We start from the raw sequence: 57,039 nt of genomic DNA, 5'->3' as shown, positions 1-57,039 counted from the left end.
GCCATATGGAATAACAGACAGCCCTGCGCATGGAGTTCTCTGGCCAGCAATTTACCCGAAGAAAAACCGTCAACCACAACGACCCTGATCATTTCGGACCTCGATTATTTGCCTGTCGATTGAACAGCGTCAGCGAAGCCAAGAGCGTCACGATAATCCCAACCGCTGCAATGCTAGGCATCGAGAATGAAACGCGCGCATCCATAAATTGAAGCAGCAGGGTAAAAACCGGCAACGTCAGCAACACAAACGCCACATTGATTGCGCTGAGATGAAAGATGGTTTTTTGAATCAGATAGATGGGCAAAAGGTGACCGACAACGACCAGCACCAACATAGGCAAAACCCACTCTACGGTGAGGCTGTACGACACATCACTGAACGCAACAAACAGACTGCAGACCACAACTAGCAACACGTTCCTGACCGCCAAAATTTCGTAAATTTTCCAATGGTGCTTAAATAATTTCTTGGACACAATCGTATAAAGCACCGTGCCCAATGCACACAATACGACACTGATAATACCGATAACTCTTTGCTCGACTGACATGGATGAAATACCACTTTCCCCGAGAAACGAGTTGAAAAGCATGATAGCGACCGACAACAACACAAGGATGGCGATAAGTATTTCTACACTACGGGCCCTGTCCATGCCTTTTATAAATGAAGAAACAATCAAGGTTAATGCCGGCCCACACGCCACTGATGCAACCCCGACGACTGCTGGCTCCAGAAAGCGCAATGCATAAAACAGGCCTCCCCAATTCAACAACACCGAGATGTTTGCCACTACAATCAATGGCCAATACTGTTGACACTTGATTAACAACGAGTACCTGCCCCACCACAGGCTATACCCAAGAAACACCAGCATGGATGAGACAAAGCAATATAAAATCACCACCAGGGTATCGAGAGTTTGCGTCACAAAGGCGACGTACACATCAAACGCAGCACTGATAAAACAGAATAACAACCCGAGCAACACACCTGTTTTTATTGGATGCATAACCAACACCACTATGATTACTGGTTAACCGACATCAACCTAACACCGTGACACGATTTTCCATCAGTGTGATTTTCATCAGTGTTTTAACTGTAATACCGGTTTTATCGAGCACATGACGACATCCCATACTTTGAACCTTTTCCACCGCACACACTACGTCAACAACTTCAGCACCACTTTTCCTTACAGCATTTACCAGTGAAATGACGGCACCCCCCGTACTTAGCGTATCATCAACAATAGCTACCTTATCGCCAGGCTCAATACCATTGAGATAGAGTTTTCCTTCATAATATTCGGAGCGAATATCCACACAGACACCATTCACTTCGTCAAGGCTGTATGAGTACCATCGTGCCATTGCCAAGGGAATACCCGTCAAAATGGATATCGCCGTTGCCAGCGGTGCACCTTTATCCTCTTCCGTTACGATTTTATCGACATTCAGATCCATCAGCCTTATCACAGCATGAGCAACGTCCAAAAGTACCTTTGGACGCAAGGCAGGCAATTGATCCGTGAACTCATTTACCGTTATCAAAACACCCTTCGCATTCACAACTTTAGCGCTTTCGTATACTTCTTTAAGGAGCATCATATTATCTCCACGTACTCAGGATACACACCACCCCAACGACTTTTGTACTTCCAGGCATTATCAAAAAAACAGTGACTATATTTTTATCCTGATTTAATTGCGCTAAATGCTCGCACACTATCAGATTGGCTCCACAGGTGGGACCAATATCAAACTCATCTTCGGCCATAAACGCTTTCATCCTATCCCAAGCAGTATCGCCTGCAACTACCACTACATCATCTATCAATTCAGTCACTGTATTGATTGACAACGCCCCTGCACCCAACCCCATTAAATTATGAGGACGGTGCTCGAACTCCAACCCTCGCCTAGCGGAATATAACGGTGCAGAACTCTCTACCTCGATGCCGACAGTCTTGATCATTGGATATTCCCGCTTCAACACCTCAGCAATACCACAAAACGTCCCACCCGTGCCGATCGCACAAATAAAATAATCGGGCGTCAGAGAGCATCTATTTAGGTCAGTGATAATTTCTTCACCACAGCCATGCCAGGCAAACTTGTTTAGCAACGTACTGGATTGATCTAGAAAGAACATATGCCCGTCAGAATGATGCTGGACATACTCCCGAGCAGCATTGGCAGCTCCGATTAAAAAAGCTTCTTTCGGTGTTTCAACAAAGCTTGCGCCATAAGCATGTATTTGATCCTTACGCTCCTGAGTCATCCCTTCAGGCATGAATATTTTAACCTTATAACCTTTCTCTCTTCCAATCCAGGCAAGTGCGGCACCACCGCTCCCAGTGGAGCAATCAACAAGGGTCATACCTTTATGAATAACTCCTTCGCGCTCCAACACCGTGACAATATTTAAGTACGTCCTGTCCTTATGACTACCTGAGGGATTCATATGTTCACACTTGGCAAACAATCGACCTCCGTTCAAGGCAAGCTTCGTTAGCTCCACCAGCGGTGTATTACCGATACTGGCCAAATTCATTTCAACCTCCGAGCACCTAGCAGAAGATCGATATAGATCATTCACACCACAACCAATCATTACAATCAGCGCACCAGAACCTATCCCAACATAAAAATTAATACAATCATAAATATTTAGAAACACCCTACATCAGACTACACACCTAGCCTTAAGACACACTTAAATCACTGTTCAGACGAAAAATCCAATCAAGAACATTTGGTTTAATTTTAAACACAGGAAACAAACCGTAAAACTTATTCATCAGCAATCAAAGTATCAATAGAGTGCTGGATATAAATCGCCTCCTATCACTGAGTCGTCTCTAACAGAAACTGCCCATCACACCCAAACAGTTGCCCTCAACCGGGTGGTTGGGATCAGTCAGCACCAAACCTGTAACCGCTACCGCAGGGCCTTCGCTTTTGGTCAAGAAGAAGGGTTGCTGCGCAACCCGTCGCAGCCTCGCTACGCTCCTCAGCGACTACACAAGATTGCGCAGTAGATGCGCACCAAACAGGTCGGCCGGTCGGCCGCCTCGGCGGGATTTTGATCTACCCGCCCTTCGGGAGGCCGAGAGCAGGTGCTGCGTAGTGGGTCGACCGGCATGGATGCCGGGAGAGCCGTGTTGGGCCATGGATGGCCCGTCACGGCGGGCCCACGGAGCGGGACCGGAACGAGGGACACCTGAGCGCAGCGAGGGCCGTACGCCAGGGCAAGGCCTTTTTGGTTCCTTTTGTGGCTGTTTGACAAAAGGGACTCGCCGTAAGGGCGAAACCATCATTTCAGTTAACCGCGAATGCCGGATATGTACCCCGTGTGCCAGTTGTTATGCGAAGCCCCACACCTATGCCGAGGACATATCCATTCGATGTGTCACGACTTTCTACGGGGTTCGCCCATGCGGCGAAGCACTTGTTCCAGACGCGAAAATGCATCCAAAGAGGCTTGCCCCTCGAAGATTGCGCAGCGAGGCGGCCGACCGGCCTGATGGGTGCTACTCGCAATCCGTAGCAGCTGACGAGTAGAACGAGGCTGCGTCCGGCGTGATGCGCCCCCCCCCCGACGTTGCCGTTTTAAAATCAACTTTCACGGCTTATCAGGCATACCGTGTGTACCGGTTTTGCGACCGTTTCGCGATCGAACGTAGCCTCGTTCTACTCGTCAACTGCTACGACGCGCAGTTGACGACGAAACCAAGCCGCTGCGACAACGGCCGCAGGACCTTCTCTTTTGGACGAGGCGAAGGGGGGCTGCGCACCCGTCGCAGCCTCGCTACGCTCCTCAGCGATTACAAAAAACTATTTGTTGGAAGCCGCCAACATGGCTTTAAGCAGGACCGCGCACCCCGCTGCCAGATCCCCGGGGTCGGCGTTTTCGATTTCGTTGTGGCTGATGCCTCCTTCGCATGGCACAAAAATCATGCCCGCCGGCCCAAGTTCGGCAAGGAATATGGCGTCATGCCCTGCCCCACTGACAATATCCATGTTGGACAAGCCCAGTTCGTTGGCCGCCTCACGCACGGCGTTGACGCAATCAGGGTTGAAGTACAGCGGCGGGAAATCCGCCGTAGGGGTGAGCTCGAAGCTCAGGCCATGTTGCTGGCACGTGGCTTCAATCACCCCGCGAACCTGTTCAATCATCGCGTCCAGTCGCTCAGGCAGCAGATGCCTGAAGTCCAGGGTCATGCGCACTTCTCCGGGGATCACGTTTCGCGATCCCGGGTATGCCTGCAGGCAGCCTACCGTGCCGCAGGCGTGGGGTTGATGGCCAAGAGCGGCATGATTGACCGCTGCAACCACGGCAGCCGCACCGACCAGTGCGTCTTTACGCAAGTGCATGGGGGTCGGCCCGGCGTGGGCCTCGACGCCGCGCAGGTTGAGGTCGAACCATTTCTGCCCCAGGGCACCCAGCACCACACCAATGGTTTTGCGCTCGTCCTCAAGAATCGGACCCTGCTCGATATGGGCTTCGAAGTAAGCCCCCACCGGATGACCGCTGACTTTGCGGCTGCCCGCATAACCAATGGCCGTCAAGGCTTCGCCGACGGTCACTCCCTGGGCATCGGTTTTGGCCAGGGTTTCTTCAAGGGTGAATTTCTCTGCAAAGACCCCCGAACCCATCATGCACGGCGCAAAACGCGAGCCTTCTTCGTTGGTCCAGACCACCACCTCCAAAGGTGCCTGGGTCTGGATGTTGAGGTCGTTGAGCGTTCGCATCACTTCTACCCCGGCAAGTACGCCGAAGCAGCCGTCGAACTTGCCACCCGTGGGTTGGGTGTCGATATGGCTGCCGGTCATCACGGGCGGCAAGTCGGGGTTGAGGCCGGGGCGGCGGGCAAAAATATTGCCCACCCCATCCACGCTGACGGTGCAGCCCGCGTCTTCGCACCAGCGAACGAACAGGTCACGTGCCTGACGGTCCAGGTCAGTCAGGGCCAGACGACACACGCCGCCTTTTACCGTAGCGCCAAGCTGTGCCATTTCCATCAGCGAAGCCCACAGGCGGTCGCCGTTGATCGATTGCAAGGGTTGCTGCTGAAGGTCGTGCGATGCGTTCATGATGTTTTCCCCAGGCAGTTTTTATAAGAGTCGTTTTTAAACCGTGCCTTTGACGGTCTCTGTTTGCTGGCTGCCCAAGCGATGCAGCCCGTAATAAATACCGGCGCCGAGCAATGACCCGGTGAACCAGCCAAAGTCGTAGAACCAGCTGAAGGCGCTGCTACCCAACGACAGCAAGGTCAGCACCACCGGCACGCCAAACGCGATAAAACCGTTCCAGTGCCACGCTGGGTACACCCCGTCCTGGTAAAGCCCTGCAAGATCGAGTTTTTGCCGACGGATAATGAAATAGTCGACCACCATGATCCCGGCAATCGGCCCCAGCAGGCTGGAGTAGCCCAGCAGCCAGTTGGAATACACGGTTTCCAGGCTCACATCCGACACCAGCAAACCCAGCTTTTTAAGCAGTTCGTGGGCCATCAGCGCAAGCCCCACGAGGCCGGTCAGCATCACCGCCTTGGTGCGGTTGATCAGCTTGGGCGCTATGTTCTGGAAGTCATTGGTAGGCGACACGATGTTGGCGGCGGTATTGGTCGACAGGGTTGCGATGATGATCAGCGCCATCGCCAGCGCCACCCAGCCCGGGCTTTGAATATGACCGATCAGGCTGACCGGATCGGACACCGTGACACCCACCAGTTTTTCCGACGCGGCGGTCATCACCACACCCAGGGCCGCAAACAGGAACATGGTCAGCGGCAGGCCAAAAATCTGCCCCTGTATCTGGTCTTTCTGGCTTTTTGCGTAGCGGCTGAAGTCAGGAATGTTCAGGGACAAGGTGGCCCAGAACCCGACCATCGCGGTCAAACCGGCAAAGAAGTAGCCATACACGCTGGCGCCTTCGGGACGCTTGGGTGGCTGGGCCAGCAGTTCGGTCATCGACACATTGGGCAATGCCCACACCAGCAGGCCCAGGCCGACCAGTACCAGCAAGGGAGCAGACAGGGTTTCAAGCCACTTGATCGACTCGGCACCGCGCAATACCACCCACAGGTTCAGTGCCCAGAACACCATGAAGCCGATGACTTCTCCGGTGCCGCCCAGGCTTTTCCAGCCCTCGAACACAGAGCCCAGAAACAGGTGAATCGCCAGGCCGCCAAACAGCGTCTGGATACCGAACCAGCCGCAGGCCACCAGGGCACGGATCAGGCAGGGGACGTTTGAGCCGATGATGCCGAAGGAAGACCGCAGTAACACAGGAAAGGGAATGCCGTACTTGGTGCCCGCAAACGCGTTGAGGGTCAGCGGGATCAGCACCACGATATTGGCCAGCAGAATCGCCAGCAGCGCCTCGCCGACCGAGAGTCCGAAGTAGGCGGTCAGTACCCCGCCCAAGGTGTAAGTGGGTACACAAATGGACATACCGACCCACAAGGCCGTGATATGCCATTTGTTCCAGGTGCGTTCGTGAACTTTGGTGGGGGCAATATCGTGGTTGTACCGGGGGCTATCGAGGACTTCAGGACCAGCGTCCAATTCGTACAAGCCGTTACGTTCGGTGACTCGGGATCTGCTCGGTTGCATATTCGATCACTCTCTTGTTGTGGTGCTCTTGGTTGCGCTTTGAGGCCCTGCGTTAAGACGCAGAGCGGCTCCCTTGCCTGGACACTGCTGTATGGATCGGCCCGTCCGGTTGTGGCAGCGACAATCAAGAACTGTGCCGTGTTACTTGCCTCGCCCCCGCACACTGGCTGTTACTACTTGCAACGCCCTGGTTTAACGCTGTTTTAAATAACGAACCGAATGACTCTCATTCCTATTGGTAGCGTTTACCGCTCACTTACTGTTTTTTGATATAGCAAAACGAAACAACACGGTGCACGCGTATTTATTTTTATTGCGTTACCTCCTCTCCCCTACAGGCTCAAGCGCCTGATTTAGCATAAGAAACTTCGCCTATATTTGAATCCTGTCAAGTGCGTCAAAATGGTGAGGTCGTGCCACATTTTGGTGATATTTAAATAATTTATATATAAATCAGTTACTTACACCAATAACAACTTAACAAAAATAAAGTTTGATCATTTTTCAACAACCCTCTAGATTTCATTCCTGACACCAGTGACAGGAACCAACCTGTGCGCTAACTTTAATAACAACATTTAGAACCGGTTATAGCCGGTCAGCCTGCGAGGAACTCGGTATGTCACTGTTAATCCGTGGCGCTACGCTTGTGACCCATGATGAAAGTTATTGTGCTGATGTTTATTGTGCGGACGGTCTAGTCCGAGCGATTGGTACTGATCTTGATGTTCCGCCCGGCTGCGAAGTTCTCGATGGCAGCGGTCAATATTTAATACCCGGCGGAATTGATCCGCACACTCATATGCAACTCCCCTTTATGGGCACTGTGGCCAGCGAAGACTTTTTCAGTGGTACGGCCGCCGGTTTGGCGGGTGGCACAACTTCCATTATCGATTTCGTCATTCCCAATCCTCAGCAGTCCTTGCTGGAAGCTTTTCATCAATGGCGCGGCTGGGCCGAGAAGTCGGCTTCGGACTATGGTTTTCATGTCGCCATCACCTGGTGGAGCGAACAAGTCCGCGAGGAAATGGCCGAGTTGGTCAGCCAGCATGGCATCAACAGCTTCAAACACTTCATGGCTTACAAAAACGCGATCATGGCCGCTGACGACACGCTGGTGGCGAGTTTCGAGCGCTGCCTGGAACTGGGCGCTGTACCCACAGTGCATGCCGAAAACGGCGAACTGGTGTACCACCTGCAACGCAAGCTCATGGCCCAGGGCATGACGGGGCCGGAAGCTCACCCGCTTTCACGCCCTTCTCAGGTTGAGGGCGAGGCTGCAAGCCGGGCAATCCGCATCGCCCAGACCATTGGCACACCGTTGTATCTGGTGCACGTGTCGACCCGTGAAGCACTGGATGAAATCACCTACGCCCGCAGTCAGGGGCAGCCGGTGTATGGCGAAGTACTGGCCGGACACCTGCTGCTCGATGACAGCGTGTATCAACATCCGGACTGGGAAACCGCCGCCGGTTACGTGATGAGCCCGCCCTTCCGTCCGCGCGGGCATCAGGAGGCGCTCTGGCATGGTCTGCAGTCGGGCAATCTGCACACCACAGCCACTGACCATTGCTGCTTCTGTGCCGAGCAAAAAGCAGCCGGGCGCGACGATTTCAGCAAGATCCCCAACGGAACCGCAGGCATCGAAGACCGCATGGCAGTGCTCTGGGATGAGGGCGTGAATACGGGACGCCTGTCGATGCAGGAGTTCGTCTCACTGACCTCTACCAACACCGCCAAAATATTCAATCTGTACCCGCGCAAAGGCACGATCCGGGTCGGCGCCGATGCCGATCTGGTGCTATGGGACCCGACAGGGACACGCACCATTAGCGCCAAGACCCACCATCAAAAAGTCGATTTCAATATTTTTGAAGGCAAGACCGTGCGTGGCATCCCCAGCCACACCATCAGCCAGGGCCGTGTGGTGTGGGCCGATGGCGACCTGCGTGCAGAACGCGGTGCAGGCCGTTATATCGAACGCCCGGCCTATCCAGCCGTGTTCGATTTGCTGAAAAAGCGCGCTGAGCATCAACAGCCCGTGGCCGTTAAACGCTGAATTGCAAACCACTGCCCGACAGAGGCAGGACGCCCCCCACAACCGTGAGGCAATCACCGTGATCAAGTCCCTGAACCATTTACCGCACCCCCATGAAAATGCGCAGGTGCTGGCGAGTCACTTTACCGATCTGGCGCCCCCCCTGAGTGCCCGCCAAGCCGTACTGGAGAGCTCGCGCTGCCTGTATTGCTACGACGCACCCTGTGTCAATGCGTGCCCCAGCGACATCGATATCCCTTCGTTTATTCGCAATATCCAGCAGGAAAACGTCCAGGGCGCTGCGCAGAAGATTCTCTCGGCCAACATCCTCGGCGGCAGTTGTGCCCGGGTTTGCCCTACCGAGGTGCTGTGCCAACAAGCCTGTGTGCGCAATAACAGCCAGGAATGCGCCCCGGTGCTGATCGGTTTGTTACAGCGTTATGCGGTCGATAATGGGCAGTTCAGCGAGCACCCCTTCACGCGGGCTGCACCCACGGGCAAGCGCATCGCCGTGGTCGGTGCCGGCCCTGCCGGTCTGGCCTGCGCCCATCGCCTGGCGCTGCACGGCCATGAGGTGGTGATTTTCGAAGCTCGGGAAAAATCCGGCGGGCTCAATGAGTACGGGATTGCCAAGTACAAACTGGTGGATGACTTCGCCCAGCGCGAAGTGGAATTCGTCTTGCAGATCGGCGGCATCGAGGTGCGCCACGGTCAGCGCCTGGGCGACAACCTGACCTTGAGCGAACTGCATCAGCAATTTGATTCAGTTTTTCTGGGGTTGGGACTGGCCGCCAGCCGGTTGCTCGGCCTGCCCAACGAAGATGCACCGGGACTGCTGGCCGCCACTGACTACATCCGCGAGCTGCGCCAAAGCGATGACCTGACCCAACTCCCCCTGGCAGAACGTTGCATTGTGCTGGGCGCGGGCAATACCGCGATCGACATGGCCGTGCAGATGGCCCGCCTGGGTGCCCGCGAGGTCAGTCTGGTGTATCGCCGGGGGCTCGAAGACATGGGCGCCACCGGGCACGAACAGGACATTGCCAAGGCCAATCAAGTGCGGCTGATGACCTGGGCCCAGCCACAAGAGGTGTTGCTGGATGAGCAGGGCCGCGTACGCGGCATGCGCTTTGCCCGCACCCGCCTTGAGGAAGGGCGCCTGGTGAGTACCGGTGAAAGCTTCGAACTGGCGGCTGACGCGGTGTTCAAGGCTATCGGCCAGACCTTTGATGATGAAGCCTTGGGCGATCCCCTGGCGCAGAAGCTTAAACGGGTGGGGGACCGGATTGAGGTGGACGAGCACCTGCGCACCAGCATTCCCGGAGTCTATGCCGGGGGCGATTGCACCTCCCTGGGGCAGGACCTGACCGTACAGGCCGTGCAACACGGCAAGCTGGCCGCAGAAGCCATGCATGCCCAACTCATGCTTGATCAGGAGGCTGCGTAAATGGCCGATCTCTCGATTGTTTTCGCCGGTATCAAAGCGCCCAACCCTTTTTGGCTGGCGTCTGCGCCACCCACCGACAAGGCCTACAACGTAGTGCGCGCCTATGAGGCCGGCTGGGGTGGGGTGGTCTGGAAAACCTTGGGGGAAGACCCGGCGGCGGTCAACGTATCGTCGCGCTACTCGGCGCATTTCGGGCCTAACCGTGAAGTCATGGGCATCAACAATATCGAGTTGATCACCGACCGCTCCCTCGAAATCAACTTGCGGGAAATCACTCAGATCAAAAAGGACTGGCCGGACCGTGCCTTGATCGTGTCCCTGATGGTGCCCTGCGAAGAGGCGTCATGGAAATTCATCCTGCCGCTGGTGGAAGCCACAGGGGCCGATGGCATTGAGCTGAATTTCGGCTGCCCCCACGGCATGCCGGAGCGCGGCATGGGCGCGGCGGTGGGCCAGGTGCCCGAGTACGTAGAAATGGTCACGCGCTGGTGCAAGACCTATTGCTCGTTGCCGGTCATCGTCAAGCTGACGCCCAACATTACCGACGTGCGCCTCAGCGCCCGCGCAGCCCATCGTGGTGGTGCCGATGCGGTGTCGTTGATCAACACCATCAACTCGATCACCAGCGTCGACCTGGAGCGTATGGTTGCGTTGCCGATGGTGGGCAACCAAAGCACACACGGCGGTTATTGCGGTTCGGCGGTCAAGCCGATTGCTCTGAATATGGTGGCCGAAATTGCCCGCGACCCGCTGACCAAGGGCTTGCCTATTTGTGGGATCGGCGGCATTGGCAGTTGGCGTGATGCAGCAGAGTTTATTGCTCTGGGCTGTGGGGCGGTTCAAGTCTGTACTGCGGCAATGCTCCACGGTTTTCGGATTGTGGACGAGATGAAAGATGGTTTGTCGCGCTGGATGGATAGTCAAGGCTACACCAGCCTGGACGATTTCTCTGGGCGCGCTGTAGGCAATACCACCGACTGGAAGTATCTGGACATAAATTATCAGGTCATTGCCAAAATCGATCAGGACGCCTGTATCGGCTGCGGGCGCTGCCATATTGCGTGCGAAGACACCTCGCACCAGGCCATCGCCAGCTTGAAACAGCCTGACGGTACACACCGCTATGAAGTGATCGAGGATGAGTGCGTGGGCTGCAACCTGTGTCAGATCACCTGCCCGGTCGAGGCCTGTATCGAGATGGTCCCGCACAACAACGGCCTGCCGTTTCTGGACTGGAACCATGATCCGCGTAACCCGTACTGCGTGGCTTCATAGTTAGCCCGTAGTCGCTGCCGAGGCACGAAGGCTGCGAGCTCTTGTCTTGCTGCCACTCAAACAAAAGGCTCGCAGCCTTCGTGCCTCGGCAGCGACTACAAACCAGGAGTTTCAAGGCTCCAGCCCGATCCCCCTCAGGATCACGCTCGTAACGGTCTGCAGCGCCCGCTCAAACTGAATGTCGGACAATGGCTGGTGATCGTTGATGATCATCACTTGATGGTCGAAGTCGGCGTAATGCTGGGTGGAAGCCCAGATCATGTACAGCAGGCTGGACGGCTCCACGGGCAGGATTCGCTTGTCCTGCACCCATTGACGAATTTTGGCTTCTTTCATCTTCGCCCAGTCATACAGACTGGCATCCAGCGCCAGGCCCAGAGTCGGAGCACCGTGGATCATTTCATTGGCCCAGACCTTCGAGCCATGGGGCCGTGTGCGCGAGTGGTTCATTTTGGCGCGGATATAGCTGCTGAGCACAAGCCGAGGGTCGTCGTAGGTTTCAAAACACAGCGCATCCTGCTTCCACACCTCGAGCAACCCCAGCAATACGGCACTGTAGAGCTCGGTTTTGGTACTGAAGTAGTAGTGCAGGTTTGAGCGTGGCAGCTGGACTTGCGCCGCAATGTCCGCCATTGCCGTTCCGGCAAATCCTTTTTCGGCAAAAATCTTTTCGGCCCCGAGGAGGATTTTTTCGACATTGCTACGCCGAATTTCGATCTTGTGATTGCTCATGCCTGGTGCCCTTGCCGTCGTGCTTCTTTGATGTACGCCGAATGAGCAAATATTTCCTGCACAAAGCGTCGAATAACGCCTACGGCAGCTACGCTTAGGCGAATACGCGACGCTGAACCCGTTTATTGGGCAGCGGGCAACTCGATCACATTGGTTTCAATACCGTCGAGTTTGGGCTTGAGTTTCATTTTTTCCTGGGCTTCAAGTGCTTGAGCCTCAGAAGTAAACGGCCCGATAAGGAAGTGCTGAACACCGCCATTCTCGAAAATGTAAGGAGTAAAACCGTTGTCAAGAAGCCTTCCAGTGGTGTCGGGAATTGTCGCTCTCTGGCCTTCAGTGATCTCGAGCGCCCATTGCGCAACAGGCGCCTGGACCACTGTTGCTTCAGAAGCTGCTTTAGCCCGCTGGATTTTATCGTTAGACTCCTGACCGCAAGCCGTCAAGGCCAATATTGCTGTCATCACGATGACTTTACGCACTGCGTTTCCCCTGTCTGTTTGAATGGGTAGATTTTATCACTGGGACAGCGGCCTTTGCTCTCCTTGAACAAATCCAAAACGCCCCAATTTATGGTTCATGCGCAAGAATTTTCCCCTTATAGGGAATCAAACATCTGGCCATGTCGTCTGTAATGAGCGGCGCATTTATACGCACTAAGCAGTATTCTGTAGTCATGACCGAAGCCGCACCGTCTCAGAGACGGGCCTTACAAAGCCATCAAGGAGAAAAAAATGCTGATACTCACCCGTAAAGTTGGTGAAAGCATAAACATCGGTGACGATATTACGATCACTATTTTAGGTGTCAGCGGACAACAGGTCAGAATCGGCATCAACGCGCCGAAAGATGTGGCCGTTCACCGTGAAGAAATTTACCAACGTATCCAGGCTGGATTGAATGCCCCTGAAAAAAACGATCAGCCGTAAGCCTGTGAGGTTTCAGCCCTAGGCTTGAGTGTCAGGGCTGCTCAGCCAGCCCTCCTCAAATCATCCGATACGTGCGCCTGCCAAAGCATCACCCCTCTTCCCTGCAGACCTCTCTCTTTGCCAAGAGATATGTCCTCTCGACTTGACCGTTTCAAGGTTAGCGACCACGCTCACTGCTCGCAGAAGGCTCACATCTGAACCACTGCGCGCCAGGGCGTTTGCGTTGTGACGCCTTGAGAAACTCCTCCTCAATTCAGCCCGTCACCGGGCTGGACCTGTACCGTCAAGGAATGAAAGACATGTCCGATTTAATCGTAGTGGGATTTTCAGACACCGAAAAAGCAGATCGCGCCCTCACCAAGATGGTCTCGCTGAGTAAAGAGCACCTGGTAGAGCTGGAAGATGCGGTCATTGTTGTGCGCAATGCCGAAGGCAAAATCCACATCAAGCAAAGCGTGAACCTGACAGCCATTGGGGCGACATCCGGCCTGGTCACCGGCGGCCTGTGGGGCGCATTGGTAGGTCTGCTGTTTCTAAACCCGCTGGCAGGTTTTGCCATCGGTGGCGCGCTGGGCGCTGGCACCGGCGCCCTCTCGGGCTCGCTGAGCGATTACGGGATTGATGACGATTTTATTAAGTCGCTGAGCGAAACGATCCCCAACGATTCCTCGGCCCTGTTCGTCCTGCTGCGCAAGTTCCAGCCTGAAAAAGTCCTGAAGGAACTGGAAGACTCGGACTTCAAGGGCAAGGTATTGCGCACTTCCCTGTCTCCTGAACAAGAGCAGAAGTTGCAGGACGCACTGTCCAAAACCACTTCCGGCGCCACTTTGACCAAAACGATTTAAACCTGCACCGCCCCATTCGACCGCGTTGCGCGGTCGAATGCTTGCCCCTCAGTTCAAACGCACTGCGGTGCCAGTGGCAAACACCACCAGCATCCCGCCTCGACCTGACGGCATGCTGATTTCAAAATCCAGTCCCACAATGGCATCGGCCCCCATGGCTCTTGCCCTGTCACGGATTTCATCCGTGACCTCTGCCCGCGCTTCCTTCAGGGCTCGCTCCAGCGTCTGAGAGCGCCCGCCAAAAAAGTCGCGCACGCCGGTAAAAAAATCTCGCACCACGTTGATCCCGTGAACCGACTCGGCGCTGACAACGCCCACGTATTCGGTAATTTTTCGGCCATCAATGCTATGAGTGGTGGTAATAATCATCAGCCCGCCCTTTTCCTTTTCTGTTTCAGAGACTTGAAAGGTTACCTTATCGCTGTCCTGATCACTGCTGCTACTGTAGCCAGAGTGAACGGCAGGCTCTTCTAAATACATGACCAAAGGCTACTATGCTTAAAGCAGATGAATCTAAAGACGTAAGAGTTGGGACGCCTCGCTCGGCAAATCTGCACTGCTGACATGAACTCAATGGCTGCGCCAAGCAACTTTTCGACCCCGCTCAAGGAAGCCCGCAATGGTCCAAAGACAAGTCATCAACGCTTCAGTCAGCCCTAAGGGCAGCCTGGAAACACTCTCTCAACGCGAAGTACAACAGCTGAGCGAAGTTGGCTCAGGCACCAGCTACACGCTGTTTCGCCAGTGCGTTCTGGCTATTCTGAACACCGGCGCTCACGTCGATAACGCAAAAACCATCCTTGAAGCCTACCTGGACTTCGAGGTTCGAATTCATCAGCAAGACCGTGGCGTGCGCCTTGAACTGTTAAACGCTCCCGCCGATGCGTTTGTCGATGGCGAAATGATCGCCAGTACACGTGAAATGCTGTTCAGCGCCCTGCGCGATATCGTCTATACCCAGAGCGGTCTCGACAGCCCGCGTATCGACCTGAGCAGTTCGGCCGGCATCACCGACTACGTGTTCCACCTGCTGCGCAACGCCCGCACGCTGCGTCCGGGCGTCGAGCCAAAAATCGTGGTGTGCTGGGGTGGTCACTCGATCAACACCGAAGAGTACAAGTACACCAAGAAGGTGGGCCACGAACTGGGGCTGCGCAGCCTGGATATCTGTACCGGCTGCGGTCCCGGCGTGATGAAGGGCCCGATGAAGGGCGCCACTATTTCCCACGCCAAACAACGCCTGACAGGTGGCCGTTATTTGGGGCTTACCGAGCCGGGCATCATTGCAGCCGAAGCGCCGAACCCTATCGTCAACGAACTGGTGATCCTGCCGGATATCGAAAAGCGTCTTGAAGCCTTTGTCCGCGTTGGCCACGGCGTGATCATTTTCCCGGGCGGAGCCGGGACCGCCGAAGAGTTCCTGTACCTGCTCGGGATTCTGATGCACCCGGAAAACAGCGATGTGCCGTTCCCGGTGATTTTGACAGGCCCCAAAGAAGCCGCACCCTACCTGCAGCAACTCCATGAGTTTGTCGGGGCGACCCTGGGTGAAGAAGCCCAAGAGCACTACCAGATCATCATCGACAACCCGGCCGAAGTTGCGCGGCAAATGACTGCCGGGCTCAAGGCGGTGAAGCAGTTCCGTCGCGAGCGCAATGACGCATTCCACTTCAACTGGCTACTGAAAATCGATGAAGGATTTCAGCGTCCGTTCGACCCGACCCACGCCAACATGGCCAGCCTGCAACTGCGCCGCGACATGCCGCCCCACGAACTGGCAATCAATCTGCGCCAGGCTTTTTCCGGGATTGTGTCGGGTAACGTCAAAGAGAAAGGTATCCACCTGATCGAGCAGTATGGCCCGTACGAAATCCACGGCGACGCGGCCATCATGAAGCCGCTGGATAAACTGCTGCAGGCATTTGTCGAGCAACACCGAATGAAACTGCCAGGCGGTGCGGCCTATGAGCCGTGCTATCGAGTCGTAAGCTAACACCCATCCTCAAGGGCTTGCCAAGCGAACGCGGAGTGTCATCACGCACATCGCCTGGCCTGCCCGCAGAGGGATCACTTCAAGGGTGCATATTTTTTCACGGCCTCAATCCAGGCAGGATCCAGCGGGGTCTGCTCGGGGTCGATACCCAGCGCTTCAAGGCGCGCCTTGTGCAGATCCATCTCGAGAACCATCTGGCTCAACGCACTGGAGTTGGCGTCCAGCTGGTACATCTGGCTCACCCCAAGATGATAAAAACGCAGCAACTTCATCGCCGCACTATCCCCAGCCATCACCCCTGCCGTTACGTGATGCATGACGTTGGTCACTTTCATCAGGCTGCGCTTGAGCTGCCAGCCGTACGCGGCAGGCCGCATCCAGGGCTGTGACCAGAAGAGGTAGCGCACCAGCACAATGGTCGTGATCAGGGCGACAATGACTCCCGCCAGGTTCAAGCGAAAATTATCGCCGCCGGCAACGCCCAGCACCATGACCGCCAGCCCGGACAACAGCAACGACAGCGCGACAAACGTCAGCACGATGTACAGGGTGCTACGCCGGGTTTGCTGGCGATAAATCTCGGGGTTCATCGGCTGTAATTCAAACATCACTGATCTATGACTCCAACATGGCTAAGGGCAAAGTGCGCGGGCATTATGGACCGATATCGCTGTGTGGCTGACTGAAATAAAACCGGTCAGGCCGTCTGCAATAAACTCAGTGCCTGGCGGTACAGCGCAACACGATGCACCTGGCCATTGAGCCCGCCATTGATAGCCTTCGTGACCAGCTCGAAGTCATCCCCGTCCGCCAGGGCATTTACGTTGCGCGAGTTCCAGTACCAGCCTGCGGACTCAACTGCCCAGTGCCACTCCTGCAATTGTTGCGGGGTGGCCAGTAATCGTTCATCGCCGAACAGTCCAAGGCTGCATTGTTGATAGTTGCTCTTGCCCGTGACCTGGATCAGCCCCCGACCACGATACCGCCAGCCATCTCCCGACGCCTCGGAGCCATTGCCCAGGCGGTCACTGTAGACCCGGTTGGCAATTGCTTCTGGCCTGCGATGCAGTTTCTGCGCGTCACTATTGGGCAGCCGCCGAGCACGGCCGCCGTCCATTACGGTGAGGTATTGGCCAGCCGAATTTTTCTGCGCGAAACGTGAACCCCAGGTCGCGGCCAGACCATCAGCGCTGTAATTGAGGTTTTCGACAAGGACGGTGAAACCTGCACTTTCATGCCCGACCTGAGCTAAAAAGGCGGCCATGCGCCTGGGAGTATTGATCTGCCGCTGGCGAGTCATCGCCTGTAAAAAAGGCATATACACATCAACAAATGCAGCGCTTTTTGGAAAAACCTGCAACATGATTTCACGGGTCAACATGGCTACTTACTCTTAATAAATGAAATTAAAAGTGAACCATTTAAAACTTTTACAGCCTGCCAAATAACTACCACAAGACCAGGGCTACACCTTTTTCAGAACACACCTACAGCTCCATAATATGGCGGATGAAAAGTTCGCATACTTCACAGTTTTACACTCAATAACCGTCCTCAACCAATGACGGGGACCACTCGCCGCGGCTTGACCGACTTATAGGAAAAGCTCGAATAAATCTCCTTGACCGCAGGCAAGGCTTGCAGGACCTCACGGGCAAATTCGCCGAAGGACTCCAGGTCTTTGGCCACAACTTCCAACAAAAAGTCATAACGCCCCGAAACGTTGTGACAGGCAATGATTTCAGGGATTTCCAGCAAGCGCTGCTCAAAATTCCTGGCCACCTCTTGTGAATGGGACTCCATCATCACGCTGACAAAAGCCGTGACTCCGTAACCCAGTTCCTTGGGCGAAAGAACAGCCTGATAACCCGTAATAATCCCGCTTTCTTCCAGTATTTTTACCCGACGCCAACAGGGCGACGTCGTCAGCGAAACGCTCTCGGCCAACTCGGCGACGGTGAGTCGGGCATTACCTTGCAGTGCAGCGAGAAGGGCTTTATCCGTTCGATCCAGAGTTGTTGGCATGTTGTGCCTCTAAATATAACTTTGACTGGGTTTTGTTCTAATCCATTCAGTATTTGCAGGTAAATTTGGAATTTTCCACGTCTATTTAAAGCATAGCATTGTAGGAAATATCGGAGAGTTCAGCATGAACGATAAAAACAACAACTTCGGCTTTTCTACCCGCGCAATCCACCACGGCTACAACGCACTGGAGAACCACGGTGCACTGATCCCCCCTGTTTACCTGACGTCGACCTTTGCTTTTGCATCGGTGGAATACGGAGCGGCCTGTTTTGCCGGTGAAGAGAACGGGCATTTCTATACCCGTATTTCCAACCCGACCCTGGCCCTGCTTGAGTCGCGCATGGCGGCGCTGGAAAACGGCGAAGCGGGCGTGGCATTCAGCTCCGGCATGGGGGCGATTGCGGCAACGTTCTGGACCTTGCTCAGGCCCGGCGATGAAATCATCGTCAACCGCACGCTGTATGGCTGCACGTTTGCGCTGCTGCATCACGGCATCGGAGAGTTCGGGGTCGTGGTCAAGCACGTGGACATGTCCAACCCGGCCGACCTCGAAGCGGCCATCAGCCCTGCAACGCGCATGATCTACTTTGAAACCCCGGCCAACCCGAACATGCAACTGGTGGACATCGCTGCGGTTTCAACCATCGCCCATGCACACAACGACCTGCTCGTGGTGATCGACAACACCTACTGCACCCCGTACTTGCAGCGCCCCCTGGAAATGGGGGCAGACGTAGTGGTGCACTCGGCCACCAAGTACCTGAGCGGGCACAGCGATATCACCGCAGGGATGGTGGTCACCCGCCAACACCTGGCCGACCGGATTCGCCTGCAGGGACTGAAGGACCTGACGGGTGCGGTCCTGTCGCCCAATGATGCGCACCTGCTGATGCGCGGCATCAAAACCCTGGCGTTGCGCATGGAGCGCCATTGCAGCAGTGCCCAGGTCATCGCGCAGATGTTGGAGGATCACCCCGCCGTGGAATGGGTTGCCTACCCCGGCCTGCCCTCTTTCCCACAATACGCCCTGGCATCCCGGCAAATGAAACTGCCGGGGGGCATGATTGCCTTTGAACTCAAAGGTGGTATGGCCGCAGGTCAGCGGTTCATGAATGCCCTGCAACTGTTCAGCCGTGCAGTCAGCCTGGGCGGCGCCGAATCGCTGGCGCAGCATCCCGCGAGCATGACCCACTCCACTTACACCCTTGAAGAGCGGGCACGACACGGTATTTCCGAGGGGCTGGTACGACTGGCCGTGGGGCTTGAGGATGTTGCCGATCTGCTGGCGGATATAGAGCAGGCGCTGCAGGTGCGAGGGTGAGTCTGTTGGTTTGAGGGAATGACATCGCGAGCAAGCCCGCTCCCACAAGTTCGGTTCAATAACCTGTGGCCGCGGGCTTGCTCGCGATTCAGGCAACCCGCTGCGGTTGATCGCCCGCTTCACGCACAGGCAGCAACTGGGCAATACCGAACACGATCTCCATCGCCGTCACCACCAGAATCAGATAACTGGCTCCCTGGCTCACGGCATACACCTGCCACACCGCGAACAGCACCCTGGCGATTACATCGTAATGGCCTACCCGCTGGCTGGCATGACGCACACGCCATAACGACCACACCACCACGACACTGCCCAGCAGGTTGGCCAGCATCATCGGCATGGCATCCAGCGGGGCAAACCCCCGCTCCAGCCCCAGTTGCGCAGACAGGCTGGCAAGCAGAGACAGCACGATTGCAGCCGTCCAGGGCGTCATCAGGGCGCTGGTGACTACCAGGTCATACCAGGCACTGGCGCGGACAATTTTCAGGTTCATTCTTGAGTCGATCATTACGTTCCCTCACTATCGGAAACGCAAGGCTAAACCCTGGACCTAAGTCCAGAGTCAACACTCATGAGGGAACACGATGAAAATTGGCCAGGTCGCCAGATTGACCGGAACCAGCCCGGACGCCTTGCGTTTTTACGAAGAAAAAGGGCTTATCGGCTCAACCCGCAGCGCCAACGGCTATCGCTGCTATGCCCCTGAGACGGTGCAGTTGGTGGGGTACATCAAGATGGCGCAGCAACTGGGTTTTTCGCTGGCCGAAATCGGCGAAAACCTGCCCATGCTGTGGACGTCGACAGAGACGCCGGTACAGGTGCTGGCCGAGATTTTTACCCAGAAGTTGCAGGCTATTGATCAACGCATCGAGCAGTTGCAGCACCTCAGGAGTGCCCTGGCCGAGCGGGCAAAACAGGTGTGCCCGCTGATGCCGGCGAAGCGTGCCGGTTAACCCGGCGGAATTGTCGCCAAAATGCCGATACCGATGGTCAGCACCAAAAAGCCGCCCAAAAACCATGCCATTTTGTTCATGAAATTCCCCGTCAAACGTTCGTAATAAAACAGGCGCAGAACATCAGCCGACCACACGCGAGTGTTGCTGTGTACTCACGTCCTCGTCTGTCTCGAAAGGTTGACGGGAATTTTGCGCCGCAATCTGCATACATAACAGTCGCAGATAACGCAAAAAAATACGGATCAGATGCCGGGTAAAACAAAGTGTTCAGGGACAACGCTGCGTTGATACTCGGCAACCACAGCCTGACTGAGGCTCACCACCGCTTCATTCAATTCCAGCCCCGCCCCTGCCCGCCAGCTGGCGTACACCGCAAAGCCCGGTGCAGTTTCGATTCCCAGGGCGATCATCGCGCCGCTTTGCAGCTCGCGGCTGACCAGCACCGGTGGCAAGGCACCAATACCGAACCCGTCGGCCACCAGCTTGATAATGGCCGCCACCGAATTGATGCAACTGATGCGCGGGGCCGCAATGTCGTGCTGATGCAAAAAATTGAGCATGTCCTGATGTGGCCGTGACAGGCGAGAGAAGGTCAGCAGCCGCTCCTGACACAAATCAGCCAGGCTCTCGTAGTTGCGATCCAGGGCAGCATCCTTGGCAACGATCCAGCTCAGGGGATAACTGGCCAACTTCACATTGCGTACGCCATCGGCGCGCAGCAGGTCTGTTTGAAAGATCAGATCCAGCTGCCCCTTGAGCAGTTGCTCATTCAGGTTCAGCGCCGTATCGGCCGTCAATTCGACCTCGACCTGCGGGTAATCGCGGCTCAGCGCGCTGATCAGATCCCCCAGCCAACTGTGGATGACGGTGTCCATCACCCCGATACGCAAGCGCCCGGCGAAGCTGTCTGCCTGCCCCAGGGATTGAAACAGGCGCTGCTGGGTGGCCAGCATTTCCTCGGCGTAACCCAGCACTTGATGGCCTTCACGGGTCAGATTGACCCCACGGGAATCGCGCTGAAACAACTGCACGCCAAGCTCGGTTTCGAGGACTGAAATGCGACTCGATATGGCCGCCTGGGTGCTTGAGAGTTTTTCGGCCGTGAGTCGAAAGCTGCCAAGGCGCGCCACCCAGACGAATGTCAGAAGAAATCGCATGTTCATTTAGGACGCCTCACCCAATCAAAACCAGGGCCGTACTGTAAACCCTTGCCGCAGCCGCAAGCCAGTCGGCTTAAGTCGGTGATTGGTAAAACTTTTTTGTTCAGTGGTGACAACTTTTATTGACTGGACGCACAACCCAAAGCCACCAACCATATCGGCCAATGACGCTCATCGGGCGTCAAAAATAAAAAAACACGCTGAGTCCGGCAGCGTACCGATTTTTCGAAAGTGTGCCTGACCGCTTTCGACTTGCTCTCACCAGCCTGCCCTGGTGCAGCGGCAATCAGCTAAAGGGATTCCCCCCTCATGCAAACCGTCGTAAATCTATGGCCCTTGATTGGCGTGTTCGTCATCATCATTGGCTTTGTGCTGCGCTTCAATCCACTGCTGGTGGTCAGCGCGGCAGCCATCGTCACCGGCCTTGCCGCCAACTTCCCGCTGGAAAAAATCATCAGCGAAATGGGTGAAGGCTTCCTGCAAACCCGTGCCCTGCAATTGATTCTGCTGTTGCCTCTGGCCGTGATCGGCCTGCTCGAACGCCACGGGTTGCGCCTGCATGCGCAAAACTGGATCGCCAGCTTCCAGCGCGCCACCGTCGGGCGTCTGCTGATCATGTATCTGTTTGTGCGCGAAACCACGGCCGCAGTAGGCCTGACCAGTCTGGGCGGGCATCCGCAAATGGTCCGTCCGCTGCTGGCACCGATGGCCGAGGGCGCCGCTGAAAACAAGTACGGCAAGCTGCCTGCCCCGGTACGGCAAAAAGTCCTGGCCATGTGCGCGGCCACCGACAACATCGGCTTGTTCTTTGGCGAAGACGTGTTTGTCGCCTTTGGTGCAATCGCACTGATGCACACCTTCCTGCTGGGTTCGGGGCTTGATGTCGAGCAGCTGCACATTGCGTTCTGGGGCATCCCGACCGCCATTTGTGCCTTTATCGTGCACGCACTGCGCCTGTACCGCTTCGACCTGATGCTGTCACGCAGCATGGACGAAGTTGCCCGCGAAGAAGCTGACGCAACCCGGGAGCTGGCACGATGATTATCTCTATCGAGTACTTCTACTGGCTGGCCGGTGTGCTGTTGATGATCACCGCGGGCATGATCGTGTGTGACCGTACCCACCCGAAACGCTGGACCAGCGGTCTGTTCTGGGCGTTGTTCGCCTTGGTGTTTCTGATTGGCGATCGTCTGTCACCGTTTGTGGTCGGCGTTGGCGTTCTGGTCATGGCCGCCATTGCAGGCATCGGTGGCGTAGGCCGTGGCACTCACGCCGAGCTGCATATCAAGGCTGCGCGGGCCAGTGCCGGGCGCCTGGGCCACAAACTGTTCATTCCGGCCCTGTCGATTCCGCTGGTGACTGTGATTGGTTCCATCCTGCTGAAAAACACCCAGATCGGTGGCGTGCCGCTGCTCGACCCAAAAAACACCACGTTCGTGTCACTGGGCATCGGCTGCATGGTGGCACTGGTCCTGGCGTGCATCCTGACCCGCGACACTCCGCTGCAAGGCTTGCGTGAATCACGACGCCTGACCGAAGCCCTGGGCTGGACCATGGTGTTGCCGCAAATGCTGGCCATGCTTGGCCTGCTATTTAACGACGCAGGTGTGGGCACCGCTGTTGCCCATATCACCACCGCGTACATCAACATGGATTATCGCCTGGTTGCGGTGATGGTCTACGTCCTGGGCATGGCGCTGTTTACCGTGATCATGGGCAACGGTTTTGCCGCATTCCCGGTGATGACCGGCGGTGTCGGCGTACCGGTACTGGTGGGCATCTACGATGCAAACCCGGCGGTCATGGCTGCAATCGGCATGTTTTCCGGCTACTGCGGCACCCTGATGACGCCGATGGCGGCCAACTTCAATATCGTGCCCGTTGCCCTGCTGGAACTGCCGGACAAATACGCCGTGATCAAGGCGCAAATGCCCACCGCGCTGATGATGCTGGTGGTCAATATCGTGCTTCTTTACGTGCTGATGTGAGGACTGTATGCGCACTGTACTGCTGACCGGCTTCGAACCGTTCGACCAAGACACCGTAAACCCGTCCTGGGAGGCCGTGCGCCTTCTGGACGGTACCTCCCATGGCGATGTGCGCATCGTCGGCCGCCAGTTGCCCTGCGCGTTTGCTCTGGCACCCGCACGGCTGCACCAGTTGCTGGAAGAGTTTGAGCCAGAACTGGTGATCGCAGTCGGGCTGGGGCCCGGCCGCGCTGACATCTGCATCGAGCGGGTGGCAATCAACATCAACGACGCCCGCATTCCCGATAACCTGGGCGCGCAGCCAATCGACACACCCGTGGTACCGGACGGCCCGGCCGCCTACTTCAGCACCCTGCCCATCAAGGCAATGGTTCGGGCGTTAAAGGAGGCTGGCATTGCGTCTTCGGTGTCGCACACGGCGGGCACCTTTGTCTGCAATCAGGTGTTCTATTGCCTGCAACATGCACTGGCCGGGTCTGCGGTGCGCGCAGGGTTTATCCATGTGCCTGCACTGCCGGAACAGGCGGAGCAATGCGGCGGGCCATCCATGGCACTCTCAATCCAGACCGAGGGGCTGCGCATCGCGGTGATCACGGCGCTGGACACCTTCCACGATGTACGGGAATGCGGCGGTCAGATCAGCTGACAACCCTCAAAACCCCGGCACGATCTGGCCTTTGTAACGGGTCAGAATGAACTCGCGCACTTGCGGCGAGTTCAGTGCCCGGGCCAGTTTCTGGATGGCCGGGCTTTGAATGTTGTCCGGGCGTGCCACCAGATACTCGACGTACAGATCCTTGCCCTTCTCCACAATCAACGCACTGTTGGTGTCGATGCCCGCTTCCAGGGCGTAGTTGGCAAACACAAACGCCAGATCAACCTGATTCACCGACCTCGCCAGCAAAGCGCCTTCCAGTTCGCGGATTTTCAGGTGCTTGGGGTTCTCGGCAATATCCCGGGTCGTCGACAGGGTGTTGCCCGGATCCTTGAGTTTGATCAGCCCTGCCTCATCCAGCAGCACCAGGGCACGGCCCGCATTGACCGGGTCGTTGGGGATGGCCACCGACGCACCGTCCTTCAACTCGGAGATCTGTTTGATCTTCGTCGAATAAGCGCCGAAAGGCTCGATGTGCACACCAATCACTGGCACCAGATCGGTGTGACGGGTCTTGTTGAACTCATCCAGGAACGGTCGATACTGGTAGTAGTTGGCGTCGATATTCTTCTCGGCCAGTTGCACGTTTGGCTGGATAAAGTCGCTGAATACCTTGATATCCAGATCAACGCCTTGCTTGGCCAGCTCGGGCTTAACGAACTCAAGAATCTCGGCGTGGGGCACCGGACTGGCACCCACCACCAGCTTTTCACCGGCGTGAGCCGTGAGGGCAGCAAAAACAGCCGCAAGGGCAACAAGCTTTTTCATGGCAGAACTCCGAACAATATAAATGGGCCGTCTCAGCGACGGCTGTAGTGCAGAACCAGACGGTCACCGCTGACTTGCAGGCCCTGAACCAGCAGGACCAGCAGCGCCACAGTGATCACCATCACGTCAGTCTGAAAACGCTGATAGCCGAAACGAATCGCCAGATCCCCCAGCCCGCCGCCACCGATCACCCCCGCCATCGCGGTGCAGTCGACCAGAACAATGGCGGTAACGGTGATAGCCGCGATCAGCCCGCCGCGCGCTTCGGGCAACAAGGTGTGCCGCACCACTTGCCAGGTACTGGCGCCCATTGCCTGGGTGGCCTCCACCACCCCGTGGTCGACCTCGCGCAGGGCGGTTTCAACCAGCCGTGCAAAGAACGGCGTGCAACCCACCACCAACGGTGGAATGGCCCCCTTCACTCCCAAAGAGGTGCCCATGAGAAAAGCGGTCAGGGGGATCAGCGCAATCAGCAAAATAATGAACGGCAGGGAGCGGAACATGTTCACCAGCATCGACAGCACCCGGTACACACCGGGTTTGGCGTGAAGTTGCTGTTTGCCGGTCAGGAACATCAAGACCCCCAGGGGCATGCCCAGCAGAGCGGTAAAAACCAGCGCCACGCCAAGCATGCTCAGCGTGGCAATGCAGGCCTGGCCGATTTCCGGCCAGTTGAGGCTGACCAGCAGCTCGACCATGCTCATGACCAGTCGTGACGTGGAGGGTTGATCCCGTTCAGCAGCCAGTTACCCACCACGTGGTACTTCCAGCGCACCGGGTCATGCAGGGTATGTACGCGAGCATTGCGCCAGTGACGGTCGTGGTTATGGCGGGCCAGCGAAGAGCGCGTACCGCCCAGTTCAAACAGGCGGGTACTGGCTTCCAGGGCAATTTCGGTGGTCAGTACCTTGGCCTTGGCCACCGCCACGGAGGCACGCGCCACACCGTCTTCATCGGGTGCCGCGCGTACGCTGTCCATCACTTTGCCTGCGCGTTCGAGCAAGGCTTCAGAGGCATCCAGCTGGATGCTCAGCCGGCCGATCTGGATGATGGTCAGTGGATCATCACTGGCCTTTTCCAGCCCCGAGTCGATCCAGGGCCTGGCGTGTTCGCGGACAAAAACCAGAGTGTCGCGCAACGCCGCACGGGCAATCCCGGCGTCAATGGCGGCCGTGGTGATCTGGGCAAAGGGACCGGCCAGGGTCGGGTTTTCATAGGAGCGGTAGGTTTTGAAGACATTGAACCCGGGCACCCGCAGATCCTGCACCAGCACCGTGCCACTGGCGGTGTTGCGCTGGCCGATGCTCGACCAGTCATCCACCACAGTGAGCCCCGGGCTGTTGCGCGGCACAAAGGCCAGATGCGCCCTGTCTTCGTCATCCAGCGCCAGCACACCCAGCCAGTGAGCATACAAAGAGCCGGTGCAGTAACCCTTGCGACCGTTGACAAGCACCTCATCGCCGTCACGGACAAAGCGCGTCTGGATGTCCTGCACCGTCTTGCCGCCGGTCTCCGAGATGGCATTGGCAAAACGATTGCCCTTGAGCGCCAGGTCAAAAAAGAAAGCCTTTTGTTCTGGCGTCCCTTGCAGGCGGATATCTTCGAGCAGGCAGTAATGGTTCTGCGGGATCTGCCCGAGGGAAGCATCCGCAGCGGAAATAATGGTGATCACTTCGGCCAGCGTGGCGTATGACACCTGCGCACCGCCGTACTCCCCGGGCACGGTGATGCCCCACAAGCCACTGTTGGAGAACACATCCACCACCTCGGCAGGCACCTGGCGCAGCCGATCACGTTCAGCGTCACCCTCCAGCAGAAACGCCGCGACTTTATGGGCGACGTCGATGGCTTCAGCATCCGTGCGGATGACATGGGCATTGGCAACAGAAAGGGGGTACGGGGCATCGGCAGGGGCGTACGACATGGACTTCTCACTCGTTACTCATAATGGGTCGCCAGCAGGAGCGACCGTTAAATGGGTGAGAGCAGAAACCATGCCATCTATTTTCTATATAAAAATCAATTGCTTACAAAAAACCAGAAACATCCGGAGTTGCCAGGGCAACAGTCTGTGTTGCAACTGTTGCCTGGCCAACACCCTTGGCGGGGTCAATGCCCGACCACCACCGCGCCTGCTTGTCGCTGGCCTTTGGGAAAACCGTGGGTGCGGGCACTGAACACGATCCATAACCCCGCCAGCAACAGCGCCAGCAATACCCAGGGAAAGACGCCGACCCCGACCTGGTCGAGCAATACACCACCGGTTAATGCCCCGGCGGCAATGGCGCTGTTCCAGACCACGACGTTCATCGACAGCGCCACATCGGCGCCCTCGCCTGCGGCATCGGCCAAGGCTGTTTGAAGCAGAGTGGCGGCACCGCCAAAGGACAATCCCCAAACGAAGATACCGGCGTACACGACAACCACCGACTGTGAGAAAAGCCCGAACAGCAGGGAGATCGCGGCAAACGTCGCCAGGCTTGCCAGCACGGCGTTGCGCAAATGCCGGTCCACCAGCCGCCCGGTCATCCAGATCCCGACCAGTGCAGCCAGCCCGAAGACCAGCAACACAATGTCGACCTCATTGCCCAGGCCCGCAGATGCCACGAAAGGAGCGATGTAGGTGTAGAGCATGTTGTGCGCAAGCATCCAGGTCAGCACCACAGCGAGCACCGGACGCACCCCCGGCGTGAACAGAACCCGGCGCAGGCCGATGCGTTGCGAGGCGGTCTGCCCCGGATAATCTGGCACTTTGACCACCACCCAGACAATCAGCACCAGCGTCAGGATCGACATCAGGCCAAATGCCGTGCGCCAACCCACCAGTGCCCCCAGCCAGGTGCCCAGCGGCACCCCCAGTGACAACGCGATCGGGGTGCCTACCATTGCCACCGCCATGGCCCTGCCCTGCAGGTCCGGCGCGACCATGCGCCGTGCATAACCCGCCAGCAGGCTCCAGGCCAACCCGGCTGATGCGCCGGCAAAAAAGCGTGCAATCAGGGTCACGCCATAGTGTGAAGACCATGCGGTAATCGAATTGAACAGCAGAAAACCGACAATCGTCAGCAGCAGTACATTGCGCCGCCGCCAGCCCTGGGTCGCAATGGTGAGCGGGATCGCAGCCAGTAAGGACCCCAGCGCGTAGACCGTAACCATCTGACCCGCCAGGGCCGATGACACCTCAAGTCCACTGCTTATCTGCGGCAACAGGCCTGCGGGTAATGTCTCGGTGACGATGCAGATAAACCCGGTCATGGCGAGCGCCAGCAGCGCGCCCAGGGGTAATCGTTCAGTGGTGTTTTGCTCTGATGCCATGAGTGCTCTGACCTGCCAAGTTATGTATCGATAGGTACAAATGTAGAGGCGGGAAAAATATTGGTCAACGACTTTTGTATCGAATAGTATTTATATCTCGTAACGAAGGAGACTCAAATGGCACAGATGGGACGCCCGCGTACATTTGACCGGGACGCGGCTATCACGCAGGCCATGCACCTGTTCTGGGAGCACGGCTACGATTCAACATCCCTTAGCCAGCTCAAGGCGAATATTGGCTCTGGCATTTCTGCACCCAGTTTCTATGCGGCTTTCGGTTCCAAGGAAGCCTTGTTCAAAGAGGTGATGGAGCGCTATCTGAACAGTCACGGCAAAGTGACCGAAAGCTTGTTCGATCCCCAGTTGCCTGCACGCGAGGCCATCGAAAGAACGTTGCGCAGTTCCGCAAAAATGCAGTGCGGGACCGATCACCCACGGGGTTGTCTGGTTGCGCTCGGTCTGATGAGTGCATGCTCACCTCAGACCTTGGCCATATGCGCGCCGCTGGCCCAGGCTCGCGCCCGTAACCGTGCCGGATTCATTGCCTGCGTTGAGCGTGGCATCAGTACCGGCGAGCTATCGGCACACATCGACCCGATTGCACTGGCCACAGGATTCGAGAGCTTTTTGCTGGGACTGACCACCCTCGCCCGCGACGGCGTGCCCCATTCGGTAATGGATGCTGCAATCACTCAGATCATGGGCATGTGGGAGGCCGCGCGAGCCTGAGGTATGAGCAATGGTTATCGCCCAATCCACATTCGTCATTGGGCAGCCTCTTCGACAAAAACTACAGTGGCCGCCTGAAGGAGCCTGAGGGTTCCCTTTTGAGAGACCTGCGGCGCGAATACCTGATTCGCAGCTGGCACAAAAATCTTGTAGCACTGGCCTGAAGGGACATTGATATGACACGCATCACCGGACAGAACTTTATTGGCGGACACCGCAGCGGTGCTGGCACCGTGCACCTGCAAAGCGTGGATGCCAGCACCGGCGAAGCGTTGCCCTACCACTTTATCCAGGCCACCGAATCCGAAGTGGATGCCGCTGTCAGTGCGGCCAGCGCCGCGTTTCCAGCTTTTCGCAGCTTGCCCGCCACCCGACGGGCCGAGTTCCTGGAGGCCATTGCCGAAGAAATTGACGGGCTGGGCGACGATTTCATCGCCATTGTCTGCCGCGAGACTGCCTTGCCAGCCGCGCGCATCCAGGGCGAGCGTGGGCGCACCAGCGGGCAAATGCGCCTGTTTGCCAACGTGCTGCGCCGTGGTGATTTTTACGGCGCGCGCATCGATCAGGCGCTGCCTGATCGCCAGCCTTTGCCCCGTGCAGATCTGCGTCAGTGCCGAATGGGCGTAGGGCCGGTGGCCGTGTTCGGGGCCAGTAACTTCCCGCTGGCCTTCTCCACGGCTGGCGGTGATACCGCTTCGGCACTCGCGGCCGGTTGCCCGGTGGTGTTCAAGGCTCACAGCGGGCACATGGCAACCGCTGAATGGGTGGCGCTTGCCATCGTGCGCGCCGCCGAGCGCACCGGCATGCCTGGCGGTGTGTTCAACATGATCTACGGTGCGGGGGTGGGCGCTGTGCTGGTCAAGCATCCGGCGATTCACGCTGTCGGCTTTACCGGTTCCCTGTCCGGAGGCCGTGCCCTGTGCGACATGGCCGCAGCAAGACCCCAGCCGATCCCGGTTTTTGCCGAGATGTCGAGCATCAACCCGGTGCTGGTCTTGCCTCAGGCGCTGCTTGCCCGCGGCGAGCAGATTGCACGGGAGCTGGGCGGTTCGGTGATGCTGGGCGCAGGCCAGTTCTGCACCAGCCCGGGCCTGGTGCTGGGTATCCGCTCACCCGGGTTCAGTGCCTTTGTCCAGGCACTCAGCCAGTTCTTCAACGCTCAGGCCCCGCAGACACTGCTCAATGCCGGGGGCCTGGTCAGTTACAGCAAAGGTATCCAGCGCCTGGCAGGGGTCGATGGTATCCGCCACCTTGCAGGCGCGCCGCAACAAGGCAATCAGGCCAGCCCGCAGTTGTTCCAGGCCAATGCCAGCCTGCTGATCGATGGCGCCGAGGTGTTGCAGGAAGAGGTCTTCGGACCGACCACCCTGGTGGTCGAAGTAGCGGACAAGGCGCAGTTGATGCAGGCATTGCATAGCTTGCATGGCCAACTGACCGCCACGCTGATTGCCGAGCCCGCTGACTTGCAGGCGTTCGCCGAGGTCGTGCCGGTGCTTGAACACAAGGCCGGACGGTTACTGCTCAACGGTTACCCGACCGGCGTCGAGGTGTGCGATGCGATGGTTCACGGCGGGCCTTATCCGGCGACATCCGATGCCCGTGGCACGTCGGTGGGCACGCTGGCCATCGACCGCTTCCTGCGCCCGGTGTGCTACCAGAACTATCCGGACAGCCTTTTGCCGGACGCGCTTAAAAATGCCAACCCGCTGGGTATCCAGCGCTTGCTTGACGGCAAACACAGCCGCGACGCACTGGCCAGCTGATCTGCGCGGGCCCCGTAATGGGGCCCTGCGTACAGGTCCGTCAGGCAATGTAATTTCATCTAAAGATCAATTTGTAGTCGCTGACGAGGTACGAGGCTGCGATAAGGACCGCAGGGCCTTCAAAAGCCGGGACCACTTCGCGGTCCATCGCAGCCTCGTACCTCGTACCTCGTCAGCGACTACAACACGTAGCTCCGCGATATCAGGCAGTGCGGACCCAGGTGATTTCTGCCCTCAGGCCGCCGCGCATTATTAAACCCCCTCAAACTTGAACGCCGGAGTGACCTGAAAGCGGCTTGAGACCTCCCCGGAGTAAATGGTGCTTTGGTCCGGGCCCAGGTTCAGCTTTTTGACGGCGCCCGTTGCCTTTGAAAAATCGACCTTGTTCAAGTCCACCCAAAACGTGTTCGGGGTGACGGCCGATTCGAAAAAGTACAACCCCTGCTTGTGATCGATCACGGAGCGCCAGCGGGTCGAGGATATGTTCGGCTCGCCGGGCGTGGTAATGCCGTACGGTACTGAAACGTTGCGGATCACGCTGAATACGCTGGCCAGTGACAAGCGCGCGTCCTGATTCTTTGGCACCGCATTGACGTAAAAAGACGCCCGGGCAAAACGGTCTGCAGAACGATTGGTGCCGGGGAGCATCACCGTCCCGCCAATGGATTGCCAATACGCATTCATTGCCAACTGCGCATCGAACGCCGGGGAGTTGGTCATGACCTGATAGCTGCGGTCGTGGTGAATCACTTGCTTGCCATCGATAAACTCAATGATCGCACTGTCACCCGAGGCATCGGACATTGAGAGGTGCAGCGTTGCCAAACGACTTTCACCCGGCACATTGGCAGTGACAACGGTGAAGGGTTCGGTCTTGAGTACATCGACCGCTTCGGCAACGGTGCTGAAGTTGTCCAGTACATACTGGGCCCAGGCAGAAATGCTCAACCCGGGTTTGTCTTTATTGACCGGCGGATATTCAGACTCCACCAGCCACAGCAGGTTTGCCGACAACCCGGCTTCGTTGACCCCGTCAGTGGTTGAAATGTCATAGCCCGTGGCAATCACACTGCCGTATTTGGACGTCCACTTCAGCGAACCCGGCCCTGCCTCCCCGGTGCGCTGCATACCCTGGGGGAAGATCCACAGATTGGTTGCCACGTCTGTCTTCCAGTCCATGGACCGCGCCGTGATCACCGTGTCGTTGTCACCCAGATAAACCAGACGGGTGCAGGCATTGGCGACCGGCAACGCGAGCATGAAGCCTGCCAGTGCCAACGTCAGATGTTGGGTGTGTTTGAGCAACTTCATTCACTTGAATCCTCAATAAGGGTTTAGAAGCGCATGGACAAGCCAAGTACCGGGCCGCGCTGGGTCACGTCGTACTTGAACTTGTTGCCGGTAAAGTCGGTGGTTCGATAGTCCTGAGCCAGCACCCGATAACCGACACGGATGATCGTGGGGTGATCCGCCAGGAACATCCGGTAACCCAGATACCCTTGGGCGTTCCAGGTTTTTTTGGAAGACGTATCCAGCCCGCCGGTGTCGGCTTCGCCGGAGAGCAGCCAGCGGTCCGTCAGGTCGGCCTGCATGCGCAAGCCCACGAACGGGTCTGTCCACTCGGTTTTTTTCTTGGTGCTGAAACCCACAGAGTCGACGCTCAGTTTTGTCGACAGCTTGGTCCAGCGCACACCGACCGTGGGCTCGACGCGCCAGGCGCGAGGTTCGCCAAAAATCGTGGAGCCGCCAAACTCATACTCATAGACACGGTAATACGCACCCACCGCAAGGGTGCTTTGGGCGATTGCCAGACCTACCTTGCGCCCGAACACCCTCTCGGACTGGTGGGTTTTCGCATACACGCCATCGACATAAAACCCCAGCGTGCGATTGGTCAGTTCCAGATTACCCATGAAAACCGAACTCAAATTTTCCATCACATCCGAGAACGGTACATCCACTTTTGTGTTGACCCCGCCAAGCGCCGCTTGCCCGCTCATTGACGGAGCCCACACAAAGGGGCTCGCCAACAACAACCATTCCGAGTCACGGGTATTGGTGGTTGCTGGCGACTCACTCCCTTGCGCCATCTGCAGGAAAAACACCAGCGGCAACGCCGCAGACGCACATCTGACAGTCTGTTTTCTCATTGCCCTGATTAACCGGTCATGGATTTAACCAGTAGGTATAGCAGGTATCCCCTGAAAATCTGCTGTCAGGTGCAGTCATTGCCGGCGCCAATAAGTCTTTACCCCATAAGGCATTTACAAAAACCAGCGATATTCCCGGGCACTGATTTCCTGCATGAAAGCCAGATGGTCCTGACGCTTGTTCTCGCAGTAAACATCGACAAATTCGCCGCCCAAGCCTTCGCGTAACTGAGGCTGGTGCTGCATGCCCCGCACGGCTTCAAGCATCTCAAGCGGGAAAGCGATACCGCTGTTGCGGTCTTCGTTAAGCGGCAAAATCGGCTCTTTGCCCGCCTCAAGCCCATGCTCCAACCCGACCAGAATCGCCGCCAGCACCAGATAGGGGTTGGCATCGGCGCCCGCAAGGCGATATTCGATCCGCAGGTTTTTTGCATCAGACTCCGGAATCCGCAAGCAGGCATCCCGGTCTTCAAAACCCCAACTGGCCTGGGTCGCGATATTGGTCGTGCCGCCCAGTCGGCGAAACGCGTTCTGGTTGGGCGCAAAAATCGGCATGCTCGCGGGCAATAACGCCAGGCAACCCGCAACGGCATGCCGCAGCGGCTGCTGCTGATTGAGTGCCAACAGGTTGTTGCCGTCAGCGTCATACAGGCTGACATGCACATGCATGCCGCTGCCAGGATGCTGCAGATAGGGCTTGGCCATAAAGCTGGCGCGATAGCCGTGCTTGAGGGCAACGCCCCGGGTGCTGCGACAAAACAGGGCCGCCCAGTCCGCCGCGCGTAGACCGTCGTCGAGATGACCAAAATTGATTTCGAATTGCCCCGGCCCCAGTTCGGCCGTGATCACGGTTGCGTCGATCCCTTGGGCCTGCGCCGCATCGACCATGTCATCAAGCACTGGAGAAAAGCGCGACAAGCGCTCGATGTGCATATTGGGCTGGTCATCGGCATCGTCGCTTAACGGATCACGAGGAAACTGCACCAGCCCCTCACGCAGTTGCTTGTCGAACAGGTAAAACTCCAGCTCGAACGCCACCACCGGGTGAATGCCCTTTCGCGCCAGTCGGGCCAACACTTGGGCGAGGACTTCCCGGGGCTCGAAGACAATCGGTTTTTCGGTGCCATCGGAGGTAATCAGCATCTGGCCCAGCGGCTTGCCTTCCCAGGTCACCGGCTTGAGCGTGCCTGGCACCAGGCGTCGGACGGCATCCGGGTCGCCGTCGTTGAAGCAGTAGTCGCCAATTTTGAACAGCCCGCCCTGCACACCCAGTAACACGCAGTTTTGCGGCAATTTGAGCACGCTGCCCGCCGCCACTTTTTCAAGCATGTCGATGGGGTAGCGCTTGCCGTAGAAATGCCCGGGAATATCCAGGGAAATCAGATCGACATAACGCACCTCGGGGTTGTGCTGGCGAAAGGCACGCACTTCGGCCAGCAAATCGGAGCATGCAGCATCCATCATGGGAGTTCCTTTATTGTTATCAGGTGTAGACCCACAGCACTCGCGTGAGCTGCGATGTCAGGTTGGCGTAGCGACAGCGCGTGTGGCTGTCGAACTGAAAACTGTCCCCGGCGTACAGGGTGGCGGGCTCATCATCGTCGCCCAGCCACAGGGTCAATTGACCTTCGATCACGTAACCGCCCTGCTCCGAGCTGTCCGTCATATGCCGCTCGCCGCTGTTGGCGCCAGCTTCCAGCAGACTCTCGAGCATGGAGAACGAGGCGCGGATTTTTGGCGAGACCAGAATGTCGGTAATTCCGTTGCCCAGATACAACGTGCGGCGCTCATCGGGACGGGTCACCCAGGGCAACTGCTTGGGTTTTGGCAAGCTGTAGAAATAGGTAGTCGGCACGCCCAGGGTTTCGCTGATCGCTGTCAGGTCAGCCACTGTCGGCTGCGATATCCCGCGTTCGACCTGGGACAAAAAACCCACCGAGCGGCCGATTTTGTCCGCCAGTTCCTTGAGGGTGTATTTCTTGTGTTTGCGCAGGTCGTGGATAAGGATCGCCAACGCGGCCATCTCTTCTTGCTTGTTCATCCCGGGCCGCCGTGAAATTTTATTAATTTAATTTCATGAAAAATTACAGGTTAAATTTCACAAGCGCAAGACGGTTGCTCTGCTCGGATCCGCCAACGTCATCACAGGGGAGTTTTGTTCAATACGCCAAAGTGCCCGCCCATTAACCTTCTGGCACACCCCTGAACGGAGCACAGTAACGATGAGCGTGTTGATTTCGATGGCGGCGTTTGCCCTGGCAGCATCCATCTCACCCGGACCGGTCAATGTCGTCGCCCTGAGTTCCGGCATGCAGTTTGGCCTGGGCCCCAGCCTGCGCCATGTGCTGGGCGCAACGGTGGGTTTTGTCGTGCTGCTGCTGTTTACCGGTTTCGGCCTGCATGAAGTGCTCAAGCAGTGGCCGATACTGACCGACCTGATTCGCTGGGCAGGTATGGCCTTCCTGCTTTACCTGGCCTGGAAGCTGGCGATGGATAACGGCCGGATCGAGTTCAAGGGTGACACGCCACACCCCTCATTTTTAAAAGGCGCGGCCATGCAGTGGCTCAACCCCAAGGCCTGGCTGGCTGCTGTCGCGGGCATGGGCGCCTTTGTCGCCGGCGGTGAGGCCGTGCTGATCTGGTCGTTCGCGCTGATCTACTTTGTCGTCTGCTACGCGTCCGTGGCTTGCTGGGCCTACACCGGGGCATTCCTGAGCCGTTATCTGCGCAGCGCCAGGCGCATTCGGCTATTCAACCGCAGCATGGCGGCCATGCTGGCGGGCTGTGCGGTCTCTTTGCTGTGGTTTTAAGTCTTGTACTGGCCGGGCGTGGCGGCGAGGTACTTTTTGAATACCCGCTGAAAATGCGCCTGATCGGCAAAGCCGGTCTGATGAGCGATATCGGCGATCAACGCACCTTCGCGCAACTGCGTCTGCGCATGTTGAATCCGCCGGTTGATCAGATAGGCGTGGGGCGTCATGTGGTAACGCTGCTCGAATGCGCGAATCAGGTAAGCCTCTGACAGGCTGGCGGCTTCACAGATGTCCTGGAGTCGAATCGTGCGCAGGAAATGCGCATCAATATAGTCGGCGGCACGCTCCACCCGCACATTGGCGCTCTTGCGCAGCGCCACCGAACTGCCCAGCTCTTGCTGCATCGATGAAAAAAACAGGATCGCCGCCTCATGCTTGGCCAGCACCTCTAGCCGAGGGTCGACCAGTTGCGCATAGAGGGCGGTCAGACCGTTGAACAATGCTGGGGATTGGGTGTGAGTGGCCGCGACGGGATGAAACACCCCGCTGGCATCCGCCTCAAAACCGTGCTGAATACCTGCCAGCCAGTGGGCATCGACATACAACATCACGTATGACCACAGCTGATCCTCGACCGGATTACAGGCATGAACATCCCCCGGATTCATCAGCACCACCGTACCTGCGCTAATGGTGTGGGAGGTTTTTTCATGCAGGTAATTGCAGCAACCTGAAGTGATCGCACCGATTGAAAATATCTCGTGAGAGTGCCGCGCATAGCAGACCTTGCGGCCATCGGCGATTGAGCGCGCCTCGATAAAAGGCAACTGCGCATCCCTCCAGAATTTCGGAGTTGCGCAGCCTGGATCGACGGCAAGGGTACTGACCTGATTGCTTGCGGGCATGGTATCGGGACCGGGAAGATCATGGGCCACGATGGATTTCACGGCCTTTGTCTGCCTGCCAGACTAGCACTTGAAGCTAGGCCACACGAATGACAACCTTGCCTTTGGCCCGGCCTTGCTCGACATAACTCATCGCTTGCGCTGTGTCGCTGAACTCAAACATCCGGTCAACCACTGGTTTGATCACACCAGACTCAATCAGCGCGCTGATTTCACGCAACTGCTCGCCATTGGCCCGCATGAAAACAAATGAATAACTCACACCCTGCTTGCGTGCTTTGCGGCGGATGCCATAGCTCAGAAGGCCCATGACCTGCTGCAACCCCCAGTTCAGCCCCTGAGCCTTGGCAAACTGCGCGGTAGGTGGGCCGGAGATCGAAATCAGCCTGCCTCCCGGTTTCAGCACCTTGAGGGATTTTTCGAGGGTGCCCGCGTCAAGGCTGTTCAGCACCACGTCGTAGTCGTGCAGCAACGTGTCGAAGTGCTGCTGCTTGTAGTCGATCACGACATCGGCCCCGAGGGCCTTCACCCATTCAACGTTGCGGGTGCTGGTGGTCGTGGCCACGAAAGCGCCCAAGTGCCTGGCCAACTGAATGGCAATACTGCCCACCCCGCCGGAACCTGCATGAATGAGCACCTTCTGCCCTTTTTTCAGTTGCGCGGTTTCTACCAGCACCTGCCAGGCCGTCAGCGCGACCAAAGGGATGGACGCTGCCTGCGCCATGTCGAGGTTGACGGGTTTAAGCGCAAGCGCATCCTGGGACACCGCAATAAGCTCAGCGAAAGTCCCCATGCTCTCCTCGCGAGGACGCCCATAGACCTCGTCTCCCGGCTTGAACTGGCGCACATTGTCGCCCACACGCAGCACTACGCCCGCCAGATCGTTGCCCAGAACCAGCGGGAACCGATAGGGCAGGATCAGTTTGAACTCGCCCTTGCGGATTTTGGAGTCCAGCAGATTGACGCTGGCGGCATGCACCTTGACCAGCACGTCGTCGGGTCCAACTTCAGGGTCGGGCAAGTGCCCTATCCGTCCAGTGTCCTTGCCATATCCATCGATAAAAAAAGCTTTCATAGCAGGCGGCTCCGGGTTGAGGCACCGAGCGGCAACTGCCCCCGGTGCGGCAACCCCGCATCAATCAGTTTTTATAGCGATCGGCAGCATGGGCCATCCGCAGATCCCCCAGCAGCGCCTGACGGGCGCCATCCAGCGCATCCCAACGGGCAGTGTCATGCAAAGGCGGAATGGTCACTCGCTCACGGCGGTCGAAACCGACCAGCGCGGCATCGACCAACTCACCCACCTCCATCACCTCAGGCAGGACGTTGATATCGATACCTGCGCGCTCCCAGATTTCGGTGCGGGTTGCGGCAGGCAAAACCGCCTGGACATAAACCCCCTTGGGCGACAACTCGTGACTCAGCCCTTGTGACAGCAGCTGCACAAACGCCTTGGTTGCAGCGTAGACCGACTGGCCGAACTCCGGCGCCAGGCCTACGACCGAACCTATATTGACGATCGCCCCCTCACCGGCCTGCACCAGCCGTGGCGCAATCGCGCTGGCCAGTCGCGTCAGCGCAACGGTGTTGAGCGCAATAATCGTCGTGAGGCTCTGCGCTGTCTGCTCCAGAAAACCGCCCGACTGGGCAATGCCCGCATTGTTGATCAGGATGCTTATGCTGGAGTCGTCACGCAGCCGCGCTTCAACCACCTCCAGATCACTGGATTGGGTCAGGTCTGCCTGCAACACATCGACGGCAACACGGTATTGCTGGCGCAAGTGTGTCGCCAGGGCTTCCAGTCGCGCCTTGTCGCGGGCAACCAGCACCAGATCGTGGCCACGGCGTGCAAAGCGCTCGGCATAGGTCGCCCCGATGCCGCTGGAAGCGCCCGTGATAAGAACTGAGGAATGAGTAGTCATGGAGGCTCTCTCTCAAGAATAAATCCAGCCGCGGGATGCGGCCTGTCGATCGAAGAGGCTTTATGATGATGATCATAATCTAAATCGTCAACTATTTTGATGATGATCGACATCCATGTATAGTGGGCGCTTGATTGTCAGTGGTTTGAACGAGGCATAAGGCGATGAGGGTCACAAAAGCACAGGCGCAGGCGAACCGGGCACACATCGTCGAGACGGCTTCCAGGCTGTTTCGCGAGCGTGGCTATGACGGTGTGGGGGTGGCGGATCTCATGGCCGCGGCCGGCTTCACCCACGGCGGGTTCTACAAGCACTTTGGCTCAAAGGCTGACCTGATGGCCGAAGCTGCCGCGTGCGGACTGGCAAGCTCGCTGGAAAAAAGCGCAGAGCACGATATTGCCGGGTTCTTTGACCAGTACCTCTCCCGCCAGCACCGTGATGCGCCGGGAGAGGGTTGCACCCTGGCGGCCTTGTGCGGGGACGCAGCGCGACAGCCTGAAGAGGTCAAGGCCACCTTTGCCCAAGGGCTCGAAAACATGCTGGCCGCCGTTGAGCGCTCAGGTGCCACGTTCGCCGGCGTTGAGCCACAGGACATGCGGGCCAGGATAATAGACACCATGGCCCATGCCATTGGTGCGATCGTGCTGTCCCGGGCCTGCCCTGATAACAGCGCGCTGGCAGATGAAATTCTCGAGGTTTGCCGCAAGCAGATTCTCGGCCCCATGGGCACCCGCGACTTGTAGATACTCTGTTGCCAGTCATCCCTCCCTGTGGGAGCGAGCCTGCTCGCGAAGGTCGTTCGCGAGCAGGCTCGCTCCTGTAGCCGCTGACGAGCCGTGCGAGGCTGCGTCCGGTTGCGAAGCGACCGTAAAACCTGAGTCCGGGATTTATCTGAACGTCCGCTGTGTCCGGTTTTACGGCTGCTGCTTCGCAGTGGCGCACCAAACCGAACGCAGCCTCGCACGGCTCGTCAGCGGCTACAGATTGAACAGCGCACACTTACACCAAACAGGTCGGCCGGTCGGCCGCCTCGAGGCGCAGTGCTTTTGATCTGCCCGCCCCTTCGGGAGGCCGAGAGGAGGTTCTGCGCAGTGGGCATCCCGGCATGGATGCCGGGAGAGCCGTGTTGGGCCAAGGATGGCCCATCACGGCGGGCCCACGGAGCGGGACCGGAACGAGGGAACCTGAGCGAAGCGAAGGCCGTACGCAGGGGCGAAAGCGCTTTGGTTACTTTACCGCTTTTGCAAAGTGACTCGCTGTAAGAGCGAAACCATCATTTCAGTTAACTGCGGATGCCGGATATGTACCCCGTGTGCCAGTTGTTTTGCGAAGCACCCGCACCTATGCCGAGTACATATCCATTCGATGTGTCACGGTTCTCTACGGGTTCCGCCCTTACGGCGGGTCACTTTTTCCAGACGCCGAAAAAGTAACCAAAAAGGCTTGCCCTACCATACGGCCGCCTCGCCCAGGCTCGGTGGTTCCCTCACTCCGGCACTGTCATGGAGGCACGCCGCGAGGGGCCATCCATGGCCCATCGCGGCTGGCGCGGCGTCCTGCCGCGCCACCCCCATAACAGCACCTGCGTTCGGCCTTCTGTGATGGGCATTCGCGTCGTCTGGACATACGTGTGGCTCCAGCGAAAGCACAATGCATCGCAGACGTCACAGATCCCTACGAAAAACGGTTTAGCGCCAACATACAAGTCGCTGAAGAGCAGAACGAGGCTGCGATCGATCGCGAAGCGGTCGCAAAACCGGAACACGCGGTGTGCCTGAAAAACCGAGGAGGCTGACTTTACGACTGCTGCGTCGCAGTGGCGCACCAAACCTGACGCAGCCTCGCACGGCTCGTCAGCGACTACAGACCGGCGATTTACAACAGCCTGATCACGTCGCTGTAAGGCGTTTGCAAATCACGTTCGGGGATTTCCCAGATCACAAGCGCAGGGGGCGTCTGTTTGAATGCCGGGTTATTGAAGTAATTGTTGGCACCACCGGAAAACTCGCCTCCATCCTTGGCAAAGTCACCAATCGGCGCACCCAGGGCCTGTTGCATAAACCCGGCGAAATTGGAGTTGCGAGAAAACGAAGTGCCAATCAGTGCCACGTTCGGCAGGTTATCGTCGCCAAACAGGTCATCCAGGCTGTCTGCATCACCCTGCGATTCCCCGGCTTTCTCACTGAACCGGCTCGCCGCCACAGACTCGGCTGCGGGTTGCAAACCTGCTGGCAACCATTCAAGACCGGCCAGGCGCACCAGATCTCCCGGGCGACGCGCCGGGTCTTGCAGTGCCGTTTCATAATCCTTGTGGGGTGTGGCAGTGATCCCCATCGCCTGTACCCGCACAGCAATGGCCTTGGCCGCCGCCGAGGCGCCTGCTTCGCTCCAGTGGGTGTCGGTGCGCAGGTAAGCTTCGCTGCCCAGTGATTGCAGGGCTGGCGCCAGATCCAAAGCACTTACCCCTGCCTTGTTCAGCGCTTCAACCCAGGCCACTGCGCGATTGTGCAACTGCACCGGACGACGCAAATCGCACAGCTGCCCGCTGGCAATACGGCTCTTGTCCGGCACCACGGCCACCAGCAAGCGGATGCCTCGCAACGACAGTTGCTGCTGGATATCACGCACCGCCGCCGCCTTGATCTGTGCATTGGCCTGAGCATGACGGTTGATGCGCATTTCATCGGTCAAGAACAACCAGCCATCACATCCCGGACGGACCCGTGCGCCGGTGTCGTGCAGCATCAGCCAGCTCGCGCCGCGTTCCAGATCTGCCGCTTTTCGCGGCACCCCAGCTTCTGACAACTGCTTGGCGATCTTGTGGGTGACCTCGCCATGCAGCACCCCGTCGCGGGTCAGGTCGGGGGGCAGCATCTGGACCTTGCCGCTGATCAACAGCCAGAGCGACGAGGCAAAGCTGACGGCCAGAAATACGACAAACACAACGCCGCCCAACCTGCTGACACGGGCGGTGAGTTCAGTCGGTACAACCGGTTGGGGCGTTGAAGAAGACATGGGCGCGGCCATCAGAACTGGAAGTAGAGGAAGGGCACCGCCTCGCGGCTCGCGATCAACGCGAACGAGAGCAGAAAACCCGCCACCGGCCACAGGGCCGCTATAGGAACAAACCACACTTGAGTACCAAAACGCTGCTCAACACGGTCCTTGAACAGCGGCGCGATAATGCATGCCACGCCGAGCAGCGCCGCCAGGCCGTGAGCCGAGCGCAGCGTCACGGCCAACGCGTCGCCCAAGGCAAACCCGTGCAAACCGAACTGGCCGGCATACATAGTCAGGGCCGATGCAAAATCCGGCGCACGGAACAGGGTCCAGGCCATGAACACAAACATCAGTGTCAGGGTATGGGAGAACAGTGGAGGGATACTCGGCAGGTTCGATCGCGACCACAACCGGTCCACACACAGCGCCACCCCGTGAGCGGCCCCCCACAGCAGGTAATTCCAGCTATCGCCGCCATGCCAAAGTCCGGCAATGGCCATGGTCAGGAACAGGTTGCGATAGGTCTTCCAGGCCCCGTTACGGTTACCGCCCAGGGCGATATACAGGTAGTCGCGCAACCAGCTGGACAAGGACATGTGCCAGCGCCGCCAGAAATCCTGAATGCTGCTGGCCAGGTAAGGCTGGTTGAAGTTTTCCGGAAAGTGAAAGCCCAGCATCAGGCCGAGACCGATGGCCATGGCGCTGTAGCCCGCGAAATCGAAAAACAGTTGCAACGAGTAGGCCAGGCAACCGATCCAGGCGTCGACAAAGGACGGATTATCCAGATGGAACGCCACATCCACCAATGGCGACAGAGTGTCTGCCACCAGCACTTTCATGCACATGCCAACCATGAAACGGCGTGCGCCCAGAGAAAAATTCTGCCAGTCGAAATAGCGTCGGGTCAGCTCACGACGCACCCAGTCATAGCGAATGATCGGACCTGCTATGGAGTGACCGAACATCGAAATGTAGGTGGCGTAGTTGATGAAGCTGCGCTCCACCGGCACCGTATGGCGGTGCACATCCACCAGATAGGAAATGGCCTGCAGCACGATAAACGACAGCCCTGCCGGCAGCGCCACCCGCTGCCACTCCAGCGGCATCGCGCCCGGCCAGGTAATCCATTCCATCCAGGTTGCAGCCAGGATATTGGCGTACTTGTACCAGCACAGCACTGCGGTGTTGAACACGATCAACGCAATCAACAGCCGCACCCTGCCCTTTGAGTCTTCGCGGGAGCGATCAATCAGCAGCCCGCCGACCCAGGCAACGATGGTCAACGCCACGTGCAACGCGAGGAACATCGGGTTCAGCCAGCCATAGAACAACCAGCTGCCGATCAACAAAATGACGTTACGCCACTGGGGCTTGCCCAGGGCGTAAATCAGCATGAAGGCTGGCAGAAACAGCGTCAGGAACTCGAGTGAGGCGAAGACCATGGCAGCGGCAGAATCCGATCAGTGGGACAGAGTGTCCGTTGCGCTCAAAAGACGTGGCCCGCTGGCAGAAGGCACCAGCAGCACGCTGTAGCGTTCCCCCGCCTTGAGCATGCCCAAATCCAGCGCAGCCCCCACATTGGCGTTGGCGCACACCAGTTGCACCGAAAGGTTCACCGGATTGATCGAGCGCCGTTGCAGGCTGGCGACGGGCACCGCCTTGAACAGATCGGCGCTGCGCCCGGCAGGACGCAGACTGGCATCGCTGCAGGATTTATCGACGTTAACGAACGCCAGCGAAGCCTTGAGGCCGTTGAAATCGTCAGGTGTCTCACGCACGGCGACTTGCTCGATACCCGCACCCTGCGACACGACAACAATCGTCGCGAACTCCCCGGGCTCGACCTTGAGATCCAGCGCCAGCTGATGCCCGCCACTGACCAGAGAACCCTTGACCGGACTGGTCGAGTCCACCGGGAACAATAGCGACGCCGGTTGCGCCACTTCAAGGCGCAACGGCGGCTGTCCTGCCTGGCCGATGACGTCCAGGGGCGCCGTGGTGGCGTTGACGAAGCGGATGAAGGCTGCGTCCTGGCTGGGGCCGGTGGGATACAGGGCAAAATCGGCAGCCAGGGTGCACATGCTACATAACAGTGTCATCGCACCCGTCAGTGGACGAATCACTTCTTCTCTCCCTTGGCGCTGACCGCTTCAGGCGGCAGTTTGCCCAACGCATTGCCGATGGCATTGGCCCAGGACTTGTAGCCCGCAACAGTAAAATGCTGGCCGTCAGTGGTCACCCACTGCCCGGGCTTGGAGAACTCCAGGGAATCAATGTAGGTACAAGGCGCGACGTTGGTTGCCAAAAACGCGGATATCAGTTTGGTGCGCGCATCGTTTTTCTTGTACATGCCGCCTTCTTTGCCCCACGCCGGGCCTACCCATGCGCATTTGGCACCGTTGGCGGTGATTTCCTTGGCCAGTGCAGACACGTTCTGCCACGCCCAGGCCTTGGGAAATACCGGCTTGTCGTACGAGGCCATGGTGTCGGCAATCACAAGCACCACCAGGTCCGGCTTGTCGGCGGCAATCAAGTCCTTGATTGGGGTTGTAGTCGCATCACGCCCCTTGATCACAATCTTGCCGCTGCCTTTTTCTTCAGCCCCACAATCGACTTTTTTGGTGATAAGCCAATCGCCAGCGCTGGCCCCGCACGCGCCAATCGAATGCACATTCGCACCTTGCTGGGTCAAGTTGGCGTGTAGTGGTTCCATCAGGTGATTGGCCAGGCTCATGTGACTCTCCCCAAGAACAAGAAGGGTCATACCGGCTAGAACGGATGAAGGCATTTAAAGTCTCCAGGACATCAATTGGAATAAGGGGAACTGTAGGGGCTGACCGGCAGCGCCATCGGGCCGTTCATGTCCTCAAACATGTAACGCAAGTACATGGCACCCGTGACTTGCTGGTAGTCCTGGGCATTGTCCAGACCAAGATTGGCCCCCAGAAAAAAGTTTGAACCAAACTTGTACTCACCGGCTACGGAAAGGCTGTAACCAACCCCAGCCTTGCTCTCGCTGGAGTAGCGCTGGTCGTTTTCAGCTTGCAGCGTGCTGTCGCCAGGGAAGTAGTCCGCACCCGCCTGATGGGAGTACTGGACACCCACCGAGCCCTTGACCTGATAGCTGAGGCGCTCGGTGCGCTGCGACCAGGCCACCGGCACCCCAAGGGCAAAGTAGCTTTGCGGGCTGAAATAGCCGCCGTGACCGTAGGTAAAGAAGTTCTGGTTATTGTCGAAGCTCATGCCCGTGGCGCTCAGGCCGAGGGTCAGCTTGCTGTCTTCATCATTTTGCAGATACCAGTAAACACCGGCGCCCAGTTCGGCACGGCTGTTGGACTCTACGTTATGGCCCAACAGCTTGTGCCACGCGCCGTAGCCATAGGCGCCAATCGCCTGGTCGTCGTAGCTCAGTTGGCCACGACCGCCGTTAGCCGTCACACCGCCCCACGACTGCCCGCTACGTTCATCGGTAGTACCGGCGAACGACGTCACGCTGTCGATTACCGGACGGCGCGAGACGTTGACGCCATAGCGCACATTGGAATTGCTGGCGAGCGGGCGATCCACACTCACACCACCGGCGACGGTGCTGTATTGAAAGCCGATTGGCGTAGTGCCGATGTCAGCCTTGATGCCTTCATCCGGACGAGCGAAGCCAACGCTCACACCCACACCACTTTCACGCTGGGCACCAATACCTTCGGTTGACGCGTTGCCACTGCCGAAGCGTTCAGCGGCATACACACCCACCCGTCCTGCGTTCAGGGATACCGGCGTCACACGCACAGCGAGACGGTTGTCACCTGCCGGGAAATTAATCTCCAGCGGCGTCTCGATATCGGTCATCTTGCCCAGGCCCGGCTCGCTGTCATTGGTGCGCACGGTCACACCCTGAGTCACGTAAGCACTGCGTTCCTGAAGGATGCTGTCCAGTGCCCGCTGGGCAGAACTGGCCTGATCTACCGCTACATTGACCGTGCCTTGCGGCGCGAAAGGATTGGCCCCGGCATTGCCAAATCGCCCGGAGGGCACGGCCGCACGGCTCGGGATTGCGGCTGCCACGCGCGCTTGTTGCTGACCTGGATAGACGTCTTGGGGCATTAACGAATTGCTGCCTGCGCTATACGATGCCGAATCCAGCACGGCTTGCGCCGGAGCAGGAATCCCGTCGATCGCCCCGCGGCCAACCTGATTACCCGGCCCCGACAAACCTGCAAAAGGGTTGGGCGCCGCGCCCGTACCGGCAGCCTGCGTCGCCAGGCTGCGTTTTTTCTCGGTCTGCTCGATGTCTACGGCCTTGCGCAACAGGTGGGTGGCTTGAGCAGACTTGCCCATACTGCGGTAGATCCGTGCCGCTTCGGTCAAGGACTGCGGGTCGTAGTTTTGCAGCTTCACGAACTGCTCCAGCGCACGTTCGGCGTAGCCGTTATCACGGGCCAGAACGGCGGCGTCCGCTGCATTGAGCAAGATCTGCGGGTCGTTTGGCTGACGCTGCAGCAAGGGTTTGTACAGCTCGAATGCCTTGGCATTGTCACCGCTGCTGACATACATGCGCGCCAGTGCCGAAACCGCACCCGCATCCCCGGGGCGTAACGCCAGCGCCGGTGCCAACGTGTCATAAGCGCCTGCAAGATCACCGCCTTCACGCAGCAGGTCTGCCTGACGAATACGATACTGGTAAAGCAGATCATCGAAGCGCTTGCGTGTAGCAAGGCTCATTGGCTGATTTTGCAGGCCCCGCAGAATCGAATTGACCTGAGCATCATTGCCCGTCTTCAACAGCAGATTGGCGTACTGCAACATCAGGTCGGCGGACGGTGTCGGTGTCTGGTTAATGACGTCGCGCATCATGGTCAACGCACGTGTGGCGTCACCGGTGTCGACATAGGCCGACGCCAGCGTCGCCATCCGGTCCGGGCTGCGGCTGGCCATCGGTTGCAAACGATCAAGCAGGGCCAGGGCTTCCTGACGCTGGCCGCGCTTGGCCATGGTAGCGGCGAGTTTGACTTGCACCGTCAGGGTAATCTGGTCGGCCAGCTCGCTCATGTCGGCGGTGCGGCGGCCCGCAGGAATGCGACTGATGGCGGCCTGGGCAGCGTCCCACTGCTCCATTTCCACCGAGAGCAAAGCGCTGGTGTAAAGCGCGTCAACGTCGGTCGGATGCGCCTTGAGGTAGCTGTCGATCAGGTCTCGGGCTTTTTGTGGCTCGCCGGTCTTGAGGTAAAGGCGCGAGAGGTCAAAACGGGTCCAAACGTTATCCGGGTCGTCCTTGACGGCTTGCACCAACGCCTGTTGCGCACCACGGGTATCACCCCGCTGTTCGGCCAATGCAGCCGCCTGGGTGGAGCGCAGCGCACGCAGCCGACCACCGCCGCCCATTTCGGCCTGCTGGGCTGCAGTCAGGGTATCGAGCAAGCGCAATGCCTCATCGGCCTGCCCCGATTGCGACAGCACATTCACAAGCCCTTGTACGGCCTGCGCATTATCTCGCTGCACACTCAATACTTGGCGATAACTGGCCTGGGCTTCATCCAGTTGACCGTTCTGGGCCTGGAGATCTGCCAGGGCCAGGCGCGCTTCGACGCCTTTAGGGTTAAGACGCATGGCCTGTGCAATGTTCTGCCGGGCCTTGTCGGGTTGAGCCTTGGCCTGGTTGCGCGCCTGTTGCAGCAAGGCCCAGTAGCGCACGTTGTCCAATGCGGGCTTCCATCGCGCGCCCCCATTGCCAATGGCACGGTTGAGCAACTGCTCAGCCTCAACCAGACGATTCTGTTGTTGGCGCACAACACCAAGCCCCCCCAGTGCATCAGGGTCATTGGCCTTGTTTTTCAGGCGTGCGGCGAACGCTTGCTCGGCACCTGCCTGATCGCCTTTTTCAAGGGCTTGCAATCCACGTTCTACCAGTGGATCTGGTTGCCAGCTCGCTACCCGGCCAGCAGTGCTGGCTTTCGATTTACCTTTGTTCAGTAGATCGCGTATTTCCTGATCATCCGGATGAGCCTTCAAAAAAGCTTCGAACAAAGGTGCCTGGGCAGCGCTCGGAGGACCGGACCACACCAGCGCCAGACGCCAGCTCTCGTCAGCGTCACCACCGATGTCGGGCCGCGTCGACAGTTTGGCCAGGGCACGAATACCTTCGGGGCGAGTGTCTTCGTGACGAACCAATTGCTTGGCAAGAAACAGCGCCAGAATCGAGTCATTCGGCGTTTCGTGCAGCAAACGCTCCATGCCTTTGCGAGCTTCCGGCCAGCCTGCAGGATTGAATGCAAGGTTGTTGTAATACTCTCGACCTAAAGTGCCTGACGGTGTGCGCCCGGCAAAGAGTTTGCGAAACACCTGAGTCGCCTGGTCACGCTGGTCGCTATCGACCAGACGGCGAGCCTCGGCTTGAAGCGCGATGTTCTGCGGCTCGGTAAGGGCCAGGTCCTGCTCCAGCTGCGCAGCCAACCAAGGGCGGGGCGACAAAGCCTGCAGGCGTTCCAGGTATTGCCTGGCTTGCGCGGACTTTTTCTGCTTGATGCTGGCAAGGCCCATACCGTAAAGGGCGTCGACTTGATTGGGGTCCAGACGCAACACTTTTTCCCAAGCTTCAGCAGCTCGTTGTGAATTGTCACGGCCCTGCCAGTACTGGCCCTGCTCGACCAACTGCGATTGCACGTCCCGTGTGTCGGCGTGGACGGCAGTGCTGATCATGGCGGTTAAAAAACCTATGGCTAGCGAGTGGCGGTGCGGACGCATGACGTCTCCCAAGACAATTTGAGTGTTCCGTCATCACGAAACTGAAAACGATTTTCAGCCCAGCCGAGTGCGAACAAGCTGAGCATGAGGTTGTAATACAACGGTTCGGTACGCTCGCCGCCGACAGTGGCCAGTGCCTTGTCCAACGCTTGTACGGTTCGACGTTGCTGGGCCTGTGCCAGCCAGGGCTGGCCTTTGGTCTGGAAGTACGGGATCAGCGCAGCCGAGAACCCGAACGGCCCCTGACCCTCGAGTGCACCGCTGATGACCTGGACTTTTTCCGGTGGAATACCGGTGGACGCAGTGCTGTTTGACATACCGTCCAGCATCGCCAGCAAGGGGGCTGCCAGTGGATCGGACTTGGGCGTCATGCCAGCCCACAGGTACACGCGAATCGCGTCATAACTGCCCTGCTCGCCTGTGATCGGATCAACCACGAACAAACCGGCTTTCGGCCCGGTGGCACGGTAACCAACCCAGTCGGCCACATAGCCTTTGGGGCTGGAAGCCTTGATCATTTTCACCGTGTTTTCGGCTATTTCTTTCCAAGGTCCGGCCGGTGACTCCTTGGCCAGTCGACGCAGCAGCGGCAATGGCAGGTAGCTGGGATTCAACCGCCACAGGTGATCGGGCTGCACGAAACCCTGTGGCCCCGGCAACACCATTTTGCCCAAACCGGGCAAGCTCACTATCAGTTGGGTTTCTATGTTTGCAAGCAGCTGCAACGCAGCTTCATGATAGTCCGGCCGCTGCCACAAACGCGCAGCCTCCAGCAGCGAATAAGCGATCCACAAATCCGAATCGGACGCCGAGTTCGCGTCCTGCAATTGCCATGTGCCGTCCTTGCCCTGCCCCCACAGCCAGCCCGGCAGACGCTTGCTCACATCGGCTCCCGCCATGTTGGCCAAGGTCCATTGCCACAGCTTTTCAAAGCGCGCCTGATCGTTGCCTATCAGTGCGAAAAGCATCCCGTAGGATTGGCCTTCGGAAGAGCTTTGATTGACCTGAGCACTGGACTCCAGCATCCGGCCGTCAGCCTGCACAAAATGCGAGGCATAGGTTTGCCAAAGCGGCCACTGAGCATTTTTGCACGCCTCGTCTTGAGCCACCGCAGGCGTCAGCGTGAACGTTACGAAAGCACAGGCGAGCAAACGAAGCGCCGTATGCAGGCGCCTCGTTGAGGTTTTATTGCGAAAGATCGCGAAGAAACTCATGCCCCGTCAGCCACCCAGACGCTTGTTGGCACGCGCCCGCAATGCCAGATAGGCCAGACCACTGAGCAGGATCACACCCAGGCCGGTCAGTATCAGCGCCAGTACCACGTGACGCGACATCAGCCATTGCAGGTATTTGATCGGGCCCAGGCTACCGACGTAGTACTGCTCGTCCGCAACCAGTGGCTCGATATTTTTACCGCGTACCACCACCAGGCTGCCCTGGATCGACTGGGTGTAATCCTCACCCCCGATCAGGGCATTGGTCGCGTCGGCCAGGCCCTGGGGCTGACCACTGGCGATCACCACGACACTGCGACCGTTTTTGAGCGGTGACTCGAATCCGGTGAGGTAGGTACTGCGCGCACCACCGGAAAATGCCATCGCCAGCCGGGTTCTGCGCAGATTGGCTTCAGGGTCGGGGCTGAACCAGTCACGTACCCGCATTGGCAGGTCGGACAGATGAAAACTCTGCAGTCCTTCGCCATCGGCAGCGGGCAGACGATCAGCCCATTGCGTCAGCAACGGCTGATTGGCACCGGATGCCAGCACCAGCAAGTCCTTGTCCGCAGCGCTCCCAACCTGCGCGGCCTGGATCACCTGTACGCCGGTGGCCGGGTAACCCGTGGAGCTGCCGAAACGACCAAGTACCGTCAGGTAGGCATCCAGGTCCGCGGTGCCTGCGTTATCCGGCAACACCACGGCTGTTTGCGACAAGTCGGCCAGGCGGGTGAACGGGAATCCGGCATCCTTGAACACGCCAAGGTTGGGCATGGCGATAAAGTGGTCGTAGCCGCTCACATCGATGGTCGACTCGGGGTCAATGGCCCCACGCATGTTGTCGATGATGATGTCGTTACATTCCCCCTGCTTGATGTAATCGAACATGTATCGCAGCTGCAGGCGTGACTGCAGGGCAGTCGAGTTCAACGCCAGCATCACGGTGGTTTCGCGGCCAAGGCTGTCGTCGGACTTCAGCGCGCTGAGTACGCCGCTCGGAAGTTTGTCCTGGGACGGCAGGTTCTGCGACTGAATCAGCGCATCGTTGAAACTGATGATGAACGATGAATTGTTGGACTTCTCTTGAGGCGTGTAACGGTACTTGAGGTTCAACGGCGCACCGCCTTCGCGCCAGGTAAACAGGTCCGGGGCAAAGTTGAGCGGCACGGTAATGTCGCCCGGGTTGTAGCCGGACACCGCCAGTTCCTTGGCTGGCAACAACTCACCCAGTTTTACCGGGCGATCACTGGGCAACCAGTTCGGTGCGTCATAGGGTTTGCGTGGCTGCACCACATCCAGGCGGTCGATGACAACGCTATTGCCCGACAAGGCCTGATTGCCCAGCACCAGCGCCGTTGCAGCGCGCTTGAGCTCAGCTCCGTCGCGACCGCTGACGACCAGCAACTTGCCATTGGCGTCGTTGGGGTTGGTCATCACGGTCAGGGTCGGGCCCTTGGCGGGCGGCAGGCTCAGGCTGTCGATCTGAAGGGCATCCGGGCCACTGACCAGCACCACGGCATTGCCGCTGGCCGGAATCCGGTTGTAACCCGATGAGAACCGCGCACCACGATAGCTGGCCTGGGCACCCAACCACGACGACAGGGCTCCGGCGGCTTCCAGCGTGGCATTGTCGGGCGCAGCGGCGAACACGAACGGCAAGTCCAGGGGACGGGCGTCGCGACGATCAAAAAACGGCAGCGGAATAATCGACAGGTCGTCAGGCAAGGCCAGCGGCGATACGTCGATGCCCAACTCCGAGGCATTGCTGATCTTGGCCCACAGGCTGGAGTGCTGGGGGTCCTCGCAGCTCATGGTGTAGTGCCCGATAAATTGCAGGCTCAGGCGGTTGAACTCGGTAATCAGATGGGCCGGGATCTCTACAACCTGTTGTTGCAGTTGCCCGGCCTTGTCCTTGGGCAATGGCAGGCTTGCGGCCACTTCATCGTTGACCAGCACGTTGATTTGCGACAGCTCCGCCAGCAGCGCCGGGGAGTAGGAGTACTGCAGGTTCAGCCTGGCGCCGGTGACGATCGAGTCGGCCCGCACATCGAAGCTGACGCTGTCTGTCGCCTCCACTCCACGCAGGTTCATCGGATAATTGCGGCCCAATTGCTTGAGGGTAACGGTGTAGCTTTTCGCTCCGGGCGCCGTGGCCGCAGGCAGGGTTTGGGCACTGGCAGCGCCCGCGCTGAAAGCCAGCAAGGCGCACGTCAGGCGGGCCAGCGCGCGGCGCAGATCGCGCAAGGCGGCGAAGGCTGAAGACGTTGAATTCATCACTTGTCCAGGACATTGTCTAGCGTGGAAGGGGTGACGCGGCGACGGCGCAGCAAGCTGCGCACTTCCATGGCCGAGGCTTTGAAAAGTTCGTGGATACCGCGCAGGCCGATACGACCGACCTCACGCAAGGCGACAAGCGGGGTATCGACCTGCCCGCTGCCCCAGGTCGAAGCCCAGGTGTCGGCGCGGGAGAATGTAAGGCGCACCAGGTCACTCTGCTGACGCAAGGTCAGGGCATCAAACTGCACGCCCGCCAACTCGCCGCGACTGAACACGACCACTGCCGGGAACACACTCGAGTGTTGATTGCGAAACAGGGAAATCTGTACCTGCTCACCCTGAGGCAAGCTGACGCCTTCCGGCAAAATCAAACCCATGCCTTTTTGCGAAAAGTCCTGGGTTACACCCTCTATCACGCGGCCATCGGCACAGGTCAGGCGCACAGGCAATTTGGCTGCTACCCGCGGCTCAGCACGTACCTGTCGGGTTTCGCTGGCCACTGCCACTGCAGCACTGGTGATGATGACGTTGTAGAGCGTCCACATCAGGTTGATCAGCACCGTGGTTGTGGCGCCCTCCTCACCCATTGCCAGCCGCGCGATCCCATAGGCCATGCCCGCGAGGTTGAGGGTCAACAGCACGATGTAGGGACGGGCGAGTTTCCAGTCGAAGAATTTCTCATCGATGATCCCGCCCTTGTCGGTCACGTTGAAACCACCATGCTTGGGATCGACCAGCGCCACCAGCACCGGCCCCATGATGTACCAGGCCAGTACGGTCTCGTAGACCTCGTTCCAGAACGAGTGGCGGAAGCGCCCCTGAATGGTGGAGTTGGTCAGGCTGGCATGGAAGATATGGGGCAATGCATAGGCCATGATCATCAACCCCGCAGCGTGGAAAATCTGCGCGTCGAAAAACAGGAAGGCCAGCGGCGCCGTCAGAAATACCAGGCGCGGCAAACCATAGAAGAAGTGCAGCATCGCGTTGAGGTAGCACAAGCGCTGCCCCAGGTTCAGCCCCTTGCCGAACAACGGATTGTCGGTGCGGAAAATCTGCGCCATGCCCCGGGCCCAGCGAATGCGCTGGCTGATGTGGCTCGACAGACTTTCCGTCGCCAGGCCGGCCGCCTGGGGAATGGCCAGATACGCCGTGTTGTAGCCGGCGCGATTGAGTTTGAGCGCGGTGTGGGCATCTTCGGTCACGGTTTCTACTGCGACCCCGCCAATCTCCATCAGCGGCTTGCGCCGGATCACAGCACATGAGCCGCAGAAGAATGTGGCGTTCCACAGGTCATTGCCGTCCTGGACCAGGCCATAGAACAACTCGCCTTCGTTAGGTACCGAGCGGAAGGTATCGAGGTTCTTTTCGAACGGGTCCGGGGAAAAGAAAAAGTGCGGCGTTTGCAGCATCGCCAGCTTCGGGTCTTTCAGAAACCAGCCAATGCTCACTTGCAAAAACGAACGGGTCGGCACGTGATCGGCATCGAAAAACGCCACGAACTCACCGCTGGTGATCTGCAACGCTTCGTTGAGATTCCCGGCCTTCGCATGCCGGTTGTTGTCACGGGTGATGTAGTTGACATTGATCTGCTCGCAGAACTCGCGAAAGTCTTCGCGACGCCCATCATCGAGCACGTGGACCCGCAGCTTGTCCTGCGGCCAGTCCATGGCCTGGGCGGCAAAGACAGTCAACTTCACAATATCGAGGGCTTCGTTGTAGGACGGGATGAACACGTCAACTACCGGCCACTCGCTGGGCGGGCTTTTGAGCAATACCGGTTGGCGCCGCAGCGGCCATGCCGTCTGCAAGTAACCGAAGATCAGCACCACCAAGGCATAAAGCTCGGCCAGTACCAGGCCGTAGCCGAACGCGATGTCGATCCACTCATCGAAGTCCAGGGTCGCCGTCAGACGCCAGTACATGTAGCGCAGCGAAGCAGTCAGCGACAGGCAGATCATGATCAGGATGGTCAGCCGGCCGGGGATCCTGCGCAATATCAGCGCCGCGCCAAAGCAGCCGAGCGCAAAGATGCACTGGGCATAGAAATCAAACGGGGCGGTGACGATCAATAAGCCCACAAGCGTGCAGAACGCTATCGTGCCAATGGTCAGCGCGCGGCGTGCCACAACGGGCCATCGTTCAATACGATCAGCCACGGACTGCGCCCAACGTTGCAGACGGGTTTGTACAACAGGCGGCTCAGTGCTGGTCTTGATCACAGCGCGGACATCGCTGTAGCAGAGCCGTTGTCAAACCCTGCCTTGAGTTGTTTACCCAGCCATACCATATCCTGGCAGGCTGCAGATGCGTTCGGTGAAGTCAGCGGGTTACGACCATAGGCCAGCGACTCGCCCAGGGTGTTATCCAGCGCAACGACTCCGAGCATCTGCCCGCCCAAACGACGTTTGAGGACCTCAAGCATGTCCCGCGAAAACTCGCGGGTGGCATCGAACTGATTGACCACGTAGTTGCAGGCCGGGGACTCAGGACGGGTGGGGACGGAGCCCATCAGGCGATCCATCTGATCCAGGGCAACAAAGCTGGCGGCGTCGGCGGTGGTGACTACGATCACTTGATCAGCCACATCCAGCGCTTGCTCCAGATACATCGAACGGCCGGTCGGTGTGTCCAGAATCACTACGTCGTTTTCATCCAGATTCAGGCGAGCCAGTTGCCGGGCCAACCAATGGCGATCCTGGCTCATGTCCCGTTCCAGGGCACAACGTTCGTCATCACTCAATACGCCGTAGGGCAGCACTTGAGCACCGTCGAAACCCTGCTGAAGTTTGTCGGCCCAGGTGGTGCCATCCTCGCTCGTAGAGCCCATTCCCGTCACACCGGATTCAATCCCGAGGTGGTAGTGCAACGCATTTTGCGGGTCAAGATCGATGGCGATGGTTTTGCATGCGTCCAGACACAAGCTGCTGGCCAACCCGGCGCCCAGAGTGGACTTGCCTACGCCACCCTTGGCCGAAACCAGCGCCACGATATGTGCCTTGCACTTCGGCACACGAGCCCCAAGCTGTGCCTGGGCGTGCATCTCGGCCTGACGGGCAAGGGCGACTTCGGCGAGCAGGTTACGCAACGGGGTTGCAACGTCTCCAGAGGTCATCAATGGTGCTTCAGGCTGGGGGCGCGATGACTCAACGACTGGCATTGCAGATTGCATGACGGGTTGCGCTCCCGGCGTAACCACCGAAAACGGTAACGACCGGAATGGCGCCTGTTCAATTTTCGGCTCGGCCGCCATGTTCTCGATTACTTGAGCCACAACTTCAGGCAAAGGCGCTGGCTCGGCAGGCAGCGGCATCTTTTGCGGTGCTGCGCACGGGTAGTCGAGCGGGGTTTCGAACTCGTGATAGCTGTCTGAAGTCGCGCCAAATCTACTGAATAGATTTGATATGTCGTCTTTGTGGCTCATAGGAAGGCTTCCTGCTTTCTGACTGTTAACGACCCATGACCAGCCGCAGCGCGCCAAAATAAGCCATCACAATGGCATCGTCAATAAATTGAACGAAATAGGATTAGTATCTTGGTAAACACGTAATAAATAAACTTATTAGCCATTTAATTGACGCGAATCAGGATTTATATTTGGCGCTGCTGACGCTGTATAAATCACCAATACTCCGACCCAGCTGCCCCGGCCTGGTGCCAGCAGACGGATGGACCGGGATCCGGGTTCTGAGCACTTCACGCGGGCACCGATCCTTCTACACTGGATAAAGTTGTCGGAAAAAGTGAAATGCGGATCAGAAATAAGGAGAACTGTATGTCTGAGCACTTCAAAGGCCTGAGGGGCGATACCCCCTTTGGCGCCGCAAGCCCGCAGAGCCAACGAGAACTGGCTGTTGCCGCGGCATTAACCTTGATCCAGGCCAAGGTTCTAAATTCAAGCGGTGCCGGGCAGCTTCAAACAGAGCTCAATCGGCTGAGCAAGTATGCTGATCAGATTCAGGCCGCACTTGAGGTCAAGTGAAGGGAGGCTTGCATACCGCTGACATAAATCCCTCACCTTGCGCTGATGCTGTTCACTCAAGAGCAACACTGCTCAAGTGTGGGAGCGGGCTTGCTCGCGATGGTCTTCAGATCGCCGCGTCTACTCATTAAATACACGCCACCGTTAACGACCATCGCGAGCAAGCCCGCTCCCACAAAGACTGGAACCTGTTGCCGCAATAGCTTGTTACAGCTTTATCAGCCACAGTGGTTGCCAACATAGAACTTGGGGGTTATTGCCCCGTCTATATTCTCAGACATCCCTAATGTAGCGGGTGCACTGATTACTGCCCATTGAGGTATATAAGATGCGAATGACACTACCTGCGCTAGTTCTGGGCCTTTTGTTTGCACAAGGAGCAATGGCTGCCGGTGACGGAACCGCCGCTGTCGGAGGCGGTGTTGGCGGCGCGCTGGGTAATATCGTGGGCCAACAGCTGGGAGGGTCCACGGGGGCCGCCGTTGGCGCCGGGGTCGGTGGCGCTGCAGGGAGTGCGATCGGTGCGCCACGAGGCAGCAAAACCGAAGCCGCCATTGGTGGCGGTCTCGGATCAGCCGGCGGATCGGTCATCGGCAACAGGCTGGGAGGCTCTACTGGCTCCACCATCGGCGCGGGTCTTGGCGGTGCCGCTGGCGGGGCGATAGGCAACAATCTTGCCGACGATGGCAGCAAGCACAACTCCGGTGGCAAGCATCACAAGAAAAACAAAAACAAGAAGAACAAGCACCGCCGATAAACCAGGCTCAGTGTCGCAGTGCTGTTCAAGTGTGGGAGCGACCTTGCTCGCTCCCACAAAGTCAGGAATCGCTTAAGTCACAACTTTGCAACTCAGTGTCGGGCTTTTTCAAAGTGCTCCCGATGCTTCACCCATTCCTCATGCACCTCCAGATAGCAAAACCCTCCCCTTGATGGCTTCAGGTGGCGAATGCACGCCAGCCCGTCGACATCCGACCAGAATAAATTGCGCCTTTTTGCCGAGGTTGCTTGCTCAAACACCCCCTGGATCCAGCCCTTCATTTCTCCTGCCAAAAAACGCGTCACGTCTTCTGCAAGGGCCGGTGCACGGCACTTATGCCTCCCGAAATGGCGTATTCGAACAGCTTTAAACCATGCGTTTTTTTGATTAATGCCATGCACATTGAGCATAGGGTAGGCATTTACAGCATTAGACGGCGCCCTCCGGCATTGGAATAGTCGCGCCGCCTGAGCGGTCTGCCAGTGAGCGACAAGCACCACTTCCAAGCGATCTATCCCGGCTATTTACACAGATTTTTCGGTAAATGAACGTTCCTGTTCAGGCAATTACCTACATCAAACTGAAGTAAAGGTAGAAAAAAAATAATATGAAGAAGGCAAAACTTAGCCTCGCCTGGCAGATCCTCATTGGTCTGGTCCTCGGGATTGCAATCGGCGCGCTGCTCAACCATTTCAGTGCTGAAAAGGCCTGGTGGATCAGTAACGTTCTGCAACCTGCCGGCGATATCTTTATCCGTCTGATCAAGATGATCG

The 57,039-nt window shown here is 57.9% G+C and carries 53 protein-coding genes and 1 pseudogene (1 of these 54 only partly in view); 18 read left to right on the top strand and 36 right to left on the bottom strand.

Annotated elements, in window-relative coordinates; translation table 11 throughout:
• The 6 genes from AC19YQ_RS15110 to AC19YQ_RS15085 form a co-directional block, all read right to left on the bottom strand.
• Window positions 1-77, bottom strand: the start of a protein-coding gene (locus AC19YQ_RS15110; RefSeq protein ID WP_500595429.1) for an ATP-grasp domain-containing protein. It extends 1,159 nt beyond the left edge of the window; the window shows 77 of its 1,236 coding nt (coding positions 1-77); its start codon is at window positions 75-77; the stop codon falls past the left edge of the window.
• An 11-nt stretch (window positions 78-88) separates the two neighbouring features.
• Window positions 89-1,015 carry an EamA family transporter gene (locus AC19YQ_RS15105; protein ID WP_500595428.1) on the bottom strand — a complete coding sequence of 309 codons (927 nt, stop codon included), beginning with the start codon at window positions 1,013-1,015 and terminating at the stop codon, window positions 89-91.
• Window positions 1,016-1,049: 34 nt separating this feature from the next.
• Window positions 1,050-1,616, bottom strand: coding sequence for a phosphoribosyltransferase family protein (locus AC19YQ_RS15100; RefSeq protein WP_339477795.1), 567 nt, complete (start codon window positions 1,614-1,616; stop codon window positions 1,050-1,052).
• 1 nt (window position 1,617) lies between these two features.
• Window positions 1,618-2,562, bottom strand: coding sequence for a cysteine synthase family protein (locus AC19YQ_RS15095; protein ID WP_500595427.1), 945 nt, complete (start codon window positions 2,560-2,562; stop codon window positions 1,618-1,620).
• A gap of 1,283 nt (window positions 2,563-3,845) precedes the next feature.
• Window positions 3,846-5,105, bottom strand: a complete 1,260-nt coding sequence (locus AC19YQ_RS15090) for a Zn-dependent hydrolase (protein ID WP_500595426.1) — start codon at window positions 5,103-5,105, stop codon at window positions 3,846-3,848.
• A gap of 36 nt (window positions 5,106-5,141) precedes the next feature.
• Entirely contained in the window at window positions 5,142-6,629 is a 1,488-nt protein-coding gene (locus AC19YQ_RS15085) for an NCS1 family nucleobase:cation symporter-1 (protein WP_133078220.1), read from the bottom strand.
• Between the two features lie 619 nt (window positions 6,630-7,248).
• Here AC19YQ_RS15085 and hydA point away from each other — a divergent pair.
• From hydA to preA, 3 genes are read left to right on the top strand one after another with little or no spacing between them, the layout of a single operon-like run.
• A complete protein-coding gene (gene hydA, locus AC19YQ_RS15080; protein ID WP_500595425.1) occupies window positions 7,249-8,688 on the top strand; it encodes a dihydropyrimidinase in 1,440 nt (479 codons plus the stop codon).
• A 58-nt stretch (window positions 8,689-8,746) separates the two neighbouring features.
• The gene (locus AC19YQ_RS15075; protein ID WP_500595424.1) at window positions 8,747-10,114 is read left to right on the top strand and encodes an NAD(P)-dependent oxidoreductase; all 1,368 of its coding nucleotides are present in this window, start codon (window positions 8,747-8,749) and stop codon (window positions 10,112-10,114) included.
• Window positions 10,115-11,389 (top strand): NAD-dependent dihydropyrimidine dehydrogenase subunit PreA, encoded by a 1,275-nt coding sequence (gene preA / locus AC19YQ_RS15070; protein ID WP_500595423.1) that lies wholly within the window; start codon window positions 10,115-10,117, stop codon window positions 11,387-11,389.
• 111 nt (window positions 11,390-11,500) lie between these two features.
• On the opposite strand, the gene AC19YQ_RS15065 is transcribed toward preA, so the two are convergent.
• Entirely contained in the window at window positions 11,501-12,121 is a 621-nt protein-coding gene (locus AC19YQ_RS15065) for a TetR/AcrR family transcriptional regulator (protein ID WP_133078216.1), read from the bottom strand.
• A gap of 122 nt (window positions 12,122-12,243) precedes the next feature.
• Window positions 12,244-12,600 carry a hypothetical protein gene (locus tag AC19YQ_RS15060; RefSeq protein WP_133078215.1) on the bottom strand — a complete coding sequence of 119 codons (357 nt, stop codon included), beginning with the start codon at window positions 12,598-12,600 and terminating at the stop codon, window positions 12,244-12,246.
• 252 nt (window positions 12,601-12,852) lie between these two features.
• Between AC19YQ_RS15060 and csrA the strand changes: the two genes are divergently transcribed.
• Both csrA and AC19YQ_RS15050 read left to right on the top strand, forming a co-directional pair.
• A complete protein-coding gene (gene csrA / locus AC19YQ_RS15055; RefSeq protein ID WP_019828915.1) occupies window positions 12,853-13,047 on the top strand; it encodes a carbon storage regulator CsrA in 195 nt (64 codons plus the stop codon).
• Between the two features lie 299 nt (window positions 13,048-13,346).
• A complete protein-coding gene (locus AC19YQ_RS15050) occupies window positions 13,347-13,892 on the top strand; it encodes a DUF1269 domain-containing protein (RefSeq protein ID WP_133078214.1) in 546 nt (181 codons plus the stop codon).
• Between the two features lie 48 nt (window positions 13,893-13,940).
• On the opposite strand, the gene AC19YQ_RS15045 is transcribed toward AC19YQ_RS15050, so the two are convergent.
• Window positions 13,941-14,261, bottom strand: a complete 321-nt coding sequence (locus tag AC19YQ_RS15045) for a YbjQ family protein (RefSeq protein ID WP_133078213.1) — start codon at window positions 14,259-14,261, stop codon at window positions 13,941-13,943.
• Window positions 14,262-14,511: 250 nt separating this feature from the next.
• Between AC19YQ_RS15045 and ppnN the strand changes: the two genes are divergently transcribed.
• Window positions 14,512-15,885, top strand: a complete 1,374-nt coding sequence (ppnN, locus tag AC19YQ_RS15040; RefSeq protein ID WP_133078212.1) for a nucleotide 5'-monophosphate nucleosidase PpnN — start codon at window positions 14,512-14,514, stop codon at window positions 15,883-15,885.
• Between the two features lie 74 nt (window positions 15,886-15,959).
• On the opposite strand, the gene AC19YQ_RS15035 is transcribed toward ppnN, so the two are convergent.
• The 3 genes from AC19YQ_RS15035 to AC19YQ_RS15025 form a co-directional block, all read right to left on the bottom strand.
• Complete coding sequence (locus tag AC19YQ_RS15035; RefSeq protein WP_500595422.1) at window positions 15,960-16,493, bottom strand: DUF3087 family protein; 534 nt, start codon at window positions 16,491-16,493, stop codon at window positions 15,960-15,962.
• Window positions 16,494-16,582: 89 nt separating this feature from the next.
• Window positions 16,583-17,266 (bottom strand): glycoside hydrolase family 19 protein, encoded by a 684-nt coding sequence (locus tag AC19YQ_RS15030; RefSeq protein WP_500595421.1) that lies wholly within the window; start codon window positions 17,264-17,266, stop codon window positions 16,583-16,585.
• A 173-nt stretch (window positions 17,267-17,439) separates the two neighbouring features.
• Window positions 17,440-17,910, bottom strand: coding sequence for an Lrp/AsnC family transcriptional regulator (locus tag AC19YQ_RS15025; RefSeq protein WP_133078209.1), 471 nt, complete (start codon window positions 17,908-17,910; stop codon window positions 17,440-17,442).
• A gap of 124 nt (window positions 17,911-18,034) precedes the next feature.
• Between AC19YQ_RS15025 and AC19YQ_RS15020 the strand changes: the two genes are divergently transcribed.
• On the top strand, window positions 18,035-19,234 hold the full coding sequence (locus AC19YQ_RS15020; protein WP_500595420.1) for a methionine gamma-lyase: 1,200 nt from the start codon (window positions 18,035-18,037) through the stop codon (window positions 19,232-19,234).
• An 88-nt stretch (window positions 19,235-19,322) separates the two neighbouring features.
• On the opposite strand, the gene AC19YQ_RS15015 is transcribed toward AC19YQ_RS15020, so the two are convergent.
• Window positions 19,323-19,745 (bottom strand): hypothetical protein, encoded by a 423-nt coding sequence (locus tag AC19YQ_RS15015; protein WP_326398217.1) that lies wholly within the window; start codon window positions 19,743-19,745, stop codon window positions 19,323-19,325.
• A 76-nt stretch (window positions 19,746-19,821) separates the two neighbouring features.
• On the opposite strand from AC19YQ_RS15015, the gene AC19YQ_RS15010 reads away from it, so the two are divergent.
• Complete coding sequence (locus AC19YQ_RS15010) at window positions 19,822-20,190, top strand: MerR family transcriptional regulator (RefSeq protein WP_339477825.1); 369 nt, start codon at window positions 19,822-19,824, stop codon at window positions 20,188-20,190.
• Here the strand turns inward: AC19YQ_RS15010 and AC19YQ_RS15005 are convergent.
• Together AC19YQ_RS15005 and AC19YQ_RS15000 are read right to left on the bottom strand one after the other, a co-directional pair.
• A complete protein-coding gene (locus tag AC19YQ_RS15005; RefSeq protein ID WP_019828905.1) occupies window positions 20,187-20,327 on the bottom strand; it encodes a hypothetical protein in 141 nt (46 codons plus the stop codon). The genes AC19YQ_RS15010 and AC19YQ_RS15005 overlap by 4 nt on opposite strands.
• Before the next feature lie 108 nt (window positions 20,328-20,435).
• Complete coding sequence (locus tag AC19YQ_RS15000; protein ID WP_133078207.1) at window positions 20,436-21,356, bottom strand: LysR family transcriptional regulator; 921 nt, start codon at window positions 21,354-21,356, stop codon at window positions 20,436-20,438.
• A 306-nt stretch (window positions 21,357-21,662) separates the two neighbouring features.
• Between AC19YQ_RS15000 and AC19YQ_RS14995 the strand changes: the two genes are divergently transcribed.
• Genes AC19YQ_RS14995 through pcp form a run of 3 tightly spaced genes read left to right on the top strand, consistent with a single transcriptional unit; the run spans window position 21,663 to window position 23,987 of the window.
• The gene (locus tag AC19YQ_RS14995) at window positions 21,663-22,394 is read left to right on the top strand and encodes a DUF969 domain-containing protein (RefSeq protein ID WP_500595419.1); all 732 of its coding nucleotides are present in this window, start codon (window positions 21,663-21,665) and stop codon (window positions 22,392-22,394) included.
• Window positions 22,391-23,341, top strand: coding sequence for a DUF979 domain-containing protein (locus tag AC19YQ_RS14990; RefSeq protein ID WP_500595418.1), 951 nt, complete (start codon window positions 22,391-22,393; stop codon window positions 23,339-23,341). Before AC19YQ_RS14995 ends, AC19YQ_RS14990 begins: the two co-directional genes overlap by 4 nt.
• A 7-nt stretch (window positions 23,342-23,348) precedes the next feature.
• On the top strand, window positions 23,349-23,987 hold the full coding sequence (gene pcp, locus AC19YQ_RS14985; protein ID WP_500595417.1) for a pyroglutamyl-peptidase I: 639 nt from the start codon (window positions 23,349-23,351) through the stop codon (window positions 23,985-23,987).
• Between the two features lie 6 nt (window positions 23,988-23,993).
• Here the strand turns inward: pcp and AC19YQ_RS14980 are convergent, their stop codons facing one another.
• The 4 genes from AC19YQ_RS14980 to AC19YQ_RS14965 all read right to left on the bottom strand — a co-directional run bounded on the left by AC19YQ_RS14980 (window position 23,994) and on the right by AC19YQ_RS14965 (window position 28,079).
• Window positions 23,994-24,764 carry a MetQ/NlpA family ABC transporter substrate-binding protein gene (locus AC19YQ_RS14980; RefSeq protein ID WP_339477832.1) on the bottom strand — a complete coding sequence of 257 codons (771 nt, stop codon included), beginning with the start codon at window positions 24,762-24,764 and terminating at the stop codon, window positions 23,994-23,996.
• A gap of 32 nt (window positions 24,765-24,796) precedes the next feature.
• Entirely contained in the window at window positions 24,797-25,462 is a 666-nt protein-coding gene (locus AC19YQ_RS14975; protein WP_500595440.1) for a methionine ABC transporter permease, read from the bottom strand.
• Between the two features lie 2 nt (window positions 25,463-25,464).
• Window positions 25,465-26,688, bottom strand: coding sequence for an SfnB family sulfur acquisition oxidoreductase (locus tag AC19YQ_RS14970; RefSeq protein WP_133078202.1), 1,224 nt, complete (start codon window positions 26,686-26,688; stop codon window positions 25,465-25,467).
• Window positions 26,689-26,873: 185 nt separating this feature from the next.
• The gene (locus AC19YQ_RS14965) at window positions 26,874-28,079 is read right to left on the bottom strand and encodes an MFS transporter (RefSeq protein WP_500595416.1); all 1,206 of its coding nucleotides are present in this window, start codon (window positions 28,077-28,079) and stop codon (window positions 26,874-26,876) included.
• A gap of 117 nt (window positions 28,080-28,196) precedes the next feature.
• Here AC19YQ_RS14965 and AC19YQ_RS14960 point away from each other — a divergent pair, with 117 nt between their 5' ends.
• On the top strand, window positions 28,197-28,808 hold the full coding sequence (locus tag AC19YQ_RS14960) for a TetR/AcrR family transcriptional regulator (protein ID WP_500595415.1): 612 nt from the start codon (window positions 28,197-28,199) through the stop codon (window positions 28,806-28,808).
• Between the two features lie 176 nt (window positions 28,809-28,984).
• Window positions 28,985-30,571 (top strand): aldehyde dehydrogenase (NADP(+)), encoded by a 1,587-nt coding sequence (locus AC19YQ_RS14955; protein ID WP_500595414.1) that lies wholly within the window; start codon window positions 28,985-28,987, stop codon window positions 30,569-30,571.
• Window positions 30,572-30,823: 252 nt separating this feature from the next.
• Here AC19YQ_RS14955 and AC19YQ_RS14950 read toward each other — a convergent pair whose 3' ends face one another.
• The 4 genes from AC19YQ_RS14950 to AC19YQ_RS14935 all read right to left on the bottom strand — a co-directional run bounded on the left by AC19YQ_RS14950 (window position 30,824) and on the right by AC19YQ_RS14935 (window position 34,762).
• Window positions 30,824-31,882: a linear amide C-N hydrolase gene (locus AC19YQ_RS14950; protein WP_500595413.1), complete on the bottom strand. Its 1,059-nt coding sequence runs from the start codon at window positions 31,880-31,882 to the stop codon at window positions 30,824-30,826.
• A gap of 23 nt (window positions 31,883-31,905) precedes the next feature.
• Window positions 31,906-32,721, bottom strand: coding sequence for a hypothetical protein (locus tag AC19YQ_RS14945; protein WP_442800274.1), 816 nt, complete (start codon window positions 32,719-32,721; stop codon window positions 31,906-31,908).
• Between the two features lie 114 nt (window positions 32,722-32,835).
• Window positions 32,836-34,182: a glutamine synthetase family protein gene (locus tag AC19YQ_RS14940; protein WP_339477887.1), complete on the bottom strand. Its 1,347-nt coding sequence runs from the start codon at window positions 34,180-34,182 to the stop codon at window positions 32,836-32,838.
• A 22-nt stretch (window positions 34,183-34,204) separates the two neighbouring features.
• Window positions 34,205-34,762, bottom strand: coding sequence for a helix-turn-helix domain-containing protein (locus AC19YQ_RS14935; protein ID WP_133078199.1), 558 nt, complete (start codon window positions 34,760-34,762; stop codon window positions 34,205-34,207).
• A gap of 181 nt (window positions 34,763-34,943) precedes the next feature.
• Here AC19YQ_RS14935 and AC19YQ_RS14930 point away from each other — a divergent pair, with 181 nt between their 5' ends.
• Window positions 34,944-35,531: a LysE family translocator gene (locus AC19YQ_RS14930; protein ID WP_500595412.1), complete on the top strand. Its 588-nt coding sequence runs from the start codon at window positions 34,944-34,946 to the stop codon at window positions 35,529-35,531.
• Here AC19YQ_RS14930 and AC19YQ_RS14925 read toward each other — a convergent pair.
• The 3 genes from AC19YQ_RS14925 to AC19YQ_RS14915 all read right to left on the bottom strand — a co-directional run bounded on the left by AC19YQ_RS14925 (window position 35,528) and on the right by AC19YQ_RS14915 (window position 38,301).
• Window positions 35,528-36,379: an AraC family transcriptional regulator gene (locus AC19YQ_RS14925; protein WP_500595439.1), complete on the bottom strand. Its 852-nt coding sequence runs from the start codon at window positions 36,377-36,379 to the stop codon at window positions 35,528-35,530. The genes AC19YQ_RS14930 and AC19YQ_RS14925 overlap by 4 nt on opposite strands.
• 76 nt (window positions 36,380-36,455) lie before the next feature.
• Entirely contained in the window at window positions 36,456-37,454 is a 999-nt protein-coding gene (locus AC19YQ_RS14920) for an NADP-dependent oxidoreductase (RefSeq protein WP_500595411.1), read from the bottom strand.
• A 64-nt stretch (window positions 37,455-37,518) separates the two neighbouring features.
• Complete coding sequence (locus AC19YQ_RS14915) at window positions 37,519-38,301, bottom strand: SDR family NAD(P)-dependent oxidoreductase (RefSeq protein WP_500595410.1); 783 nt, start codon at window positions 38,299-38,301, stop codon at window positions 37,519-37,521.
• A 164-nt stretch (window positions 38,302-38,465) separates the two neighbouring features.
• Here AC19YQ_RS14915 and AC19YQ_RS14910 point away from each other — a divergent pair, with 164 nt between their 5' ends.
• Window positions 38,466-39,044 (top strand): TetR/AcrR family transcriptional regulator, encoded by a 579-nt coding sequence (locus tag AC19YQ_RS14910; RefSeq protein WP_500595409.1) that lies wholly within the window; start codon window positions 38,466-38,468, stop codon window positions 39,042-39,044.
• A gap of 1,132 nt (window positions 39,045-40,176) precedes the next feature.
• Here the strand turns inward: AC19YQ_RS14910 and AC19YQ_RS14905 are convergent.
• Genes AC19YQ_RS14905 through bcsQ form a run of 9 tightly spaced genes read right to left on the bottom strand, consistent with a single transcriptional unit; the run spans window position 40,177 to window position 54,951 of the window.
• Window positions 40,177-41,316: an alginate O-acetyltransferase AlgX-related protein gene (locus AC19YQ_RS14905; protein WP_500595408.1), complete on the bottom strand. Its 1,140-nt coding sequence runs from the start codon at window positions 41,314-41,316 to the stop codon at window positions 40,177-40,179.
• Between the two features lie 11 nt (window positions 41,317-41,327).
• Complete coding sequence (locus tag AC19YQ_RS14900; RefSeq protein ID WP_500595407.1) at window positions 41,328-42,743, bottom strand: MBOAT family O-acyltransferase; 1,416 nt, start codon at window positions 42,741-42,743, stop codon at window positions 41,328-41,330.
• 18 nt (window positions 42,744-42,761) lie between these two features.
• Complete coding sequence (locus AC19YQ_RS14895) at window positions 42,762-43,400, bottom strand: alginate O-acetyltransferase AlgF (protein WP_500595438.1); 639 nt, start codon at window positions 43,398-43,400, stop codon at window positions 42,762-42,764.
• 20 nt (window positions 43,401-43,420) lie between these two features.
• Entirely contained in the window at window positions 43,421-44,089 is a 669-nt protein-coding gene (locus tag AC19YQ_RS14890) for an SGNH/GDSL hydrolase family protein (RefSeq protein WP_219261277.1), read from the bottom strand.
• A 17-nt stretch (window positions 44,090-44,106) separates the two neighbouring features.
• A complete protein-coding gene (locus AC19YQ_RS14885; protein ID WP_500595406.1) occupies window positions 44,107-48,039 on the bottom strand; it encodes a cellulose biosynthesis protein BcsC in 3,933 nt (1,310 codons plus the stop codon).
• Complete coding sequence (gene bcsZ, locus AC19YQ_RS14880) at window positions 48,015-49,253, bottom strand: cellulose synthase complex periplasmic endoglucanase BcsZ (RefSeq protein WP_500595405.1); 1,239 nt, start codon at window positions 49,251-49,253, stop codon at window positions 48,015-48,017. Before bcsZ ends, AC19YQ_RS14885 begins: the two co-directional genes overlap by 25 nt.
• Window positions 49,254-49,259: 6 nt before the next feature.
• Entirely contained in the window at window positions 49,260-51,527 is a 2,268-nt protein-coding gene (gene bcsB / locus AC19YQ_RS14875) for a cellulose biosynthesis cyclic di-GMP-binding regulatory protein BcsB (protein ID WP_500595404.1), read from the bottom strand.
• On the bottom strand, window positions 51,527-53,749 hold the full coding sequence (bcsA, locus tag AC19YQ_RS14870; protein ID WP_374105690.1) for a UDP-forming cellulose synthase catalytic subunit: 2,223 nt from the start codon (window positions 53,747-53,749) through the stop codon (window positions 51,527-51,529). Before bcsA ends, bcsB begins: the two co-directional genes overlap by 1 nt.
• Entirely contained in the window at window positions 53,746-54,951 is a 1,206-nt protein-coding gene (bcsQ, locus tag AC19YQ_RS14865) for a cellulose biosynthesis protein BcsQ (RefSeq protein WP_500595403.1), read from the bottom strand. Before bcsQ ends, bcsA begins: the two co-directional genes overlap by 4 nt.
• 351 nt (window positions 54,952-55,302) lie before the next feature.
• Here bcsQ and AC19YQ_RS14860 point away from each other — a divergent pair, with 351 nt between their 5' ends.
• Both AC19YQ_RS14860 and AC19YQ_RS14855 read left to right on the top strand, forming a co-directional pair.
• Window positions 55,303-55,509 (top strand): hypothetical protein, encoded by a 207-nt coding sequence (locus AC19YQ_RS14860; RefSeq protein ID WP_339477876.1) that lies wholly within the window; start codon window positions 55,303-55,305, stop codon window positions 55,507-55,509.
• Window positions 55,510-55,837: 328 nt separating this feature from the next.
• A complete protein-coding gene (locus AC19YQ_RS14855) occupies window positions 55,838-56,266 on the top strand; it encodes a glycine zipper domain-containing protein (protein ID WP_133078184.1) in 429 nt (142 codons plus the stop codon).
• Between the two features lie 92 nt (window positions 56,267-56,358).
• Here AC19YQ_RS14855 and AC19YQ_RS14850 read toward each other — a convergent pair whose 3' ends face one another.
• Window positions 56,359-56,772 carry a hypothetical protein gene (locus AC19YQ_RS14850; RefSeq protein WP_500595402.1) on the bottom strand — a complete coding sequence of 138 codons (414 nt, stop codon included), beginning with the start codon at window positions 56,770-56,772 and terminating at the stop codon, window positions 56,359-56,361.
• A gap of 101 nt (window positions 56,773-56,873) precedes the next feature.
• Here AC19YQ_RS14850 and AC19YQ_RS14845 point away from each other — a divergent pair.
• Window positions 56,874-57,039, top strand: a pseudogene (locus tag AC19YQ_RS14845) (glutamate/aspartate:proton symporter GltP); the annotation flags it as partial.

Source organism: Pseudomonas sp. MF06569 (assembly GCF_059862735.1).
This window is presented reverse-complemented; position numbering and strand designations above follow the sequence as displayed.

Bases quoted from the DNA above. Each gene is read 5' to 3' on its own strand.
- AC19YQ_RS15105 (WP_500595428.1), bottom strand. From the start codon at position 1,015: ATGCATCCAATAAAAACAGGTGTGTTGCTCGGGTTGTTATTCTGTTTT.
- AC19YQ_RS15100 (WP_339477795.1), bottom strand. From the start codon at position 1,616: ATGATGCTCCTTAAAGAAGTATACGAAAGCGCTAAAGTTGTGAATGCG.
- AC19YQ_RS15095 (WP_500595427.1), bottom strand. From the start codon at position 2,562: ATGAATTTGGCCAGTATCGGTAATACACCGCTGGTGGAGCTAACGAAG.
- AC19YQ_RS15090 (WP_500595426.1), bottom strand. From the start codon at position 5,105: ATGAACGCATCGCACGACCTTCAGCAGCAACCCTTGCAATCGATCAAC.
- AC19YQ_RS15085 (WP_133078220.1), bottom strand. From the start codon at position 6,629: ATGCAACCGAGCAGATCCCGAGTCACCGAACGTAACGGCTTGTACGAA.
- hydA (WP_500595425.1), top strand. From the start codon at position 7,249: ATGTCACTGTTAATCCGTGGCGCTACGCTTGTGACCCATGATGAAAGT.
- preA (WP_500595423.1), top strand. From the start codon at position 10,115: ATGGCCGATCTCTCGATTGTTTTCGCCGGTATCAAAGCGCCCAACCCT.
- AC19YQ_RS15065 (WP_133078216.1), bottom strand. From the start codon at position 12,121: ATGAGCAATCACAAGATCGAAATTCGGCGTAGCAATGTCGAAAAAATC.
- csrA (WP_019828915.1), top strand. From the start codon at position 12,853: ATGCTGATACTCACCCGTAAAGTTGGTGAAAGCATAAACATCGGTGAC.
- AC19YQ_RS15050 (WP_133078214.1), top strand. From the start codon at position 13,347: ATGTCCGATTTAATCGTAGTGGGATTTTCAGACACCGAAAAAGCAGAT.
- AC19YQ_RS15045 (WP_133078213.1), bottom strand. From the start codon at position 14,261: ATGATTATTACCACCACTCATAGCATTGATGGCCGAAAAATTACCGAA.
- ppnN (WP_133078212.1), top strand. From the start codon at position 14,512: ATGGTCCAAAGACAAGTCATCAACGCTTCAGTCAGCCCTAAGGGCAGC.
- AC19YQ_RS15035 (WP_500595422.1), bottom strand. From the start codon at position 16,493: ATGTTTGAATTACAGCCGATGAACCCCGAGATTTATCGCCAGCAAACC.
- AC19YQ_RS15030 (WP_500595421.1), bottom strand. From the start codon at position 17,266: ATGTTGACCCGTGAAATCATGTTGCAGGTTTTTCCAAAAAGCGCTGCA.
- AC19YQ_RS15025 (WP_133078209.1), bottom strand. From the start codon at position 17,910: ATGCCAACAACTCTGGATCGAACGGATAAAGCCCTTCTCGCTGCACTG.
- AC19YQ_RS15020 (WP_500595420.1), top strand. From the start codon at position 18,035: ATGAACGATAAAAACAACAACTTCGGCTTTTCTACCCGCGCAATCCAC.
- AC19YQ_RS15015 (WP_326398217.1), bottom strand. From the start codon at position 19,745: ATGATCGACTCAAGAATGAACCTGAAAATTGTCCGCGCCAGTGCCTGG.
- AC19YQ_RS15010 (WP_339477825.1), top strand. From the start codon at position 19,822: ATGAAAATTGGCCAGGTCGCCAGATTGACCGGAACCAGCCCGGACGCC.
- AC19YQ_RS15000 (WP_133078207.1), bottom strand. From the start codon at position 21,356: ATGAACATGCGATTTCTTCTGACATTCGTCTGGGTGGCGCGCCTTGGC.
- AC19YQ_RS14995 (WP_500595419.1), top strand. From the start codon at position 21,663: ATGCAAACCGTCGTAAATCTATGGCCCTTGATTGGCGTGTTCGTCATC.
- AC19YQ_RS14990 (WP_500595418.1), top strand. From the start codon at position 22,391: ATGATTATCTCTATCGAGTACTTCTACTGGCTGGCCGGTGTGCTGTTG.
- pcp (WP_500595417.1), top strand. From the start codon at position 23,349: ATGCGCACTGTACTGCTGACCGGCTTCGAACCGTTCGACCAAGACACC.
- AC19YQ_RS14980 (WP_339477832.1), bottom strand. From the start codon at position 24,764: ATGAAAAAGCTTGTTGCCCTTGCGGCTGTTTTTGCTGCCCTCACGGCT.
- AC19YQ_RS14975 (WP_500595440.1), bottom strand. From the start codon at position 25,462: ATGGTCGAGCTGCTGGTCAGCCTCAACTGGCCGGAAATCGGCCAGGCC.
- AC19YQ_RS14970 (WP_133078202.1), bottom strand. From the start codon at position 26,688: ATGTCGTACGCCCCTGCCGATGCCCCGTACCCCCTTTCTGTTGCCAAT.
- AC19YQ_RS14965 (WP_500595416.1), bottom strand. From the start codon at position 28,079: ATGGCATCAGAGCAAAACACCACTGAACGATTACCCCTGGGCGCGCTG.
- AC19YQ_RS14960 (WP_500595415.1), top strand. From the start codon at position 28,197: ATGGCACAGATGGGACGCCCGCGTACATTTGACCGGGACGCGGCTATC.
- AC19YQ_RS14955 (WP_500595414.1), top strand. From the start codon at position 28,985: ATGACACGCATCACCGGACAGAACTTTATTGGCGGACACCGCAGCGGT.
- AC19YQ_RS14950 (WP_500595413.1), bottom strand. From the start codon at position 31,882: ATGAAGTTGCTCAAACACACCCAACATCTGACGTTGGCACTGGCAGGC.
- AC19YQ_RS14945 (WP_442800274.1), bottom strand. From the start codon at position 32,721: ATGAGAAAACAGACTGTCAGATGTGCGTCTGCGGCGTTGCCGCTGGTG.
- AC19YQ_RS14940 (WP_339477887.1), bottom strand. From the start codon at position 34,182: ATGGATGCTGCATGCTCCGATTTGCTGGCCGAAGTGCGTGCCTTTCGC.
- AC19YQ_RS14935 (WP_133078199.1), bottom strand. From the start codon at position 34,762: ATGAACAAGCAAGAAGAGATGGCCGCGTTGGCGATCCTTATCCACGAC.
- AC19YQ_RS14930 (WP_500595412.1), top strand. From the start codon at position 34,944: ATGAGCGTGTTGATTTCGATGGCGGCGTTTGCCCTGGCAGCATCCATC.
- AC19YQ_RS14925 (WP_500595439.1), bottom strand. From the start codon at position 36,379: ATGCCCGCAAGCAATCAGGTCAGTACCCTTGCCGTCGATCCAGGCTGC.
- AC19YQ_RS14920 (WP_500595411.1), bottom strand. From the start codon at position 37,454: ATGAAAGCTTTTTTTATCGATGGATATGGCAAGGACACTGGACGGATA.
- AC19YQ_RS14915 (WP_500595410.1), bottom strand. From the start codon at position 38,301: ATGACTACTCATTCCTCAGTTCTTATCACGGGCGCTTCCAGCGGCATC.
- AC19YQ_RS14910 (WP_500595409.1), top strand. From the start codon at position 38,466: ATGAGGGTCACAAAAGCACAGGCGCAGGCGAACCGGGCACACATCGTC.
- AC19YQ_RS14905 (WP_500595408.1), bottom strand. From the start codon at position 41,316: ATGTCTTCTTCAACGCCCCAACCGGTTGTACCGACTGAACTCACCGCC.
- AC19YQ_RS14900 (WP_500595407.1), bottom strand. From the start codon at position 42,743: ATGGTCTTCGCCTCACTCGAGTTCCTGACGCTGTTTCTGCCAGCCTTC.
- AC19YQ_RS14895 (WP_500595438.1), bottom strand. From the start codon at position 43,400: ATGACACTGTTATGTAGCATGTGCACCCTGGCTGCCGATTTTGCCCTG.
- AC19YQ_RS14890 (WP_219261277.1), bottom strand. From the start codon at position 44,089: ATGCCTTCATCCGTTCTAGCCGGTATGACCCTTCTTGTTCTTGGGGAG.
- AC19YQ_RS14885 (WP_500595406.1), bottom strand. From the start codon at position 48,039: ATGCGTCCGCACCGCCACTCGCTAGCCATAGGTTTTTTAACCGCCATG.
- bcsZ (WP_500595405.1), bottom strand. From the start codon at position 49,253: ATGAGTTTCTTCGCGATCTTTCGCAATAAAACCTCAACGAGGCGCCTG.
- bcsB (WP_500595404.1), bottom strand. From the start codon at position 51,527: ATGAATTCAACGTCTTCAGCCTTCGCCGCCTTGCGCGATCTGCGCCGC.
- bcsQ (WP_500595403.1), bottom strand. From the start codon at position 54,951: ATGAGCCACAAAGACGACATATCAAATCTATTCAGTAGATTTGGCGCG.
- AC19YQ_RS14860 (WP_339477876.1), top strand. From the start codon at position 55,303: ATGTCTGAGCACTTCAAAGGCCTGAGGGGCGATACCCCCTTTGGCGCC.
- AC19YQ_RS14855 (WP_133078184.1), top strand. From the start codon at position 55,838: ATGCGAATGACACTACCTGCGCTAGTTCTGGGCCTTTTGTTTGCACAA.